The sequence below is a fragment of the Geomonas sp. genome (assembly GCF_056994735.1).
In genome coordinates this window covers 1-56,907 of sequence record NZ_JBXKJL010000523.1, presented here as the reverse complement: position 1 = coordinate 56,907, position 56,907 = coordinate 1, and the positions used below count along the sequence as shown (strand labels likewise).

Annotated in this window: 51 protein-coding genes, 1 pseudogene and 1 riboswitch; of the genes and pseudogenes, 27 read left to right on the top strand and 25 right to left on the bottom strand. The window is 62.0% G+C overall.

All coding sequences use genetic code 11. From position 1 onward, the window contains the following. The first annotated feature begins 37 nt into the window (after positions 1–37). The 8 genes from AC11W3_RS22470 to flhB all read left to right on the top strand — a co-directional run bounded on the left by AC11W3_RS22470 (position 38) and on the right by flhB (position 5,456). Complete coding sequence (locus AC11W3_RS22470; protein ID WP_484089169.1) at positions 38–568, top strand: flagellar basal body-associated FliL family protein; 531 nt, start codon at positions 38–40, stop codon at positions 566–568. A 14-nt stretch (positions 569–582) separates the two neighbouring features. Further along, positions 583–1,563 carry a flagellar motor switch protein FliM gene (gene fliM / locus AC11W3_RS22465; RefSeq protein ID WP_484089168.1) on the top strand — a complete coding sequence of 327 codons (981 nt, stop codon included), beginning with the start codon at positions 583–585 and terminating at the stop codon, positions 1,561–1,563. 14 nt (positions 1,564–1,577) lie between these two features. Continuing rightward, complete coding sequence (fliN, locus tag AC11W3_RS22460) at positions 1,578–1,865, top strand: flagellar motor switch protein FliN (RefSeq protein ID WP_484089167.1); 288 nt, start codon at positions 1,578–1,580, stop codon at positions 1,863–1,865. Then, positions 1,862–2,329, top strand: coding sequence for a flagellar biosynthetic protein FliO (gene fliO / locus AC11W3_RS22455; protein ID WP_484089166.1), 468 nt, complete (start codon positions 1,862–1,864; stop codon positions 2,327–2,329). Before fliN ends, fliO begins: the two co-directional genes overlap by 4 nt. Continuing rightward, entirely contained in the window at positions 2,326–3,084 is a 759-nt protein-coding gene (gene fliP / locus AC11W3_RS22450) for a flagellar type III secretion system pore protein FliP (protein ID WP_484089165.1), read from the top strand. Before fliO ends, fliP begins: the two co-directional genes overlap by 4 nt. A 245-nt stretch (positions 3,085–3,329) precedes the next feature. Next, positions 3,330–3,599 carry a flagellar biosynthesis protein FliQ gene (fliQ, locus tag AC11W3_RS22445; RefSeq protein WP_484089164.1) on the top strand — a complete coding sequence of 90 codons (270 nt, stop codon included), beginning with the start codon at positions 3,330–3,332 and terminating at the stop codon, positions 3,597–3,599. 2 nt (positions 3,600–3,601) lie between these two features. After that, positions 3,602–4,387, top strand: a complete 786-nt coding sequence (gene fliR, locus AC11W3_RS22440; protein WP_484089163.1) for a flagellar biosynthetic protein FliR — start codon at positions 3,602–3,604, stop codon at positions 4,385–4,387. 7 nt (positions 4,388–4,394) lie between these two features. Continuing rightward, the gene (gene flhB, locus AC11W3_RS22435; RefSeq protein WP_484089162.1) at positions 4,395–5,456 is read left to right on the top strand and encodes a flagellar biosynthesis protein FlhB; all 1,062 of its coding nucleotides are present in this window, start codon (positions 4,395–4,397) and stop codon (positions 5,454–5,456) included. 128 nt (positions 5,457–5,584) lie between these two features. On the opposite strand, the gene glgP is transcribed toward flhB, so the two are convergent. From glgP to AC11W3_RS22420, 3 genes are all read right to left on the bottom strand, one after another. Beyond that, a complete protein-coding gene (glgP, locus tag AC11W3_RS22430) occupies positions 5,585–8,128 on the bottom strand; it encodes an alpha-glucan family phosphorylase (protein ID WP_484089161.1) in 2,544 nt (847 codons plus the stop codon). A gap of 13 nt (positions 8,129–8,141) precedes the next feature. Beyond that, the gene (locus AC11W3_RS22425; RefSeq protein ID WP_484089160.1) at positions 8,142–9,509 is read right to left on the bottom strand and encodes a sigma-54-dependent transcriptional regulator; all 1,368 of its coding nucleotides are present in this window, start codon (positions 9,507–9,509) and stop codon (positions 8,142–8,144) included. Positions 9,510–9,659: 150 nt separating this feature from the next. Then, complete coding sequence (locus AC11W3_RS22420) at positions 9,660–11,078, bottom strand: sensor histidine kinase (RefSeq protein WP_484089159.1); 1,419 nt, start codon at positions 11,076–11,078, stop codon at positions 9,660–9,662. 200 nt (positions 11,079–11,278) lie between these two features. Here AC11W3_RS22420 and AC11W3_RS22415 point away from each other — a divergent pair, with 200 nt between their 5' ends. Continuing rightward, positions 11,279–11,485: a hypothetical protein gene (locus AC11W3_RS22415; RefSeq protein WP_484089158.1), complete on the top strand. Its 207-nt coding sequence runs from the start codon at positions 11,279–11,281 to the stop codon at positions 11,483–11,485. Here AC11W3_RS22415 and AC11W3_RS22410 read toward each other — a convergent pair. Beyond that, the gene (locus AC11W3_RS22410) at positions 11,475–12,326 is read right to left on the bottom strand and encodes an HDOD domain-containing protein (RefSeq protein WP_484089229.1); all 852 of its coding nucleotides are present in this window, start codon (positions 12,324–12,326) and stop codon (positions 11,475–11,477) included. The two genes, AC11W3_RS22415 and AC11W3_RS22410, sit on opposite strands and share 11 nt — an antisense overlap. Before the next feature lie 188 nt (positions 12,327–12,514). Between AC11W3_RS22410 and yihA the strand changes: the two genes are divergently transcribed. The 11 genes and pseudogenes from yihA (at position 12,515) to AC11W3_RS22355 (ending at position 22,216) form a co-directional block, all read left to right on the top strand. After that, positions 12,515–13,135 carry a ribosome biogenesis GTP-binding protein YihA/YsxC gene (gene yihA, locus AC11W3_RS22405; protein WP_484089157.1) on the top strand — a complete coding sequence of 207 codons (621 nt, stop codon included), beginning with the start codon at positions 12,515–12,517 and terminating at the stop codon, positions 13,133–13,135. A gap of 325 nt (positions 13,136–13,460) precedes the next feature. Then, a riboswitch (cobalamin riboswitch) is annotated at positions 13,461–13,640 on the top strand. 85 nt (positions 13,641–13,725) lie between these two features. Continuing rightward, on the top strand, positions 13,726–14,250 hold the full coding sequence (gene cobU / locus AC11W3_RS22400) for a bifunctional adenosylcobinamide kinase/adenosylcobinamide-phosphate guanylyltransferase (protein WP_484089156.1): 525 nt from the start codon (positions 13,726–13,728) through the stop codon (positions 14,248–14,250). Between the two features lie 78 nt (positions 14,251–14,328). Then, positions 14,329–15,381 (top strand): nicotinate-nucleotide--dimethylbenzimidazole phosphoribosyltransferase, encoded by a 1,053-nt coding sequence (gene cobT, locus AC11W3_RS22395; protein WP_484093868.1) that lies wholly within the window; start codon positions 14,329–14,331, stop codon positions 15,379–15,381. Between the two features lie 17 nt (positions 15,382–15,398). Next, positions 15,399–16,154, top strand: coding sequence for an adenosylcobinamide-GDP ribazoletransferase (gene cobS / locus AC11W3_RS22390; protein ID WP_484089154.1), 756 nt, complete (start codon positions 15,399–15,401; stop codon positions 16,152–16,154). A 9-nt stretch (positions 16,155–16,163) separates the two neighbouring features. Further along, complete coding sequence (locus tag AC11W3_RS22385) at positions 16,164–16,760, top strand: histidine phosphatase family protein (RefSeq protein WP_484089153.1); 597 nt, start codon at positions 16,164–16,166, stop codon at positions 16,758–16,760. Between the two features lie 16 nt (positions 16,761–16,776). After that, positions 16,777–18,231: a cobyrinic acid a,c-diamide synthase CobB gene (locus AC11W3_RS22380; RefSeq protein WP_484089152.1), complete on the top strand. Its 1,455-nt coding sequence runs from the start codon at positions 16,777–16,779 to the stop codon at positions 18,229–18,231. After that, positions 18,228–19,535: a phosphomethylpyrimidine synthase ThiC gene (gene thiC / locus AC11W3_RS22375; protein WP_484089151.1), complete on the top strand. Its 1,308-nt coding sequence runs from the start codon at positions 18,228–18,230 to the stop codon at positions 19,533–19,535. The genes AC11W3_RS22380 and thiC overlap by 4 nt, the downstream gene beginning before the upstream one ends. Continuing rightward, complete coding sequence (locus tag AC11W3_RS22370) at positions 19,535–20,281, top strand: energy-coupling factor ABC transporter permease (protein WP_484089150.1); 747 nt, start codon at positions 19,535–19,537, stop codon at positions 20,279–20,281. Before thiC ends, AC11W3_RS22370 begins: the two co-directional genes overlap by 1 nt. 82 nt (positions 20,282–20,363) lie before the next feature. After that, positions 20,364–20,555 (top strand): annotated as a pseudogene (locus tag AC11W3_RS22365) (cobalt ABC transporter permease); the annotation flags it as partial. 10 nt (positions 20,556–20,565) lie between these two features. After that, positions 20,566–21,324: a cobalt ECF transporter T component CbiQ gene (cbiQ, locus tag AC11W3_RS22360; protein ID WP_484089149.1), complete on the top strand. Its 759-nt coding sequence runs from the start codon at positions 20,566–20,568 to the stop codon at positions 21,322–21,324. A 52-nt stretch (positions 21,325–21,376) separates the two neighbouring features. Continuing rightward, entirely contained in the window at positions 21,377–22,216 is an 840-nt protein-coding gene (locus AC11W3_RS22355) for an energy-coupling factor ABC transporter ATP-binding protein (protein ID WP_484089148.1), read from the top strand. A gap of 1,136 nt (positions 22,217–23,352) precedes the next feature. Here AC11W3_RS22355 and AC11W3_RS22350 read toward each other — a convergent pair. Both AC11W3_RS22350 and AC11W3_RS22345 read right to left on the bottom strand, forming a co-directional pair. After that, the gene (locus AC11W3_RS22350; RefSeq protein WP_484089147.1) at positions 23,353–24,795 is read right to left on the bottom strand and encodes a transglutaminase-like domain-containing protein; all 1,443 of its coding nucleotides are present in this window, start codon (positions 24,793–24,795) and stop codon (positions 23,353–23,355) included. A 1-nt stretch (position 24,796) separates the two neighbouring features. Further along, the gene (locus AC11W3_RS22345; RefSeq protein WP_484089146.1) at positions 24,797–25,000 is read right to left on the bottom strand and encodes a hypothetical protein; all 204 of its coding nucleotides are present in this window, start codon (positions 24,998–25,000) and stop codon (positions 24,797–24,799) included. A 362-nt stretch (positions 25,001–25,362) separates the two neighbouring features. Here AC11W3_RS22345 and AC11W3_RS22340 point away from each other — a divergent pair, with 362 nt between their 5' ends. Together AC11W3_RS22340 and AC11W3_RS22335 are read left to right on the top strand one after the other, a co-directional pair. Continuing rightward, positions 25,363–27,648: a sigma 54-interacting transcriptional regulator gene (locus tag AC11W3_RS22340; RefSeq protein ID WP_484089145.1), complete on the top strand. Its 2,286-nt coding sequence runs from the start codon at positions 25,363–25,365 to the stop codon at positions 27,646–27,648. Between the two features lie 255 nt (positions 27,649–27,903). Continuing rightward, a complete protein-coding gene (locus AC11W3_RS22335; protein ID WP_484089144.1) occupies positions 27,904–28,089 on the top strand; it encodes a ribbon-helix-helix protein, CopG family in 186 nt (61 codons plus the stop codon). 95 nt (positions 28,090–28,184) lie between these two features. Here AC11W3_RS22335 and cysS read toward each other — a convergent pair whose 3' ends face one another. From cysS to AC11W3_RS22305, 6 genes are all read right to left on the bottom strand, one after another. After that, positions 28,185–29,630, bottom strand: a complete 1,446-nt coding sequence (gene cysS / locus AC11W3_RS22330; protein ID WP_484093867.1) for a cysteine--tRNA ligase — start codon at positions 29,628–29,630, stop codon at positions 28,185–28,187. Between the two features lie 99 nt (positions 29,631–29,729). Continuing rightward, positions 29,730–31,412, bottom strand: coding sequence for a glutamine--tRNA ligase/YqeY domain fusion protein (locus tag AC11W3_RS22325; RefSeq protein WP_484089142.1), 1,683 nt, complete (start codon positions 31,410–31,412; stop codon positions 29,730–29,732). 47 nt (positions 31,413–31,459) lie between these two features. Then, positions 31,460–31,936: a 2-C-methyl-D-erythritol 2,4-cyclodiphosphate synthase gene (gene ispF, locus AC11W3_RS22320; protein ID WP_484089141.1), complete on the bottom strand. Its 477-nt coding sequence runs from the start codon at positions 31,934–31,936 to the stop codon at positions 31,460–31,462. A gap of 13 nt (positions 31,937–31,949) precedes the next feature. Beyond that, positions 31,950–32,639, bottom strand: a complete 690-nt coding sequence (gene ispD, locus AC11W3_RS22315) for a 2-C-methyl-D-erythritol 4-phosphate cytidylyltransferase (RefSeq protein WP_484089140.1) — start codon at positions 32,637–32,639, stop codon at positions 31,950–31,952. Positions 32,640–32,850: 211 nt separating this feature from the next. Next, positions 32,851–34,239 carry an L-seryl-tRNA(Sec) selenium transferase gene (selA, locus tag AC11W3_RS22310; protein ID WP_484093866.1) on the bottom strand — a complete coding sequence of 463 codons (1,389 nt, stop codon included), beginning with the start codon at positions 34,237–34,239 and terminating at the stop codon, positions 32,851–32,853. Between the two features lie 372 nt (positions 34,240–34,611). Next, positions 34,612–35,301, bottom strand: coding sequence for a GntR family transcriptional regulator (locus tag AC11W3_RS22305; RefSeq protein WP_484089138.1), 690 nt, complete (start codon positions 35,299–35,301; stop codon positions 34,612–34,614). A gap of 176 nt (positions 35,302–35,477) precedes the next feature. Between AC11W3_RS22305 and AC11W3_RS22300 the strand changes: the two genes are divergently transcribed. Next, on the top strand, positions 35,478–36,545 hold the full coding sequence (locus tag AC11W3_RS22300) for a potassium channel family protein (RefSeq protein WP_484089137.1): 1,068 nt from the start codon (positions 35,478–35,480) through the stop codon (positions 36,543–36,545). Next, positions 36,523–37,308, top strand: a complete 786-nt coding sequence (locus AC11W3_RS22295; protein WP_484093865.1) for a sugar phosphate isomerase/epimerase family protein — start codon at positions 36,523–36,525, stop codon at positions 37,306–37,308. The genes AC11W3_RS22300 and AC11W3_RS22295 overlap by 23 nt, the downstream gene beginning before the upstream one ends. Here the strand turns inward: AC11W3_RS22295 and AC11W3_RS22290 are convergent. The 8 genes from AC11W3_RS22290 to AC11W3_RS22255 form a co-directional block, all read right to left on the bottom strand. Then, positions 37,276–38,340: a protein-glutamate methylesterase/protein-glutamine glutaminase gene (locus AC11W3_RS22290; RefSeq protein WP_484089135.1), complete on the bottom strand. Its 1,065-nt coding sequence runs from the start codon at positions 38,338–38,340 to the stop codon at positions 37,276–37,278. The two genes, AC11W3_RS22295 and AC11W3_RS22290, sit on opposite strands and share 33 nt — an antisense overlap. Next, a complete protein-coding gene (locus AC11W3_RS22285) occupies positions 38,337–39,935 on the bottom strand; it encodes a CheR family methyltransferase (protein WP_484093864.1) in 1,599 nt (532 codons plus the stop codon). The genes AC11W3_RS22290 and AC11W3_RS22285 overlap by 4 nt, the downstream gene beginning before the upstream one ends. Positions 39,936–39,948: 13 nt before the next feature. Beyond that, a complete protein-coding gene (locus AC11W3_RS22280; RefSeq protein ID WP_484089133.1) occupies positions 39,949–42,258 on the bottom strand; it encodes a methyl-accepting chemotaxis protein in 2,310 nt (769 codons plus the stop codon). Positions 42,259–42,350: 92 nt separating this feature from the next. After that, positions 42,351–42,893, bottom strand: coding sequence for a chemotaxis protein CheW (locus tag AC11W3_RS22275; RefSeq protein ID WP_484089228.1), 543 nt, complete (start codon positions 42,891–42,893; stop codon positions 42,351–42,353). A gap of 5 nt (positions 42,894–42,898) precedes the next feature. Further along, positions 42,899–44,563 carry a chemotaxis protein CheA gene (locus AC11W3_RS22270; protein ID WP_484089132.1) on the bottom strand — a complete coding sequence of 555 codons (1,665 nt, stop codon included), beginning with the start codon at positions 44,561–44,563 and terminating at the stop codon, positions 42,899–42,901. Positions 44,564–44,565: 2 nt separating this feature from the next. Next, entirely contained in the window at positions 44,566–44,979 is a 414-nt protein-coding gene (locus AC11W3_RS22265) for a response regulator (RefSeq protein WP_484089131.1), read from the bottom strand. Between the two features lie 48 nt (positions 44,980–45,027). Then, on the bottom strand, positions 45,028–46,140 hold the full coding sequence (locus AC11W3_RS22260) for an HD-GYP domain-containing protein (RefSeq protein WP_484089130.1): 1,113 nt from the start codon (positions 46,138–46,140) through the stop codon (positions 45,028–45,030). Positions 46,141–46,405: 265 nt separating this feature from the next. Beyond that, positions 46,406–47,788 (bottom strand): sigma-54-dependent transcriptional regulator, encoded by a 1,383-nt coding sequence (locus AC11W3_RS22255; protein WP_484089129.1) that lies wholly within the window; start codon positions 47,786–47,788, stop codon positions 46,406–46,408. Between the two features lie 132 nt (positions 47,789–47,920). On the opposite strand from AC11W3_RS22255, the gene AC11W3_RS22250 reads away from it, so the two are divergent. Next, positions 47,921–51,457, top strand: coding sequence for a PAS domain S-box protein (locus AC11W3_RS22250; RefSeq protein WP_484093863.1), 3,537 nt, complete (start codon positions 47,921–47,923; stop codon positions 51,455–51,457). 46 nt (positions 51,458–51,503) lie between these two features. Here the strand turns inward: AC11W3_RS22250 and AC11W3_RS22245 are convergent, their stop codons facing one another. The 5 genes from AC11W3_RS22245 to AC11W3_RS22225 all read right to left on the bottom strand — a co-directional run bounded on the left by AC11W3_RS22245 (position 51,504) and on the right by AC11W3_RS22225 (position 54,510). Next, complete coding sequence (locus tag AC11W3_RS22245; protein ID WP_484089127.1) at positions 51,504–52,025, bottom strand: PaaI family thioesterase; 522 nt, start codon at positions 52,023–52,025, stop codon at positions 51,504–51,506. Between the two features lie 12 nt (positions 52,026–52,037). Continuing rightward, positions 52,038–52,526, bottom strand: a complete 489-nt coding sequence (locus AC11W3_RS22240; protein ID WP_484089126.1) for a DUF2127 domain-containing protein — start codon at positions 52,524–52,526, stop codon at positions 52,038–52,040. Next, the gene (locus AC11W3_RS22235) at positions 52,523–52,684 is read right to left on the bottom strand and encodes a DMT family protein (RefSeq protein WP_484089125.1); all 162 of its coding nucleotides are present in this window, start codon (positions 52,682–52,684) and stop codon (positions 52,523–52,525) included. The genes AC11W3_RS22240 and AC11W3_RS22235 overlap by 4 nt, the downstream gene beginning before the upstream one ends. A gap of 253 nt (positions 52,685–52,937) precedes the next feature. Then, the gene (locus AC11W3_RS22230; protein WP_484089124.1) at positions 52,938–53,984 is read right to left on the bottom strand and encodes a lipid II:glycine glycyltransferase FemX; all 1,047 of its coding nucleotides are present in this window, start codon (positions 53,982–53,984) and stop codon (positions 52,938–52,940) included. A 196-nt stretch (positions 53,985–54,180) separates the two neighbouring features. Next, positions 54,181–54,510: a DMT family protein gene (locus tag AC11W3_RS22225; RefSeq protein WP_484089123.1), complete on the bottom strand. Its 330-nt coding sequence runs from the start codon at positions 54,508–54,510 to the stop codon at positions 54,181–54,183. 271 nt (positions 54,511–54,781) lie between these two features. On the opposite strand from AC11W3_RS22225, the gene AC11W3_RS22220 reads away from it, so the two are divergent. Beyond that, positions 54,782–54,940, top strand: coding sequence for a hypothetical protein (locus AC11W3_RS22220; protein ID WP_484089122.1), 159 nt, complete (start codon positions 54,782–54,784; stop codon positions 54,938–54,940). Then, positions 54,930–56,387, top strand: coding sequence for a glyceraldehyde-3-phosphate dehydrogenase (locus tag AC11W3_RS22215; RefSeq protein ID WP_484089121.1), 1,458 nt, complete (start codon positions 54,930–54,932; stop codon positions 56,385–56,387). The genes AC11W3_RS22220 and AC11W3_RS22215 overlap by 11 nt, the downstream gene beginning before the upstream one ends. Positions 56,388–56,907 lie beyond the last annotated feature (520 nt).

Sequence of the window (56,907 nt, the reverse complement as noted above, 5' to 3'; positions counted from 1 at the left end):
CCCCTCGAATCCACCAGCAGCAAAAGGAGAAGCGGGTATGGCCGAACAGGCGAAGGCGCAGGATGCCTCACCCAAGGACAACAAGAAGCTCTTCATCATCATCGGTGCCGCCATCATTGCGGTGGCCATCCTCGGCGCAGCGGCCATGTTCTTCCTGGGCGGCAGCGGGAACAAAAAGGCCCAGGCCCAGGAAACGAAGGTGGAGGCCAAGGCCGAAGCCAAGGGCGAAGGGGGCCACGGCGAGGGCAAGGAAGGGGGTATCTCCTCCAGCACCATCTACCCGCTGGAGCCGTTCATCGTCAACATCTACGATGGTCAAGAGATCCGTTACCTGAAGCTCAAGGTCGAGTTCGAGCTGGCGAACCCGCAGGCCAAGGCCGACATGGACGCCAAGGTCGCGCCGCTGCGTGATGCCATCCTTATCCTGCTCACCACCAAGACCATGCAGGAGATCCAGGACCTGCAGGGCAAGAACCAGCTGAGGGAGCAGATCCTCGGCTCGGTCAGCAAGATCGTTCCCCCCGGCAAGGTTACCAAAGTTTATTTCACCGACTTCGTGGTGCAGTAACAAGGATGCCCTCGATGGAAAAGGTCCTTACCAAGGAAGAGATCGACGCACTCGTCGCCGCGGTTTTTGACGGGTCGCTCATCCCGGACAACGAATTGGCCAAGGGAGGTCCCCAGGCCGAGCAGTTCGACCTGCTCGACATTGAGGCGCACCGGGTCATTCCCAACCTGGACATCGTCTACGACGGTTTCATCCGCTACAACAGGGTGACGATGTCCAACCGCCTCGGCCGGATGGTGGAGATCAAGAAGGAGGAGGCTCGCCCCTTCAAGTTCGGGGAATTCCTAAGCGTCCTCCCCTCGCCGGTCTGCATGGCGCTCTACAAGATGGATCCCCTGAAGGGCGCGGCTCTGATCGCCTTCGACTCCACCCTGGTCTTCACCATCGTGGACAGCATCCTGGGCGGCAGCGGGGTGGCGGCGGGGCAGGACATCAACCGGCTCTTCACCTCGATCGAGATGAGGCTGGTCGAGAAGATCGTCAAGGATGCGCTGGCCGACCTCGAGAAGGCCTGGGCGCCCCTTTGCCCGGTCAACATGAACCTGCTCAGGATGGAGATGAACCCGCGGCTGGTCAACATCGTGCCCCCCGAATACCAGGTGGTGACGATGTCCATGAAGATCCAGATCGAGGAGACGGTGGGGAACATGATCCTGGCCATCCCCTTCATGACCATCGAGCCGATCCGCGACAAGCTGAAGCGCGGCGTGCAGATGGACATGCTGGTGGTGGACCCGCTCTGGTCCTACCGGCTCTCGGAAGAGCTCCTGGAGGCTCCGCTGGAGCTGTCGGTGGAGATGGGGGGCGCCAGCATCACCCTGGCCGAACTCCTCGACCTCGCTCCGGGGGACACCGTCATGCTGGAGTCGAGCGGCAAGGACGAACTGGCAGTTAAAGTAGGCGGAACCCACAAGTTTATGGGAATAGCAGGGGTAAGCGGGGGCAACAAGGCTGTGCAGATCAGCCGTGCCCTGCGTGGAGGGGGTGAAGTTTGACGGAGAAGCTTGTAATGGAAGATCCGAAGGAAGTCCCGCAGATGAAGAATCTTGATTTCATCCTGGACATCCCGCTGCAACTGACCGTGGAACTTGGCAGGACCAAGCTCCTGGTGAAGGACGTGCTGCAGCTGAACCAGGGCTCGGTGGTGGAGCTGACCAAGCTGGCCGGCGAGCCGCTGGACGTCTTCGTCAACTCGAAACTGGTGGCCCGCGGCGAGGCGGTGGTGGTGAACGACAAGTTCGGCATCAGGCTCCTCGATATCGTGAGCCCGAACGAGAGGGTGGACAAGGTATTATGAGAAAGCTTCCGGTAATATTATCGGCAATGCTTTTATCTCCGACCCTGGCCAATGCGGCCGGGGGGGGCGATCTCGCGGGAAGCCTGGCCCAGATGGTCGGGGCGCTGGTCCTGGTGATCGGGATCATCCTGATCCTCTACTGGGTCGCCGGGAAGTTCATGAAGGTGCCGCAGGGGGGCGGCTTCCGCTACATCAGGGTGGTCGAGACCAAGCACCTGGCCCCCAAGAAGTCCCTGGTGCTGGTGGAGGTCGGGGGCGAGTACCTCCTTTTGAGCAGCAGCGGGGAGGGGGTCAATTTCATCAAACAGGTCAATATGCTGGAGGAGATCGAGGTCGTGGACGAGCGCGGCTATGCCACCCTGATCCCGGTACAGCTTAGAAAGAGACTGAAGACTTTCAGCGGCGAGATGGTTCCGGCGCAGGCGCCGGCGGTCCAGCTCAATAAAAGTGGCGGTATTGCGTGAGACAAAAAAGGTTATGGGGAGTGCTCCTCTTTGCGGTGCTCTCCCTGATAGTGGTAGCAAGCGCCGGGGCTGAGCCGCTGGCTCTGCCGACGGTGAGCGTCGGCATGGGGAAGGTCTCCAAGCCCGGCGACGTCGCGGTGGTCCTGCAGATCTTCTTCATGATGACGGTGATCTCGCTGGCGCCGAGCCTTCTGATGATGACCACCTCCTTCACCCGCATCGTCGTGGTCCTCTCCTTCCTCCGCTCGGCCCTGGGCACCCAGCAGGCCCCCTCCAACCAGATCATGATCGGTCTCTCGCTCTTCCTGACCTTCTTCATCATGGCCCCGGTCTGGCAGCAGGTTAACACCGAGGCGCTGCAGCCCTACAAGGCGCAGACCATCTCGCAGGAGGAGGCGATCAAGAGGGGGATCCAGCCGATCCGGAAGTTCATGCTCTCGCAGGTGCGGGAGAAGGACCTGGCGCTCTTCATCTCCCTGTCCAAGCTCCCCAGGCCGAGAAACCCGGACGACATCCCGACCATGACGCTGATCCCGGCCTACATGGTGAGCGAGCTCAAGACCGCATTCCAGATCGGCTTCCTGATCTTCATACCCTTCCTGGTGCTGGACATGGTGGTCGCTTCGGTGCTCATGTCGATGGGGATGATGATGCTGCCGCCGGTGATGATCTCGCTTCCCTTCAAGATCCTGCTCTTCGTGCTGGTCGACGGCTGGGGGCTGGTCATCGGCTCGCTGGTCAAGAGCTTCGGGTAGCAACAATGCGTGCTTCAACAGGCTCAGCACGAACGGAGCCGGTATCGTTCAGAGCCAGCACCTGCATCCCCCTGAGCCTATTCACAACTCGCACCTGTTCAGTGTGTGTTTCCGGTACGCTCAGAGCCAGCACCTGCATCCGTCACAACCGATCCTGTTCCATTACGTTTCCGTCCGCCCAGAGCTTGTCGAAGGGCGCAAAACCTTCCGTTATTCTCGATCTTGATTCTTAATCCGGAGTCCCTATGTCCCCCGAACTGGTAGTCCAGCTTGGTAGAAGGAGTTTCGAGGCGGTGCTCCTCCTTTCGGCGCCGCTGCTCATCTGCGCGCTGGTGGTCGGTCTGCTGATCAGTATCTTCCAGGCCGTCACATCCATCAACGAGGCCACCCTGGCCTTCGCCCCCAAGATCGCCGCGGTCATGATCGCCATGGTCATCTTCTTTCCCTGGATGATGATGTACATGAGCGACTTCACCCGCGAGATCTACGGCATGATCGCCAACATGAGGCACTGAGGGTGTTCGAGGCCCTGCCCATAAAGGTCCTGGACGACCTGATTCCCTTTGCCCTGGTCCTGGCCCGGGTCGCCAGCCTCTTCGCCGCCATACCCATCTTCGGCTCCCGCATTGTGCCGAACCGCATCAAGGCGCCACTGATCTTCGCCCTGACGCTGGTGATCTTCCCGATCGTGAAGCCCCACGCGGTCCCCGCCGCCGGTGACGTGATCTCGCTGGGGCTCCTGGTGGTCCGCGAGACGCTGATCGGGCTGACTCTCGGCCTCCTCTCCCAGGTCATCTTCGCTGCCGTCGAGTTCTGCGGACAGCAGATCGGCACCCAGATGGGCATCTCGATGGCCGCGCTTTTCGACCCCAACACCCAGGCGAACGTGCCGACCATGGCCATGTTCGAAGGCATCCTGGCCACGCTCCTCTTCCTGAGCCTGGGAGTGCACCACTTCTTCCTGAAGGGGATCGTGGAGAGCTACCAGCTGATTCCCCTGGGCGCCTGGCACGTGAGCGGGGGACTCCTCAAGTTCGTGAGCGAGACCACCTCCGGAATCTTCATCATCGCCGTGAAGCTGGGGGCGCCGGTCGCCGTGGCTCTTCTTGCCACCAGCGTGGCCCTCGGCATCGTAGCCCGCTCCTTCCCAGCCATGAACGTCTTCATGGTCAGCATGCCTCTCAACATCGGCATCGGCTTCCTCATCCTGGGTTTTTCGCTGCCGGTCTTCCTGCGGGTCCTCAACGGGACTTTCGCGGGGCTGGTGGGGCAGATGAGGATCCTCTTCAAGCTTCTCGCCTAGGTCTCCCATGTCCGATCAGGATAAACACTCCAAAACAGAAAAACCGACATCCAAGAAGATCTCCGAAGCCAAGAGCAAGGGGAGCGTACCGCGCAGTCGGGAGATGACCTCGGCCATCACCCTGATCACCGCCATGATCGCCCTCTACGCCACCTCGGGCATGATCCTCTCCACCCTCAAGCGCAACATGCGCGACATCCTGGGGGGGCTTGCCACCATCGACGTGAGCTATGCTGGGCTGCACTCCCTGATGATCAAGGAGTTCGGCTACATCGCCATGATGCTGGCCCCCTTCGTGCTGATCCTGATCGTGGCCGGGCTCGCGGTGGAGGTGAGCCAGGGGGGGGTGAGCATAAGCTCGGAGAAGCTGAAGTTCGACCTCGGGAAGCTGAACCCGATCCAGGGGATGAGCCGGCTCTTCAACAAGGACTCCGTCTTCGAGGTGGCCAAGTCCTTCGTCAAGATGGCCATCGTGGGCTACATGGCCTACAAGATCCTCTCCGAGGAGATGGAGGGGATCGTCTTCCTGGTGGACCGCGACCTGCAGGGTATCCTGGAGTTTATCGGGCACCTCTCCTTCAAGATCGTGCTGCACACCTGCGGGGTGCTGATCATACTGGCGGTACTGGACCTGGCCTTCGTCAAGTGGCGCTTCCTGGACAACCTGAAGATGACCAAGCAGGAGGTCAAGGACGAGCAGAAGAACTCCGAGGGTGATCCGGCGGTGAAGGGGAAGCTCAAGCAGAAGCAGTTTCAGATGGCTCGCAGGCGGATGCGGCAGATCATCCCGACCGCCGACGTGGTGGTCACCAACCCGACCCACTACGCGGTGGCCTTGAAGTACGACCGGCAGAAGATGGCCGCCCCGGTAGTGCTCTTCAAGGGCGTGGACCAGATGGCGCTGCAGATGAAGATCATGGCGCGGGAGACCAAGGTGACCCTGGTGGAGAACCGCTTCCTGGCCAGGGAGCTTTACAGCCAGGTCGACGAGGGGGGGGAGATACCGGAGCGCCTATACGCCGCCGTCGCCGAAATCCTGGCCTACGTCTATGGCCTCAAGAAGAGATAGTCCTCCCGCGAGGGGGGTGACGGATAAAGAAAGGGCCGGCACCGGATGATCCGGTGCCGGCCCTTCTTGTCATTCGTCGCTGTTTGAATCCCCCGCCCCCTTTTTCTAAGGGGAGCTTTCCAGCTCGCTCACCCCCAGAGGATTAAGCCGGGGTCGTAGACCGTTCCGAGCTCGGGATGGCGCGGCATCACCCTGAGCATGAAGCCGTGGCGCCCGCAGAACCGGCACTCGAGCTCGCCTCCGAAATGGCCGCTGCTCTCCCCGGAAGGCTCCAGCGGGACGATCTCGCCCCCCATGATGGTTCCCGTGGAGTCCAGCACGCCGAAATAAACCTCGACCGCGATTTCGGAAAGGGGGATGTCGCCGGGGGTGATCCGCACCTTGATCGGGAGCCGCTCCCCGACCCTTACCTCCCGCTCGACCTCGGCCTCCACGGCGTCTATCGATAACTGCCCCCACAGGCCGTGGAGCCGCTCCTTCCAGCGCGCCACTTCCACAGCCAGCCTCAGTTCGTCCCGGTTTAGCTGCTCCCAGTGCTCGTAGGCGGGGATGTAGCAGCGCCTGGCGTACTCCTGCACCATCCTGTCGGTGCTGAAGACGGGGCAGAGGGTCTGCATCGAGGTCTTCATGCAGGCGGTCCAGCCCCGTGGAATCCCGTCGCTGCCGCGGTTGTAGAAGAGCGGGACGATCTCCTTCTCTAGGAGGTCGTAGATGGCCCGGCTCTCGACCTCGTTCTGGTAGGTCAGATCCTCGTAGACCTCGCCCCGGCCGATGGCCCAGCCGTTGTTGCCGCGGTAGCCCTCGCACCACCAGCCGTCTAGGATGCTCATGTTCAGCCCGCCGTTGAAGGCGACCTTCATGCCGCTGGTGCCGCTGGCCTCCTGCGGGCGCAGCGGGGTGTTGAGCCAGACGTCCACCCCCTGGACCAGGTGGCGGGCGACCGAGATGTCGTAGTCCTCGAGGAAGACGATGCGGTGCCGGAAGCGCTCCTGGTGGGAGAGCTGGACGATCTGCCTGATCAGCTCCTTCCCCTGGTGGTCCGCGGGGTGCGCCTTGCCGGCGAAGACGATCTGCACCGGATGCTCCGGGTGGTTCAGGATGGCCGCCAGCCTCTCCTTGTCTATCAGCAGGAGCGTTCCGCGCTTGTAGGTGGCGAAGCGGCGGGCGAAGCCGATGGTGAGGATGTCGGGATCGAGCACCTCCGCGGCGAGGGTGATTTCCTTGGGACTCGCCTCCAGCTGGGTCAGCTGCGCTCTAAGGCTTCGGCGGGCGTAATCGACCAGCCGCGCGGTCCCCCTGCGGTGGGTACGCCAAAGCTCGGCGTCGGGTATCCTGGAAACCTTGCGCCAGAGCATCTCCGAGCTCTGTTCGTCCAGCCACTTGGTGCCCAGATAGCGGATCAGGAGGTCCGTCATCTCTTCGGAAAGCCAGCTCTTCTGGTGAACCCCGTTGGTAATCGAGGTCAGCGGCAGCTGCTCCTCCGGCAGGTCCGGCCAGACGTCGGCCCACATCCTGCGGGAGACCTCGCCGTGCAGCTCGCTCACCCCGTTTGAATGAGCTGAGAGCTTCATGGCCAGGATGGCCATGCAGAAGCCGTCATTGCCGCGCCTTTGCTGCCCGAGACCCAGGAAATCCTCCCGGGTCAGCCCCAGCGCCCGGTAATACTGCCCCAGGTACTTCTCCAGGAGCTCCGGCTCGAAGAGGTCGATCCCCGCCTGCACGGGGGTGTGGGTGGTGAAGATGTTTCCCCCCTTGACCGCCTCGACCGCTTCGCTGAAGGAGAGGTTCTTCCCGTCCATCAGGATGCGGATCCTCTCCAGCGCCAGGAACGCCGCGTGCCCCTCGTTCATGTGGCAGACGTTCGGCTCGATCCCCAAGGCCCTGAGTACCCTGATGCCGCCGATACCCAGCAGGATCTCCTGCCGGATGCGCATGTCCTGGTCGCCGCCGTAGAGCCTGGTGGTGATGTCCCGGTCCGCGGGCGCGTTCTGTTCGAGATTGGTGTCGAGGAGGTAGAGGCGGACACGGCCGACCTGGGCCCGCCAGATCTGCACCTGGACGTTTCGGCCCGGGAAGTGGAGCTCGACGGTAAGGGGGTCCCCTGACGGGGTCTTTTCGAGGTAAAGGGGGAGGTTGTAGAAATCGTTTTCGGGGTACACTTCCTGCTGCCAGCCCTCGAGGTTGAGGGCCTGCCGGAAATATCCCTGGCGGTAGAGGAGCCCGACGCCTACCAGCGGAAGGCCCAGGTCGCTGGCGGATTTGAGGTGGTCGCCGGCCAGGATGCCGAGACCGCCGGAATAGATGGGGAGCGACTCGTGCAGCCCGAATTCCATGGAGAAGTAGGCCATGCTGGCCTGCGCAGTGCCGTGGCGCTGGTACCAGGTCCGGGAGTTGAGGTACTCCTCCAGACTCTCCTCCACCTGGGCCAGATGGGACATGAAGCCCTCGTCCGCCATCAGGTTTTCCAGGGCCGCTTGCTGCAGGCTCCCCAGCACCTCCAGCGGGTTATGACGGGTGAGTCTCCAGAGCTCCGGGTCGAGCCGCTTGAACAGGCCGATCGCGTCAGGTTCCCAGGTCCACCAGAGGTTGTAGGCGATCCTCTGCAGCCCTGCTAGTTCCTTGGGCAGGGATGGAACGACGATGAAACGGTGTAGCGTCGTGGTGAGGTTCATGCCACACTCCTGGCTACTCCGGCCTCCCGATTCCGAACTTCTCAAGCCGGTATTGTAGCGTCTTATAGCTCATGCCCAGCAGCGGAGCGGCCTTGCTGATCACCCAGTCGGCCCGCTGCATGGCCTTTACGATCAGCTCGCGCTCCACTTCGTCCATGTTGATCCCCTCGGGGGGGAACTCGAAAGGAAGCCGCCCCGAGGCCGACGCCTCGTGGTGCACCTCGGCCGGCAGGTCCTCCGGCTGAATGTACTCGCTTTCGGCCATCAGCACGCCGCGCTCGATGACCGATTGGAGCTGGCGGACATTTCCCGGCCAGCTATAGTCTAGCAGGATTTTCAGGGCCGGCTTGCTGATCCCTTTCAGCGGGATCCCGCAGGAGGCGCTGTACTTCCTGAGGAAGAAGTTGGCCAGGGTGACGATGTCATTGCCCCGCTCCCTGAGCGGCGGGAGGGTGATCCTTATTACGTTGAGACGGTAGAAGAGGTCCTCGCGGAAGGCGCCCCGCTTGGTCTCCTGCTCCAGGTCCTTGTTGGTGGCCGATATGATTCTGACGTCGATGGGAATGTTCTGTTTCCCGCCGACCCGCCTGAGCTCCTTCTCCTGGATGGTCCTCAGGAGCTTGGCCTGCATGGCCGTGTTCATCTCCCCGATCTCGTCCAGGAAGACGGTCCCCCCCTCGGCGGCCTCGAAGATGCCGATCTCGCGGCTGCCGGCGCCGGTGAAGGCTCCCTTTTCGTGGCCGAAGAGCTCGCTCTCGATCAGCGTGTCGGGGATGGCCGCGCAGTTGATGGCGAAGAAGGCCTTGTCCTTGCGGGGGCTGCGGTCGTGGATTGCCCGGGCCACCAGCTCCTTCCCGGTCCCGGACTCGCCGTAGATGAGGACCGTGGTCGAGGTCTGGGAGATCTTGTTGATCATCCGCGCCACCTCCATCATCTTCGGGTGCTCCCCGATCATGTTGGGCAGCGTCTTGGTCTCGGCCAACCTCTTGTGCAGCACCCGGTTTTCCTTGAGGAGCATGATGCGCTCGAAGGCGCGCTGCAGGGTGAGGAGCAGGTCATCCCTCTCCAGCGGCTTTTCCAGGTAGTCGAAGGCCCCCTTCTTGATGGCCTCGACCGCGGAATCGATGGTGCCGTGGGCGGTCATAATGACCACGCACTGGGACGGGTTCTCCGCCAGCACGCGCTCCATGAGCTCCATCCCCGACATCCCCTGCATCTTCAGGTCAGTCAGCAACAGGTCGAAGTCGCCGCGCTCCAGTTCCTCGAGCGCCTCCCTCGCGCCCGGCACCGCCACGATGCGGTATCCCTCCTTGCCCAAGATGGCGGTCAGGATGTCCCGCTGTCCTTTTTCGTCGTCCACTATGAGGATGCTGCCGGTCATGATACCTCGGTGATGCGTTTGATGTCGGTTGGTGGCGGCATCTCTGCCGCGATGGTTCGCTCCTACGGGGGCAATCGGTATTCAGTAACTTGTAGGAGCGCCCTTCCTGGCGCGAACCTTCCCGCCGCGATAGCGCTCCTGGAAAAAATTCTAGGCTGTCTTCGAAAGGGGGAGCTTGACGGTGAAGGTAGTCCCTTCTCCTTTGCGGCTTTCCACCGCGAGTGTCCCGCCATGCTCCTTGATGATCCTTTCGGTTATGGCCAGCCCCAGGCCGATCCCCGCTTCCTTGGTGGTGAAGTAGGGCTGGAACACCTTGTCCAGGTCCTGCGGGTCTATCCCCACCCCCTGGTCGCTGAAGGTGAGCCTGATCATCCCTCCTTCCAGGTCGACGTCTGCCCCCAGGGTGATCTGCCCCCCGTCCGGCATGGCCTGCGCCCCGTTCGTGATGAAGTTGCACAGGCAGTTGCGCATCAGTTCCGGGTCCACCTGCATGGGGGGCAGGTCGGGCGGGATCTCCCGGACCACCTCGACCCGCTGCTCGTTCAGCCGGTCCTGCATGAGCGGCATCGCCTTGTCGATCAGCTCCGGGTAGGTTATCTGCTGCCGCCGCAGCTTCAGCGGCCGACCGTAATTCATGAAGTTGAGCACCATGTAGTTGGCCTTGCGGACCTCTTCCTTGATGTTCTCCGCGATGGCCTGGAGCTCGCTCCCCTTCTCGGGACAGGCCGGGAGGAACTCCCCCTTGAGGTGGTCAATTGCCAGGCTGATGTAGTTCAGCGGGTTCCTGATTTCGTGGGCTATCCCGGAGGCGAGCTGCCCTACCTTGGAGAGGTGCTCCGCCTCGTAGAGCCGTTTTTCCAGGAGTTCCCGTTCCTTGAGCTTGATCACCATCTCGTTGAGGTTGGCCGCCAACTCGCCGATCTCGTCGCTGCTCTCCACGTGGAAGGTCACGCTCAGATCCCCCGCAGATACGTACTTCACCCCCGTCGCCAGACGATGAATGGGCAAAGTATACCTGCGGGCGAGAAAGATGGTGAGGAACATCCCCACCAAAAAGACCAGGCTGGTGGCGACCAGGCGCCTGACGAAGTTGGCGTGCTGGATGTCGCGTATGTTGTCCAGCAGGAGGTTGATCTGCACGTACCCCAGCTGCTCATCCCCGACGATCACCGGCACCACCAGGTCGTACGGCTTCAAGGAGGGCGCGGAGCCGGTGCCGCGGCGGGAGGCCTTCAGGCCCTTCTCGAGCTTCTTGATCTCCCGCTTCTTGCCGACCTGCGCCGGGTCGGAAGAGTTGATGATCTCCCCCTCGTTGTTGATGATGTTGATCTCGTTGACCCCCTTGTGCCTTGCCTGCTGCAGGTACTCGGTGAGGCGGGAGGATTCGACATCGGTCTCGGAAGTCAGATCCTCGACGCTCAACTGGATGGCCTTGGAAACTACCGTGGAACTTTCCTGTATCTCCTGCACCAGGTCGTTCTGGCTGAACTGGTTCAGGACGAAGAGGATCAGCATGGCGATGACCAGCATCGTGAGCATGATCATGACCAGCTTGGTATTGAGTCTCATTGCTGCAACCTTATAATACTATGAATTCCTGCTAAGCTTCCAAGTATACAACAGCACCCGCTGCTAGACAAGATGATTGTCCTGACTGCGCCGCCTTTGCAGGGTGAGAGGAAGAGATAGGTTCCTATTTCGGCAAGTGACAGTAGCTGATAAGATGTTGACTGTGGAAATCAGGTCGTGAGAGCTGGGGGAGGATCACTATGAGCGATTACACCGTGGAGAGGATACCCGGCAACCTTGTCATCCACCCCGATGGGGGAGGGCAGGGGCGCCAGGGAAAACGGGAGAGGAATCAAAGGAGAGCGGGCGACGGCGACAGCGTCAGCATATCCGACGAGGCCCGGAGGCGCAGCCGGGAGCAGGAGTCGATGGAGCCGGTCGAGCCGGATCTCCCGGTCACGCGGTGAAAAGGGCCCTGTCCTGCTCGAAGGCGTTCTGGAACGTCTCCATGAGCTGGTTTGCCTTCTCCTCCGTGAGCCCCAGTATCTGCCCTGCTTTGGATCCGGCAAGGTCGATGTCTTCCCGGGGTTCCCTGATGCCGATCCCCAGCTTGAGGCAGAACATGTCCGCCAGCGACGCCACCGCGGTCAGCCTGACCAGGACCGGGTCTTCCATTTCGTCGAACTCGAGGGTGTGGTGCTGCAGGATCACCTTGGTCAGTATTTCCGGGAAGTTCCATTTTTTCATGACGTAGGCCCCGACCTCGTCATGGGTGAAGGGATAGACGATCTTCTCGGCGTCGCGGAAGGACATCCCCTCGTTGTAGCAGTGCTGCATGACCTCCTGGAACTTTCCACGATCCAGGGTGTTCATGATGATCTTGCCGATGTCGTGGAAAAGCCCCGCCAGGAAGGCCTCTTCTTCATTAGCCGTGCGAGTCTGATGGGCGATGATCTTGGCAGCAAGGCCGGCTGCGAAGGAGTGCTCCCAGAGCATCTTTTCCTGGAGGCCATACGGTTTGTAGACCTGCTTCACGGAGGCCGCTACCACCAGGCTCCGGAGGGTGCTGAAGCCCAACACCACGATGGCGCTGGAAAGTGTCTGGATTTGTCTTTGACAACCGTAAAAGGAGGAGTTGGAGATCTTGAGGACCCTGGCTGCGACGGCCGGGTCGGAAGCGACGACTCTGGCGATCTCGTCCGCCGTCGCAGTCTCGCTCTCGATCAGCTGCATCACCTTCATGGCCACCACGGGGATGGTGGGAAGGTCGGCCGCAGTCATGATAGCCTTTTCCAGCTCCTTGTTCATCCCGGCGTCTTTGGTAATTTCCGTTTCGACGGTCATCCTTGTTTTCCTTGCGGTTTTTCCTGGCGCAAGATTGCCGCGCAGATTCAAAAATATAACAGGAGAGGGCCTTTTAGCAAGCGCCGATTTAATGATTGAAAGGGTCGCCCCCGCAGGCTATACTGCCGAAAAAAAGGGTACAGGTTGCACTATTGATCGTCAAAACCACCGAATTTGTTAAAAGCGCTACCAGGCCCGCCCATTATCCCGAAGGCGACCTCCCGGAGATCGCCTTCGCGGGGCGCTCCAATGTCGGGAAATCATCTCTGGTCAACGTGCTGGTCAACAGGAAGAACCTGGTCCGCACCAGCTCGACCCCCGGAAGAACCCAGCTGATCAACTTCTTCAAGGTGAACGAGGACTTCATGCTGGTCGACCTCCCGGGGTACGGCTATGCCAAGGTCCCTCTGGCAGTGAAGAAGGACTGGCGGCCGATGATGGAGACCTACCTCTCCAAAAGGAAGAATCTGCGCGGCGTGGTCCTGATCCTCGACATCCGCAGGGTGCCGGTGGAGGAGGACCTGCAGATGCTCGCGTGGCTTCGGGCTTTTTCTATTCCGCCCATCATCGTCATCACCAAATGCGATAAGGTATCGAAGAACGAGAGGGCCAAGCAGAGCGCGATCATCATGTCGCGGCTGGGGTTGGCCAAGGAGGAGCTGAACTTCTTCTCGGCACTGTCCAGGGATGGAAAGGACGGCATCTGGGCCAGGATCGATGCACTGTTGGAGGTTCCTGCCGCCTCGAGTGAAGAGACGCCTTTTCCCGAATAAAATCAAATCCCCCCTGTCCCCCCTTTGCCAAAGGGGGGGACGCTTGGCCGGCAACTTTGGTGAAGGGGGGGGATGCCTCATTGCCACCTTTGCTGAAGCGTCCTATCCTCCAGCGTTTCCGTCGCTGAAGCGTCCTTTCCTCTTAAGCCTCACCGGATTTCGCTTTTGTGTTCATGCTTCTGTCTTTGCAACTCCTCCGCCCGAACGCAGTCCCTGAATGTTCCGAGCTGAACTCTTTCTGCTAACGCCGGGATAACGGTAATAAACCGTTTTCCCCACGAATTGATTGACTTTCGCCTCCCCCTCTGTTAGAAACACTCCAACTATAACTAGTTATCGTCCGGGTGCCCCGAAAGGGGTTAAAAGGGAAGAGGGTGTGAATCCCTCGCTGTCCCGCAACTGTGAACGGTTATGAAAGCCGCAACAACGCCACTGAGACATCGGGAAGGCGCGGCGAGTAAGTAGACCCGTGAGTCAGGAAACCTGCCTGGATGACCGCTCAAGAACCTCCGTGGTAGAGGGGCTAAAGCCAGAATCGTACTTTTTTTCTCGATTTTTGACCCGCCTTCCACTGGAAGGGGGGTTTTTTTATGTCCAAAGTAACGCTGGTGACCGGAGGTGCCCGCAGCGGCAAGAGCCGCTTTGCCGAGCAACTGGCGGAGGCCTACCAGCCGATGCGGGGCTATCTGGCCACCGGTCAGGCGGGAGACGCCGAGATGGCTGAGCGTATCACCCGCCATCGCGCCAGGCGCGGGGAGGAGTGGCGGACGGTCGAGGAGCCGCTGGAGATCGCCCAGACTCTGGTCAGAGTCGACGGCAGCTTCAACGTCGTGCTGATGGACTGCGTGACGCTCTGGCTGACCAACATGCTCTTTCACCCGGAAATCGGTGCCGCCGGGGTGCTGCCGCGGGTAGAGAAATTCACCGCCGGCTTCGCGGGTCTCGACACTCCGCTCATCATAGTCAGCAATGAGGTGGGGATGGGGATAGTGCCGGAACATCCGTTGTCTCGCACTTTTCGGGACCTGGCGGGCGAGGCTAACGAACTGATAGCGGCCAAGGCGGACGAGGTGTACGTGACCATCTCCGGGCTGCCGCTCAAGTTGAAAGGGTAGTGGCAGGATAATTCAGTGGCTGTGCGTGCCCGGTGAAGTTCAGCACGAACGGTAGATTTCATTACGATGGGGGGGAAGATGAAACTGTTAAAGGCAGCGTTGACGAAGATCCAGCCGGTGGACGAGGATTTCCTGGCCAAGGCCCAGGCGAAGCTGGACAACAAGACGAAGCCGCCCGGGTCGCTGGGGCGCCTGGAGGAGATGGGCCGCAGACTCGCGGCGATCACCGAGAACCTCTCTCCCAGCATTGACAAGAAGGTCATCTTCACCTTCGCGGGTGATCACGGCATAGTCGAGGAAGGTGTCTCGCTCTACCCCAAGGAGGTGACGCCCCAGATGGTGCTGAACTTCCTGCGCGGCGGCGCCGGAGTCAATGTCCTGGCGCGCCACGTCGGCGCCGAGGTCAGGGTGGTAGATGTCGGCGTCGACTTCGACTTCGAGCCCGCCCCCGGTCTCATCATCCGCAAGGTCGCCAAGGGGACCCGCAACTTTGCCAGGGGAGCCGCCATGACCCCCGAGGAGGCCACGGCCGCCGTCGAAGTCGGCATCGCCCTCGCTAACGAGGCAAAGGCCGAGGGGATCTCCATCCTCGGAACCGGCGAGATGGGGATCGGCAACACCAGCCCCTCCTCGGCCATCATCGCCGCCCTCGCCGGCTGCACGGTCCGCGAAGTCACCCATCGCGGCACCGGGATCAACGACGAGGCACTGGAGCGGAAGGTATCGGTGATCGACGCCGGCCTCGCCCTCAACCACCCGAACCCCCAGGATCCCATGGACGTCCTGGCCAAGGTCGGCGGACTGGAGATCGCCGGGATTGCCGGGCTCGTCCTGGGAGCGGCCGCCAACAGGATACCGGTCGTCGTCGACGGCTTTATCTCGACCGCAGGCGCGCTGATCGCCTCCGAGATGCACCCGAACGTCAAGGACTACATCTTCGCCGCCCACACCTCGGTGGAGATCGGCCACCGCATGATGCTGGAGCGGATCGGGGCCAAGCCGATACTCGACCTGCAGTTGAGACTGGGAGAGGGAACCGGAGCGGCCCTCGCCATGGGGCTCATCGAGGCCGGTGTCAAGATCCTCAACGAGATGGCGACCTTCGCCGAGGCCGGAGTGTCCGCGGGCTAGCGGCCCGGGGGCGCCAGATGAGATTATTCCTGATCGCATTCCAGTTCCTCACCATCGTCCCGCTTCCGTTCGCGGTGCGCTGCGATGAGGAGGACCTGGGGCGCTCGATGACCTTTTTCCCGCTGGTCGGGTTCTGCCTCGGGGCGCTGCTGGCCGGGGCCGACTTCCTCCTTTCGCCGGTGCTGCCGCGGGGGGTAAGCGACCTTGTGCTGGTCATCCTGGTCACCGTCGTCACCGGGGCCCTCCATCTCGACGGGCTTTCCGACGTCTGCGACGGGCTGGCTGCACGCGGTTCGCGGGAGCGCTTCCTGGAAGTGATGAAGGATTCCCGGGTCGGCGCGGTCGGGGCCGTCTCCCTGGTGCTGGCTTTGGGGCTGAAGTACCAGGCTCTGCTGGCCCTGCCGCTGGAGCACAAGCGGCAGGTGCTGCTCTTCTTCCCCATGGCCGCACGCTTCGCCCAGGTGCAGATGACCGTGGGCGCGAGAAGGGCACGCCCCAATGGCCTCGGGTCCGCCTTCGTCGGCGGCTCCGGCGTCTTCCAGCTTGCCGCCGCCTTCATCCTGACGCTGGCGGGGAGCTACCTCCTCCTGGGCCATAACGGAGTCGCCTGCGTGATCATCCTCTGTCTCCTCACCTGGAGCGTCAAATGGTGGTCCCACCGGACCCTGGGCGGGATCACCGGGGACGTCATAGGGTGCGCGAGCGAATTGAACGAGATTTTTTCCCTGCTGTTGCTGCTGGTGCTTTTCAACGGCGGGTGGTTGATCCGTTAGGAGTGTTGCATGACAAGCAAGACCAGGATTCATCTGATCAGGCATGGCGAGGTGGAAGGGGCCTATAGATACAACGGCCACGGTGACGTCTCGCTGACCCCGCGTGGCGTGGAGATGTACCATCAGCTTAAACCGCGGCTTGACCCGGACCGGATCAGCGCCTGCTATACCAGCGACTTGACGAGGACGGTCCGCGGCGGCGAGATCCTGGGGGTCTATCTCGGCGTCGAGCCGGTGAAGGTTCCGGAACTGAGGGAGCTTCATTGCGGAGCCTGGCAGGGGATGTCGCTGCCGGAGATCCAGGAGCGCCGCCCCGAGGAGTGGGCCGCGCGGCTGGCGGACCTGGTTTCGTTCAGGGCACCGGGGGGGGAGAGTGTCGGGGACCTCGCCGCCCGCGTGCTGCCGGCAATCCGCCGGATAGTCGAGAGGCATCGGGGGGAGGAAGTGCTGGTCATTGCCCACGGCGGCGTGAACCGCGTGATACTCATGGATGCCCTGGGAGCACCCCTCTCCTCCATGTTCACTGTGGAGCAGAGCTACTGCTGCATGAACATGATCGATTACTACGCCGACGGCAATACCGTCGTGAAGCTGGTCAACGGCTGAATCTTCGGGATCCATCATGATGACCATGGTCATAGCGGCACCACATAGCGGCTCCGGAAAAACGACGGTGACGCTGGGCATCATGGCGGCCCTGACGAGGCGGGGGCTCAAGGTCGCGCCCTTCAAGGTCGGGCCGGACTTTATCGACCCCGGTTATCATGGCATGGTGACGGGCGCGGCTTCCACCAACCTCGATGGCTGGATGTGCCCCCCTGGATTCGTTCGGGCGACTTTCGAGGCTCATGCCGCAGGCGCCGATATCGCCGTCGTCGAAGGCGTGATGGGGCTGTTCGACGGGATCGACGGAGTCACCGATGCCGGAAGCACCGCCGAGGTGGCCAAGCTTCTCGATTCACCCGTCGTCCTGGTGGTCGACGCCCGCAGCCAGGCGAGGAGCGCCGCTGCCCTGATCCACGGTTTCGCCTCCTTTGACCCCGCGATCAGCATTGCCGCAGTGGTTTTCAACAACGTGGGAAGTGCCAACCACGAGCGGCTGCTGCGGGAGGCGATGTCGGCCAGTCTTCCCGGCATTGCCGTACTTGGGTGTCTGCCGAAGGATCCGGCCGTCGCGATACCGTCGCGTCACCTGGGGCTGATGACGGCGGAGGAGAACCCCCTTTCAGAGGAGTTCCTGGCGCACCTGGTCGAGGTGATAGAGGAGCGGCTCGATTTCGACCTCCTGCTAAGCCTCCAGCCCGACCTCCCGGCGGGGCAGCGCCCGATCTCAGGGAGAGACAGCTCCTTCACGCGTCCCCTCCCTTCCGGGAGTGGCAGCTCCCTTTCACGTCCCCTCCCCTTCAAGGTGAGGGACAGGGTGGGGATGGGCCCGGTCCGCATCGCCGTCGCCCGCGATGCCGCCTTCTGCTTCGCCTATGAAGACAACCTGCGTCTCCTGGGCGAGCAGGGAGCGGAACTCTGCTTCTTCTCCCCGCTTGCGGATGCCGCCATCCCGGAAAACATCTCCGGGATCTACCTCCCGGGCGGCTATCCCGAGCTCTTTGCCGAGACTCTCTCCGGTAACGAGGCCATGAAATCAAGCATCCACACGGCGGTGGAGTCGGGGATGCCGGTGTACGCCGAGTGCGGGGGCTTTATCTACCTTACCCGCGGCGTGGAAGTAAATGGCGTCATCCATCCCTTTGCCGGCATCTTCCCGGTGACCACCCGGATGTTGCCTCGCCGAAAGGCCCTGGGGTACCGCCAGGTTGACCTCCTGGAGGATAGTGTCATCGGAAAGAAAGGCGCCATCGCACGCGGTCACGAGTTTCACTATTCCGAGATGGAGGAGATGCCTCCCTCGGTGGAGCGCCTTTACACAGTCAGCAGGAAGGACACCGTCCTGGGGCGAGAAGGCTTCAGGTACAGGAACTGTCTCGGTTCCTACATACATCTTCATTTTGGCAGCTCGCCCGGGATCGCTGAGACCTTCGTGGGACACTGCAGAACTTACATGAAAAGGAGTGTTGCATGAAGACACAGCTTGAACTGGCACGGGAAGGGGTTGTCACTCCCCAGATGGCGATTGTTGCAGCGGACGAAGGGCACAGTGCCGAGTATATTCGGGAGAAGGTGGCGCAGGGGAGGATCGTGATTCCCTGGAACCGGATCAGGAATCCGAAGGTGGCAGGTATCGGCGAAGGTCTGAGGACCAAGGTGAATGCCTCCATCGGCACCTCCTCCGACATCATCGACTATGCAGGCGAGGTCAGTAAGGGGCTTGCCGCGCAGGAATCCGGGGCCGACACCCTGATGGAGCTTTCGGTGGGCGGGGACCTTGACCGGGTAAGGCGCGAGGTGATCGCGGCGGTCGATCTGCCGGTCGGAAACGTTCCCCTTTACCAGGCCTTCTGCGAAGCCGCCCGCAAGTACGGGGACCCCAACAAGCTCGATGACGAGATGCTCTTCGACATCATCGAGAGGCAGTGCGCCGACGGCATGTCCTTCATGGCCGTCCATTGCGGCATCAACCTTTACACCCTGGAGCGCCTCAGGAAGCAGGGGTACCGTTACGGCGGCCTGGTGTCGAAGGGCGGGGTGAGCATGGCTGCCTGGATGATCGCCAACGGCAGGGAGAACCCGCTCTACGAGAAGTTCGACCGCGTGGTGGAGATCCTGAAGCGCTACGACACCGTCCTGTCGCTGGGCAATGGCCTGCGCGCCGGCGCCATCCACGATTCCAGCGACCGCGCCCAGATCCAGGAGCTGCTGATCAACTGCGAGCTCGCGGAGATAGGGCGGGATATGGGATGCCAGATGCTGGTGGAGGGGCCGGGCCACGTGCCGCTGGACGAGGTTGAAGGCAACATCAAGCTGCAGAAGAGGATGAGCGGCGGTGCTCCGTATTACATGCTCGGCCCCATCTCCACGGATGTCGCCCCCGGTTTCGACCACATCACCGCTGCCATCGGTGCGGCCCAGTCGTCCCGCTACGGCGCAGACCTCATCTGCTACATCACTCCGGCCGAGCACCTGGCCCTGCCCAACGAGGAGGATGTCCGCCTCGGGGTGAAGGCCGCGAAGATCGCCGCCTACATCGGCGACATGAACAAGTACCCCGAGAGGGGACGGGAGCGGGACAAGGAGATGAGCAAGGCGCGGAGGGATCTCAATTGGCAGCGTCAGTTCGAGCTGGCCCTTTATCCCGGGGACGCGGCCGCCATCCGGGCAAGCCGGACACCCGAGGACGAGAAGACCTGCACCATGTGCGGGGATTTCTGCGCCTCCCGGGGCGCCGGCAAGATCTTCGCCTGCGATCTGCGCGGGGACAAGATCTGATGATCAGGGTCCTCGCCCTTACAGCTCTTTGCCTTTTCAGTGCCACCCCTGCCTTCGCCATGCATATTTCGGAGGGGATACTTCCCTTTCCCTGGGCCGTGACGTGGTATGTCGTGCTGGTGCCGTTCGTGGCACTCGGGGTGAAGCGGCTGAACGCGCTGGCGGGGGAGGACCTGTCCCTGAAGCCCCTGGTAGGGCTGATGACGGCAGTGGTCTTCATCATCTCCTGTCTGCCCATCCCGGTGCCGACGGCGGGGACCTGCTCGCACCCCTGCGGCACCGGCATCTCCGCCATCCTCCTCGGGCCGCTGGTGAGCATCCTCATAGCGTCGGTTTCGCTGCTGATCCAGGCGCTCTTTCTGGCCCACGGCGGACTTTCTACCTTGGGGGCCAACGCCTTCTCGATGGGGGTGGTCGGTTCTCTTGCCGGTTGGCTTGCCTTCAAAGGGGTCCGTCGCGCCGGAGGAGGTCTTCCCCTGGCCGCTTTCATGGCAGGGGTCGTGACCGATTGGTCGACCTACGCCACGACTGCAGCGATACTGGCTGCCGGAATCAGGGGGGATGCTGCCCCCTTTTTTCCGCTGTTTGTGAAGGTCGTGCTCGCTTTCCTGCCGACCCAGCTCCCCCTCGGCATCCTTGAGGGTATGATCACGGCGGGGATGGTGAAGCTCTTGTCCGTCAAGCGACCGGACCTGCTGGTGAAGATGCGGGTGATCACAGAGAGGGAGTTGCCGGATCATGCCTGACTCAAAGTTGATACGTAAGATTGTCCTGCTGCATGTGGTGATCCTCCCTGCACTGGTGCTGACCATAAAGTTCTTCGCCACCTCGCACAAGACCTGGGATGGCGTCGACGATGCGGTTGTCGAGAAGATCGCCAGGGAGCATGGCAGGTCGGCCAAGCCTCCCATTATCGACCCGGGGTCAGGGGACCTGCTCCTCTTCGTTTTCCTGGCTGCCGGCGCCGCGGGCGGATTTCTTGCCGGGTATTATTGGCGGGAACTGGTGAAGAGAGGTTGACGGGGGAGCGATGCATCATCACTTAAGCACCCACATGCCTGCCGCCTTCCACCCGGTAACGCAGCTCGATCCCAGGGTCAAGCTGCTCGCCGCGCTGGCACTCCTGCTGATGGTCATCAGCTGCCACGGCATATTCTTCCCCCTCCTGGTGACTCTGCTCAGCCTGGCCCTCTGCCTATCCCTGGGCGTTTCCGCCAGGACCCTCGCCCTGCGTTTTTCCGAGCCGGCATTCATCGCCGCCACCGTGCTGGTGTTGAAGCTCTTCTTTGCGGGGAAGGTGGCAATCTTTTCCCTGCATCTGGCGGGATTCGAGCTGGTCGGCCACAGCGACGGTCTCCTTGAGGGCGAACGGATCGCGAGCCGCATCATGGGCGGTGTCTCCCTGGTGGCTGTGGTCGGCTTCTCGACCCCGTTCACCGAATTGATGGCGGCACTGTCCTGGCTCAGGGTGCCGCAGGTGCTGATCGACGTGGCGCTTTTCGCCTGGCGCTATCTCTTCCTCCTTCTGGAGGAGGCCCAGGTGGTCTATCAAGCCCAGAGGAACCGTCTCGGCTACGTCGGCTATCGGCGCGGCCTGAGTTCGTTCGGGACCCTGGCAGGCGTGCTGGTGATCAAGGCCTTCGACAACAGCCAGAGCGTCACCACCGCCATGGTGCAAAGGGGATACGATGGGCAGATGCCGATGCTGCTGAACCAGCCTTTCAAGGGGGCGGAAGTCCTTGCCGCCGTCGTCGTCGTGGGCGGCATGGCCGTTTTCCGGATCATGTAGCATCATATCGGGATCCCCCGTTCTGCGAGGGGCCCCCAAAACAGGTACAGTCATGAGCGAGACCAGAATCTCAGTCAATCTGGAAAGTTTCAAATATCCGGACGGCACCATCGCCCTTTCCGATATCCACATCGGCATCGCCAGGGGTGAATTCACCGGGATACTGGGGTCGAACGGTTCCGGGAAGACGACGCTGTTGAAGGTCATGGACGGCCTGGTCAAAGGGTATCGGGGCGAGGTGCTCCTCGATGGAGAAAACGTGCTCCGCCTGCACCCCCGGGACATCTACCGCAAGGTTGGGCTCGTCTTCCAGAATCCCGACGACCAGCTCTTTGCCACCAACGTCTTCGAGGATACCGCTTTCGGTCCTCGCAATATGGGGTGCCCCGAAGACGAGGTCCGCCGGAGGGTGGAAACCGCCCTTTCCAGTGTCGATATGGCGGATTTCGTCATGAAGGGGATCCACAATCTGAGCTACGGGCAGAAGAAGAGGGTCTGCATCGCCGGCCTCCTTGCCATGGGCCACGAGATCCTCCTGATGGACGAGCCGACGGCAGGGCTCGATCCCATGGGCGAGTACCGGATGATGGAGCTCTTGACCCGACTCAACCGTGAGCAGGGAGTCACCATCGTCATGGCCACCCACAGCGTCGACCTGGTGCCCATATTCCTGCATCGGCTTCACATCCTCAGCCGCGGGAAGCTGGTCCGTGGGGGGACCCCTGAGGAGGTCTTCACTGCGCCGGAGGAGCTGCAGAATGTGAAGCTGCGCCTTCCCCATATCGCCGAGCTGATCTACAAGCTGAAGCACGAAGAGATGCTCCCCTTTGGCAGGATCCCTCTGACCGTGGGCGAGGCCAGGAGGGAGATAGTCGAGGCTATGGGAAGATAGAACAGGATCCGCCTTTGTTTTGAGTAGGAAGGGGGGCTGCCAAACGCAGCCCCCCTTCTTTTTGCCCTGTTGCCCGCCAGTCGCGGCCGAGACGCCATCCCCCTGTAGTAATCTTGTTCATTGTAACTTATTGGAACGGGTAAATGTTATATTGTGGAACAGTTGGGTGTGACATAGTGTAACAGCGAGGATGGTGCACTACCAGTTCCAGTTTTGTGCGCATTGTTTCATCCGGGTAATTATAATTTAGTTCCGCCCTTTTCAGTCTCTGACTTCTCCACGTCCGATGATTGAAGCTGATGGCAGGGCGAGTGAACTTTTAGTAAAAGTTCTGGTATTGCTTGTGCCGCTATTATCACATGTCAAAATTGTGGACCAGAATGTGCATGGGTTGGTAATCTTTCGACAGCGGCCCCGTAAATCATGCTGGATGCCCGCGCTGGATCGTCATGCTGCGGTGACAATATTTTAATAAGTAGTATGATCATTGTTTTGTTTACATTGGTAAAACTAAAATATAATTGACAGCGACTCGCTGTAAATGTATAAATCCACTCATTGAAACCTGCCAACTACAGTGTTGACGGTTGTTATGGATCCCTTAGTGGGGATGGCTGGGGCTCGGTAACGGTAGAGGTTGCTGGATCCACGAGTATGGTTGCCACTATCTGTGCAAACGTACGATTGAAGCTGGTGAATACATCAGGGAAAGGAGCACACTATGGGAAAGCTTATCTGGGGGTGGGGAGTTGTCTATGCAGCAGCGGTCGGTGTCTATGCGCTTTATCTTCTGAAGAAGTACGTCTTCACAAAGAAGTAACAGCCTCTGGGAACATTCTGCCAGCGTGAGAGCTGGCTATTAATAGATAGGTAAGGAGATGGGAGATGGGAAAGATTTTTGTATTTCTTGGCGTTGTCTACGGTGTGATGCTTATGGTCCAGATACTCTCCGGTATGCTCGCTAAGAAACAGGAAAACTAGCTATAGGAGCCGAGACCGTAGCCGGCATTGACGCCGGGCCGACGGACGGGACTGCGGCTTATTCTTGACCGAGCGGTCTCAACAGGTAAGGAAAAAAGAAAGCGGGATGGGCTTATGCCCCATCCCGCTTCTTTTTGTATGGTCTGAACAACGTACTAGTAGAGTTTGTCGATGACCTTGGCCCGTACCCTGCCTATCAAGGTCGCCAGGGCCCCCATCTCGTCGGGAGAATCTCCCTCGACCAGCTTTATGTGGGTGGGGTTGGCCGGAACCTCCCCGAACGTCGGGTCGACCGGAATCCAGCCATCGACATAGCTCTCGGTCCAACTGTGATAAAGAAACCCTTGGCCCGGTGCGTAGACGAGACCCGATACGAAACGCGTGGGGATGCCGGCGGCGCGGGAGAGCGCGGCATAAAGCCGCGCATGGCTTTGGCAGTTGCCGTTGTGCTTGGCGAGGGTTTCCAGCGGGGACTGGCTGTCCGTCACCGTCCCCTTGATCTCCCTGGCAACCCAGCCTGCCAAGAGGCTCACCTTCTTGACCGGATCTTTTTCGCCGGCAATGATCTCATCCTTTTTCGCCACTATCTCCGGCGAATCGCTGGGGATCCTCGTCGCCGGCTCGAGATCGGCAGCCGTGGTCTGCGCCTCACCCGTGGCAGACGTATAGGCTGGGTTGGGCATCGTGAAGACCACGGTACCATTCGACAGCCTCGTTGCCTGCTGCCCTTTTCCCTGCAGGATCGGCAGCGCCTCCGGAATCCCGCTCAGCTCTATAGAAAGCTTTTTCAGCTGCTCCGGGCGCTCTAAGGGCGGGGTCACCGGGACGAGGCTCAGATTGAGCACCATATCTTTCTTGGAAAGTGCGTCGTTCGCCAGTTCCTGCTTGGCCGTCGCCCCATCCTCGGCCAGGGTCACGATCAGGTCCTCCCTGACCGCTTCCTTGACCGTATTCCCCTTGAGATCAACCCAGATATCGTTGTCGACGATCGGGTAGAGATCGTTTTGCAGGTGCACCGTCGCCGTTCCCGGCGGCAGGGTCTCTTCTCCGATCACCTTGATCTTGACCTGCTTGACCTTTACCGACTCGAGGTCCAGCATCGCGATTTTGTAGCTCTTCCCTGCGGTGGCCCCCCGCATCAGCGGATAGATGTTGAGCGCCTGTGGAGGATAGACCGGTCCCTTCGATTTCAGGGTCCGCTCCTTCTTCCCGCTGCGGGACTCGATAGCCACCCTGATCCCGTTGGGAACCACCTCGCCCCTGGTCGTCATCGGGCTGCCGTCGATCCGCGTCTCAGCCTCGAACGACTGCACTGTGAGGTCGGGCCTGACCAGGTACCATTCCCTGGTCGAGGCTTCCCGCGAGAACCCCATCCCGCGCATCTTCACGCCCGATTCGGACTCGATGCGGTAACCGTCACCGCTGCGCACGATGTTCTGGTGGGCGAACCCGACCCTCTCGCCCCCCATGTTGATGCTGAACCAAGTTTCGCCTTCAGGCGGTGCGGCCAGCTTCGGTATGGCGGCGGCGAAAGCCGGCAGCGGCAGGGTGAACAGGACCAGGGCGAGAAGTATTGCTATCCACCCGCGGCCGGCCATCCTATTCAGTGAAGATCGGCTCTGCAGCGATCTCAGGCCTCTCTTCGCTCCTCTCAAGCTTGCACTGCCCCGTCCGGACAACCCCGGCAGTGGCCTCTTCCTGCTGCTTAGACGCATGGCGAAGGAGCTCCTTTTTCCCCGACTCATCCAGGTTTCGAAATAAAGCCACAAGTGTCTGTTCGTCAACGGTAAGTCTGCTTTCCATGTAAGTCTCCTGTTGGCAAAGTTAATTAACTTATAGCATAGCACCCCTCGGCGGCGCAATCGCGGAACCGCGGCAGATGCCGATTTATGGCGTTTAAGGACCAACCCTCCGTCCTCTTTCGCAGCGTGGCTGTCAACGGCAAAGCCTGAGAAGATAACCAGTTGCGGCTGCTTGTCGCGTGAGGTACAATAGATGTAGAGATAAGAGTTGCGGAGGATCGTAGGATCCTCCTTTCCCCTAGTCGACTTGCCCTCCTAGTCGCTAGGGTTTTTTTTTGTACCTACCGCGTCAGGGTTGTGCCAGTTCTTGCACACTCTCCTCCGATCAGCTATCATGGGCCATCCCACATTTCCAGAGGCCCAATGTATCCCATCGTTACCATCACCGATCAATGCCGCAAGTGCTATTCGTGCGTTCGTAGCTGCCCCGTCAAGGCCATCAAGGTCGAGAGAAGCTACACGGAAATCATCTTCGAACGCTGCATCGGGTGCGGCAACTGCCTGAGCACCTGCCCCCAGCATGCCAAGGTTATCGCCGACAACGTCGGTGTCACCGAGAACCTCCTTGCCTCCGGAGATCCCGTCGTCGCGGTTCTCGGCTGCTCCTTCCCGGCCTTTTTCCATAACGCCACGCCGGGACAGCTCTCCGCTGGCCTCAAGATGCTCGGTTTTTCCGAGGTGCACGAGGGTGCTAGGGGCGTTGAACTGATCGCCGAGGAGTACCGCCGCGCCATCCGCAACAGCGACCTTCCCCTGATATCCTCGCACTGCCCTGCCGTGGTCGACCTGATCGAGCGGCACTATCCCAAGCTGATCCCCAATCTGGTCGGGGTGGTGACGCACATGGTGGCCACGGGGCGCTTTCTGAAGCAGGTGCTCGGGGAGCAGGTCAAGGTGGTCTACATAAGCTCCTGTATCGCCGGTAAATTCGAGGTCCAGGCCGAGGAGACCCGTGGGGCGGTTGACATGCTTTTGACCTACCGGGAACTCGAATCGATCTTCAAGTCACGGTCGATCGAGCTTTCGGCCCTTGAGGAGGCCCCCTTCGACGGCAAGGAACCACATCTCGGGCGGGTCTTCTCCCTATCCCAAGGCTCCTTCCAGGCCTTCGGCATCGAGACCGACCCCCTCGATACCGAGATCGTCACCGCCGAGGGCGAGGTCAACGTCATGGGGATCGTGCGCGACCTGGCACACGGCAGGATCAGCCCGAAGCTCGTTGACCTTCGTTTCTGCTATGACGGCTGCATCGGCGGTCCCTGCCGCAACCAGGCGCTCACCGAGTTCTCCAGGCGTAACCTGGTGATTTCTCACTTCAGGAAGAAGGCTCCTTACCGGACCAAGCCGGTCTATCTGCAGGAGCACCCCCAGATCAACCTCAGCCGGTCCTTCTCCGAGAAATATGCCAAGCTCCCCACCCCCAAAGGGGGGGAGGTCAAAAAGATCCTGCAGGCTACCAACAAGTTCACCCAGAAGGACGAGCTTAACTGCCGTACCTGCGGTTACCGGACCTGCCGCGAATATGCGGTGGCGGTCTTCCAGGGGCTGGCCGACCTGGAGATGTGCCTGCCGCACAACCTGCAGCAGCTGGAGGAGGAGCGTGGCCGGCTGATCCAGAAATATGAGTTGGCCAAGAGGGAGCTGGACCGCGAGTACGGCGACGAGTTCATCGTGGGGACCGACAGCGAGACACTGGAGGCCCTGGACCAGATCAAACAGGTAGGCCCGACGCCGACGACGGTGCTGATAAGGGGCGAATCCGGAACGGGCAAGGAGCTGGCGGCGCGCGGCATCCATCGCTACAGCAAGAGAAATGACAAGCCGCTGGTCACGGTGAACTGCACCACCCTCACCGACTCGCTCCTGGAAAGCGAGCTCTTCGGTCACAAGAAGGGCTCTTTTACCGGGGCCCTGGCCGACAAAAAGGGTCTCTTCGAGGCCGCCGACGGCGGCACCATCTTCCTGGACGAGATCGGTGACATCACCCCGAAGCTGCAGGCCGAGCTTTTGCGCGTGCTGGACATGGGGGAGGTCCGACCCGTCGGCGGGACCGCTTCGAAAAGAGTCGACGTCAGGCTGATCGCCGCCACCAACAAGCCGCTCGAGGAGGGTGTGCGCGACGGCTGGTTCCGCGAGGACCTCTACTACCGGCTGAACGTCTTCTCGATCACCATGCCCCCCCTCAGGACGCGGGTCGCGTCCATCCCGCAGCTGGCCCACTACTTCCTGGAGAAGGCGCGCAACAAGCTGAACAAGAACATCGTCGGCATCGAGGAGCGGGCCATCAACGCCATGGTGAAATACCCGTGGCCCGGCAACATCCGCGAGATGCAGAACGTCATCGAACGCGCCGCCGTACTCACTCACGACGAGATCGTCAAGCTCGGGAACCTTCCCCTTGCCTTCGCCGAGAGCTACGCCGAGGAGGCGGATGACGTCATCGACCTGCGCTCCTTCAAAAAGGAACGCGAGCCGCACGTGCTGAGGGTGGAAAAGAAGCTGATTCAGCGCTATCTTGCCGACGCGGGAGGCAATGTGTCAAAAGCGGCACACCTCGCCAACATCCCCAGACGCTCCTTCTACCGGCTTTTGGACAAACATGGCCTGAAAGGGCGCACAATACGGGCTCGCGAGGACGACGATGAGTGATCGCCACCCAATCTGGAACTCCCGGGGTGGTCAAAATGATACATTGAGACACACTTTCGGGATTTGTGCCAAAAGTGACTCACTTTGTATACGGTATAATATAACAATGCTTTAATAAGCTGATATTAATAGGCTGGAATTACAGCAACTTATGCTTCAGGTTTCGTTTATTTCGCGGTTGGCACGTATATGGCAATATGTAGGTCAAGAAGTGACCACCAACCAACCTGCTAAATAAACGAAGGAGTGATTAAAATGGGAAGAATGAGGGAAAACCCGAGGTATAACGTAATTTCGATGAGGATCAGCGACGCCGAGCGTGAGACGCTCGAGCAGATAATGGACACGACGAAGAAGAGCGTATCCGACATCATGAGAGAAGCGATGGAACTGGTGAAGCTTCGCGCCTGCGGTGCCGATCTTGACCAGAAGGCGGCCTAAGCCGCCTTCCCGATTGCCGATATGATGTAAAAAAACAGGCCGCATCGCGCGGCCTTTTTTTTGCCCTGTGGCCGCCACAGCGGGCGCGGGGCGCGTTACCTGACCTTCCAGGTGGTCCCTTGGGCGCTGTCGAAGAGCTCGATGTTCTTCTGCGTCAGCTCGTCGCGGATCTCGTCGCTCCTCTTGAAGTTTTTCGCCTTCCTGGCCTCAGCGCGCTCCGCTATCAGCGCCTCGACCTCTTCCGCCGAAATGTTCATGGCCGAACTCTTGCGGTCGTTGATCCGCTGCAGGAAGGAGGCAGGCTGCGAGTCGCAGATTCCCAGCACCTTCGCGATGGCGGCGACCTCCTCCTTCACCCGCTTGAGAAGCCCGCTCTGTGCCAGCGGGAGCGCCTTGTTGATGCTGCGCACCAGGTCGAAGAGGTGGCCGAGGGCCATGGCGGTGTTGAAGTCGTCATCCATTGCCTCTTCGAAGCGTGCTGCTATGGCGGCGCACTTCTCCTCCAGCTCGGCGCTCTCCTCCGAAGGCGCTGGCTCCTCTGCGCCGGCCTCCAGCCTCTCATCGATACCCGCCAGCGCCTTGTAGATCCTCTCCAGCCCGAGTTCAGCTTCCTTCAGGTTCTGGTCCGAGAAGTCGATCGGGGAGCGGTAGTGGGCGGAGAGGAGGAAGAAGCGCAGCACCTCGGCGTCGTAGCGATCGAGCACCTCTTTGATGGTGAAGAAGTTCCCCAGCGACTTGGACATCTTTTCCGCGTTGATGTTCACGAAGCCGTTGTGGAGCCAGTACTTCACGAACGGTTTCCCGGTGGCCGCCTCGGCCTGGGCGATCTCGTTCTCGTGGTGCGGGAAGATCAGGTCCTTGCCGCCGCCGTGGATGTCGAAGGTCTCGCCCAGGTATTTCATGCTCATGGCCGAGCATTCGATGTGCCACCCGGGCCGCCCCTGCCCCCAGGGAGACTCCCAGTAAGGCTCGCCCGGCTTTGCTCCCTTCCAGAGGGCGAAATCCATCGGATGTCTCTTGCGCTCGTCAACCTCGATGCGGGCCCCGGCCTGCATGTCCTCGAGGTTCCTTTTGGACAGCTGCAGGTAGGCATCGAACTTTTCCACGCAGAAGAAGACGTCGTTACCGGATTGGTAGGCGCACCCTTTCTCGATCAACTTCTCCACCAGGGCGATGATCTCGGGGATGTGCTCCGTCGCCTTGGGCTGGAAGGTCGGCAGCTGCAGCATGAGCCGCGCCATGTCCAGGTCGAATTCCTTTATGAAGCGCTCGGATATTTCGTTAAAGGCCACCCCGTCGCGGTTGGCGCGGTTGATGATCTTGTCGTCGATGTCCGTGTAGTTGCGGACGTAGGTGACCTCGAAGCCCTTAGCCTGGAGGTGGCGGTAGATCATGTCGAAAACCACGTTGGCGCGGGCGTGGCCGATGTGGCAGTGGTCGTAGACGGTGACGCCGCAGACATACATCCCGACCTTGCCGGGGGTCATCGGTACGAACTCTTCCTTGGTGCCGGAAAGGGTGTTGTAGACGCGTAAGGGCATGGAACTCCTCTTAAAGTGAAAGGTGAAAAGTGAAAGGTGAAAGGAGGCATCGAAGGCCCAGGCTCAGGTGTTACCTTTCACCCTTCACCCTTCACGGTTTTAGCGTTTCTCCTGGCTCCACGAATCGCGCAAGGTGGAGGTCCGGTTGAAGACCAGGGCTTCGGGGCTGGAGTGCTTGGAGTCGAGGCAGAAATACCCCAGCCTTTCGAACTGGTAGCGGCTTTCGAGGGGCGCCTCCTTGAGTGAAGGCTCCAGCTTGCAACCCTTGAGCACCTCGACCGAGTTCGGGTTGATGGAGGTGCGGTAGTCGGGCTCGTTCTTCCCGCCGGGGTTCGGCGTGCTGAACAGCCGGTCGTAGAGACGTACCTCGGCCTCGAGCGCGTGCCCGGCGCTGACCCAGTGGATGGTCCCCTTGATCTTCCTGCCGTCGGGCGCGGTCCCCCCCCGGGAGCCCGGGTCGTGGCTGCAGCGGACCTCGATGATCTCGCCCTCGTCATCCTTGACCACGGATTCGCAGCGCACGATGTAGGCGTACCTGAGCCGCACTTCCCGCCCGGGCGCCAGCCGGAAGAAGCCTTTGGCCGGCTCTTCCTGGAAATCGTCCCGTTCGATGTACACCGTCCTGGAGAACGGAACCTTCCGGCTCCCCATGGCGGGGTCGTTCGGGTGGTTCGCCGCCTCGAATTCCTCGCTCTCTCCTTCGGGATAATCCTCTATCACCAGCTTGAGCGGTCGCAGCACGGACATGGCGCGCGGAGCCCGGACGTTGAGGTCCTCGCGGACGGCCTCTTCCAGGATGCTCATGTCAATGATGCTGTCGCTCTTGCCCACGCCGATGGTTTCGCAGAAGTTCCTGATCGATTCAGGCGTATAGCCGCGGCGCTTCAGCCCCACCAGGGTCGGCATCCTCGGGTCGTCCCAGCCGTCGACCAGCCCTTCCTGCACCAGTTCCAGGAGCTTCCGTTTGCTCATCACCGTGTAGCTCAGGTTCAGGCGGGCAAACTCGATCTGCTGCGGGTGGCAGGGGACCTTGAGCACGTCCAGCACCCAGTCGTAGAGGGGGCGGTGGTCTTCGAACTCGAGGGTGCAGATGGAGTGGGTGATCCCCTCGATGGAGTCCGAGACGCAGTGGGCGTAATCGTACATCGGATAGATGCACCAGGTCTCGCCGGTGCGGTGATGCTCGACCTTCTTGATCCGGTAGATGACCGGGTCGCGCAGGTTGATGTTGGGGGAGGCCATGTCGATCTTTGCCCGCAGCACGTGGGCGCCGTCCTCGTACTTCCCTTCCCGCATGCCGCGGAAGAGCTCCAGGTTCTCCTGGACCGACCGGCTCCTGTACGGGCTCTCCTTCCCCGGCTCGTTCAAGGTGCCGCGGTAGCTCCTCATCTCTTCGGCGGAGAGGCTGTCCACGTAGGCGAGCCCCGTCTCGATCAGCCGCAGGGCGTGGCGGTAGAGCTCCTCGAAGTAGTCCGAGGCGTAGTACATGTGCTGGCCCCAGTCAAAGCCGAGCCACCTGACGCTCTCCCTGATGGAGTCCTCGTACTCGACCTCTTCCTTGGCGGGGTTGGTGTCATCGAAGCGCAGGTGGCAACGTCCGCCGAAATCCCTGGCCAGTCCGAAGTTCAGGCAGATCGACTTGGCGTGCCCGATGTGCAGGTAGCCGTTAGGCTCCGGCGGGAACCGGGTAACCACGCTCTTGTGCTTGCCGCTTTTGAGATCCTCGGTGACGATGTTCCTGATGAAGTTGTTTGCCTTTTCGGGCAGCGGAATCTCGCTCATATCGTCTCTTCCCATGCGGAGGGAGCTGTGCCCCTCCGTAATTTAGGTTAGCTTTTCTTCTCTAAAAGGGCCACGGCGTAGGAGGCGATACCTTCCCCGCGGCCGGCGAAGCCCAGTTCTTCGGTGGTGGTGGCCTTGACGTTGACCCGGTCCTCTTCGGTCGACAGTGCCCTGGCGATGTTCGCCCTCATCATTTGGATGTAGGGGGCGAGCTTCGGACGCTGGGCCACGATGGTGGTGTCGACGTTGGCGATGCGGTATCCCTTGCCGTCGGCCAGGTCCATGACGTGCTCGAGCAGCCTGATGCTGTCCGCGCCCTTGTATTTGGGGTCGGTATCGGGAAAGTGGCGCCCGATATCTCCTTCCCCGATGGCGCCGAGGATGGCGTCCGAGAGGGCGTGCAGCAGCACGTCGGCGTCGGAATGGCCGAGGAGCCCTTTGCTGTAGGGGATTTCCACTCCCCCGAGGATCAGTTTCCTCCCCTCGACCAGCCTGTGTACGTCATATCCGTTTCCAATCCGCATGAAACTTCCTTTCCTACCCCTTCATGAAGGCGGCGGCCAGCGCCATGTCCTCAGGGGTGGTTATCTTGATATTCCTGTAGTCTCCCATGACCACGCGCACCTGCCAACCCTGTCGCTCCATCAGGGAAGCGTCGTCGGTGCCCAGGAACCCTTCAGCCGCCGCCGATTGGTAGGCCTCTTTGATCAGGCCGTAGCGAAAGGCCTGCGGCGTCTGGGCCAGCCAGAGGTGCTCACGCGGGGGAGTCTCCGTTACGATGCCGTCCCGGACGATCTTGACGGTGTCCTTGCAAGGAACTGCCACGAGAGCGCCTCCGAACTCAGCCGCGGTGGCCGCGGCACGCTCCAGAACCTCGGACGGCACGAAGGGGCGCACCCCGTCATGAATCAGCACCAGGTCGTCATCCTCGACCCCCTCCATCGCCTTCAATCCGTTCATGACCGAGTGCTGGCGCTCAGCGCCCCCGGCCACGATGGCGCGTACCTTGGAGAAGCCGTAGCGATCAACGACCTCGCTTCGGCAAAAGGGGATCTCTTCCTCCGGGGAGACGACGTAGACGCCGTCGATGAAAGGCGCCTCTTGGAAAACCCGCAGCGTATGGGCCAGGATCGGCATTCCCTCCAGGAGAAGGTACTGCTTGTTCATCCCGGCTCCCATCCTCTTGCCCATGCCGGCGGCCGCGACGAGTGCGAAGATCTTTTTCAATGATGTCCTCATGAAGCTTTCCGCCGAGTGGCGTCTGCCAAAATCGGGGAATTATACAGTGGTGGCAGGAAAAAACCAGTAAAAACTAACGTCGGCGGTGCTGGTCCCGCCTCTGCTCGTCACCCCCCATTAGGAAGGGCAACGCTTCCGTTAATAAATCCTACAGCTTTAGGCAAAGGAGCGGCAAGAGGTAAAACCGGTAAGTCGAGGGTTAGCTGGCCACTCCCCTCAGTGCGGCGGCCAGGTCAGGCAGATCCTGATCGAGCAGGGTGCGGGGGTCGAGGAGGAAGGCCCCCTTCGAGATCCTCCCGATGACCGGCACTTCGTGCCTTCTCAGCCTCGCTTCCACCTCGTTGGGCGAGAGGCCGGAGATGGTAACCTCGATCAGCAGGGTCGGGAGGTTGAGAAGCGGAAGCGTCCCGCCACCGGCCTGGGAGACGCCCTCGGAAAAGGAGAGGGAGACCTCCTTCGGAACCTGGCGGCGCAACTGCCGGACCATCCGCTTGGCCCGCGCGGCCAGCTCCTCGTACTGGGCGGTCAGCATCCTCAGGGTCGGCACCTCGGAGAGGGCGATCCTCTCGTCCCGATAAAGCCCCAGGGTCGCCTCCAGCGTCGCCAGGGTGAGCTTGTCCATCCTGAGGGCCCTGAGCAGGGGGTGTTTCTTCATCGGCTCGATAAAGGCCTTCTTCCCCACGATCAGCCCGGCCTGGGGGCCGCCTAACAGCTTGTCGCCGCTGAAGGTTATCACATCGACCCCGGCCTGGACGAATTCCTGCACGGTCGGTTCGCTGCAGGGGAGTCTCCCGGAGAGGTCGACCAGGTTGCCGCTCCCCATGTCGGCCAGCACCGCTACCCCCGCCTCGGCCCCGAGGGTAACCAGTTCGGAGGCGGTGACTTCCGAGGTGAAGCCGACCACGGCGAAGTTGCTGCAGTGGACCTTGAGAAAGAGTGCGGTGTCTGGGGTGACGGCGGAGGTGTAATCCTTGGGATGGGTCCTGTTGGTGGTTCCGACTTCCTTCAGCGTCACGCCCGAGAGCCGCATCACGTCCGGTATCCGGAAGGAACCGCCGATCTCGACCAGTTCTCCGCGGGAGACCACTGCCTCGCGTCCGGCCGCCATAGCACTGAGAGCGAGGAGGACCGCCGCAGCGTTGTTGTTGACCACGATCCCCGCCTCGGCTCCCGTCAGCTCGCAAAGAAGCGATTCGACATGGCTGTAGCGGCTGCCGCGGACACCGGCCTCGAGATCGAATTCGAGATTGGAATAGCAGAAAGCGATATTGTCGAGGGCGGTCCTGGCGGCTTCGGGCAGGATGGAGCGCCCGAGATTGGTGTGGATGACCACGCCTGAGCCGTTGATGACCCTTTTCAGGCTGGGAGCAGTAAGGGAGGCAAGTTCGGCCGCCACCTGCCGGCAGATAGTGGCTTCGGCAAAGGCGGCCTCTTCGAGGGTGCCGCAGCGGGCGGCTTCGCGCAGCCTGTCGAGCACGGAACGGACGGCCTTCAGCAGCAGGGGCCTCGGATATTCCGAAGAGAGTTCCCGCACCCCTTCCCACTCGAAAACCCGGTCGACTTTCGGGATCATCTTCAGCTGCTGCATGGCCCCTCCTTCACATTAAGATGGCAGAGGTAATTTAGCGCAAAGCGCCCTTTGAAGCAAAGAAAAACGGGGTCCAGCCGATGTTTGCAACGCCCGGTGAGCGCCGCCGGGCGGGGAATTGCGTGCTTCGACAGGCTCAGCACGAACGGGTCAGGTGCTTCGACGGGCTCAGCACGAACGGGTCAAGGTGCTTCGTCAAACTCGGCACGAACGGCTCTTACGACACCTCGCTACGGCTACGGGTGCTTCGACAGGCTCAGCACGAAGTCATTGATTTAAGCAGGAAGAGGGAATCTGAAGGGGAAGGGCGAAGCGGCACCGGCCGCACTCCTGCCGCCAGCAAGGGGGCGACAGGCTGGTGCGGATCAGCGGCTACAGGTCCATCTGCGGGCAGGCTGAAGATTCTGCGGCACGGTCTTCTTCAATGAGAACCTTGCCGCCGTATTCGGCGTTCTTTTGCACCAGCATCTCGGCCAGGTTTGCATCCCTCTTGCGGAAGGCCTCGATGATTTTTTCGTGCTCTTCCACCGAGATCAACATTCTCCCCGGCTTGCTCAGTGAGGCCAGTCGCAGTCGCTGGAATTTCTTCAGCAGGGCGGCGATCATGTCGTGCAGTTTCTCGTTGCCGGCCCCCCTGATGAAGAGATCGTGAAAGCTGTTGTGGACCTTGAAGAAGTGCCTCACATCGCCCTCATTGGCGATCTCCCGGAGCTTCTCGTTGATCCCTTCCAGCTTGTTGATTTCCCGGGTGGTGAGAAGGGCACAGGCCTTGCGGGCGGCGTAGCCTTCCAGAATGCTCTTGATGGCGTAGAATTCCTCCACGTCCTTCGCGGAAAAGGAGGCCACCAGCGCGCCCTTGCGCGGAACCACCGAGAGGTAGCCCTCGGACTCAAGCTGGCGGAAAGCCTCCCTGATGGGGGTGCGACTGATGCCGAAGCGGGCGGCAAGTTCCGGCTCCGCGACCTTTTCCCCGGGCTTGAGGGCGCCTGACATGATGGCGTCGCGGATGGTTTCAAGTATCCGTTCCCTAAGGGTTAAATGCTTCTCAACACTCCTCTTCATGCAGCTCCCCCCGTGATGCCGCAACATTGTATACAGTATACATTAATTGTCAAGAAATTGTATACAGTGTCCATTAAAATCTTGTTCTCTCTCCGGCCCCGCCGATCGCACAGCGCCGTGAAATGACTTGAAATTTGCCGGTGGCGACGGTATCTTTGCGGCCTGAGGGGTTTTTTATGGATCCGGTCCGACATCTGAAGATCTCCGTCTGCGTCCTGGGGCTGCTGGTCTCCTTCGGCACTTTCGGCTATATCGCCATCGAGGGGTGGGGTTTCCTCGATTCCCTCTACATGACCGTCCTCACCCTGAGCACGGTCGGGTTCCGGGAGGTCCACAGGCTCAACGACATCGGGAAGATCTTCACCATGGTGCTGATCTTCTTCGGGGTCAGCGTGCTGGGCTACATCGTCGGATCCCTGGCCCAGATCATGTTCGAGGGGCAATTTCATCGCATCATCGGGAGGAAGAAGGTGGAAAAGGCCATAGCTGCCCTGGAGAACCATTACATCATCTGCGGGTTCGGACGCATCGGTGCCCTGATCTGCAAGGAGTTCGCGGCCAAACCGCTCCCCTTCGTGGTGGTGGAAAAGGATGTGGCGACTATCGAGCGCATGGAGCAGGAGGGGCACAGCTTTCTCTTCCTGAGAGGGGACGCCACCATCGACGACACCCTGCTCAAGGCCGGGATCAAGCGGGCCAAGGGGCTCATCTCGGTGGTAGCCTCCGATACCGAGAACGTCTACATCACCCTGACCGCCAGGGGGCTTAACCCCGACCTCTTCATCCTGGCCCGCTCGGGAGAGGATGGCTCGGAGCTGAAGCTCCTGCGCGCCGGCGCCAACAAGGTGGTCTCCCCCTACCTGATCGGCGGGAGCAGGATGGCCCAGGCCGTGCTGCGCCCCACCGTGGTCGACTTCATCGAGATCGCCACCGGGCACGAGCACCTGGAGTTGCAGATGGAGGAGATCCTGATTCCGGAGGACTCCGGGTTCATAGGTGAGACCCTGGCCACTTCCGGCTTTCGCAAGGAGACCGGGGTCATCATCGTCGGTATCAAGAAACAGAGCGGGAAGATGGGCTTCAATCCCGAATCCCACACCAAAATCGAGGCCCACGACACCCTGATCGTGCTGGGCGAGCCGACCGCCATTCTCAAACTCGATCAGCTCGTCCGCTGCACGAATTGCGCGGAGGAGATGATAAAGAAGCACCGGAGAACTCATGAAACCCACCAGCACCAGTAAGCGCCTCTTCGTCCACGTCCCCTATCCGCAGCTAAAGGATAACCTCTCCTTCCTCCTGGAGCGCCGTCTGAACCCCGAGATCTTCTTCTCCGCCGACGCTCTCGACGCACTGGTCCCGGAGGAACTTGCCGCCGCGGCCGGGATCCTCGAAGGGGAGGGGCTTGGCTGCACCATCCACTCACCCTTCATGGACCTGAACCCCGGTTCGCTGGAGCGGCTCCTGCGTGACGCCACCATGCACCGTTTCGCGCAGGTGCTGGACGCGGCCGAGATACTCAAGCCCGAGGTGATGGTCTTCCACCCAGGCTTCGACCGCTGGCGCTACGGGGAGGCCACCAACCAGTGGCTGGAGCTGAGCGTGGCGGCCTGGCGGAAGGTGCTGGAGCGGGCCAGGGGAATCGGGACGGTGATAGCGGTGGAGAATATCTTCGAGGAGGAGCCCTCGACCTTGAGGGCGCTTTTGGAGGCGATCGACGACCCGGGCTTCGGGCACTGCTTCGATGTGGGGCACTGGAACCTTTTCAGGAAGGTGGGGATGGAGGAGTGGTTCGAGGCGCTGGGGGCCCGCATAGCGGAGGTTCATATCCACGACAACAGCGGCACCCGCGACGACCACGCCCCTCCGGGGGAGGGGGCCATCGAGTTTGGGCGCTTCTTCGAGCTGATGGAGCGCTACGCCCCTGATGCCGCCTACACCATCGAGGCCCACAGCCGGGACGACCTGGAGAGGTCACTCCTCGCGCTGGGCCAGTACCTCGGCTGAGATCCGCTCCCCTACCTGATGCAGGGGGAGCACGCCGTCGACCGGCATGGCGGCGGCCACCGACCCGGGCATGCCGTAGACAACCGAGGTCTCCGGGGCCTCGACGAAGATTTTCCCCCCCCTGCTCCTGATCTCCCGCGAGCCGGCCACGCCGTCGTGACCCATCCCGGTAAGGACGAAAGCCAGGCAATCCCTGCCGCAAGCGGCGGCGGCCGAGGCGAAGAGCACGTCCACCGACGGGCGGTGCTGGGTCCCTTCCGGTTCGACATCCAGCCGCACCGCCAGATCCTCCCCCGTCCGCATCACCTTCAGATGGCTCCCGCCGGGGGCGATGTAGACGCATCCGGGGACCAAGAGCTCACCCTCTTCCGCCTCCTTGACCGTGATGGCGCAGCTTCGGTTGAGCCTCTGCGCCAGCGACGCCGTGAAACCGGGCGGCATATGCTGCACCACCAGGACCGGGGCCGGAAGTTCCGCCGGCAGGGTCCCCAAGACCACGGTCAGGGCGGCGGGCCCGCCGGTCGAGGTTCCGATCAGCACCATCCTTCCTGCCCGGAGAGGTGTACCTTTCCCCGTCCGGGGAGGAACCTGGAGAGGGGCAGGGGCCGCCGGCGAGATCTTCACCGCGGCCGCCACCCTGACCTTGTCCACCAATTCCCTCGACAGCGCGGCGATCTCCATCGGGCCGTCGACCGAGCACTTGTCGATGAAATCGACCGCCCCCAGTTCCAGGGCCCTGAGCGTCTGCTCCGCCCCCTTCCCCGTACACGAGCTGAGCATCACCACCGGCGTGGGGCGCTCCTCCATGATGGCGGAGAGTGCGGACAGACCGTCCATCAGCGGCATCTTCACGTCCAGGGTCACCACGTCCGGGGCGAGTTCGTGCACCATGGCGACGGCGGTCCTGCCGTCACAGGCGACGCCGACCACCTCGATGTCGGGGGTGGCCTCGAAGATCCTCAGCAGCGACTTCCTGATGAAAGGGGAGTCATCGACCACCAGGACCCTTATCTTTCCCCGCTCACCGTTCATCTCCAGTACCCCTCGCGGCTCGCCTGCAGGGGTTCTTCCATCTGGGGTGCCTGCCATGCCGGCTGGCGTCCCACAAGGCCCTGGATGGATGCCGCGGCACTGGCCGCGATCCTGGCCCGTCTCGATTCGGGCCCTTCTGCCACAGCCCGCAGCTTGGGAAGGGCCCGCGGGTCAGCGATCTTCTGCAGCGCCGCCGTCACCGGTTCGAAGAGTAGTTCGTCGTCCATGAGCTCCAGCAGGCGCGGCGCGGCATCGGCGCAGCCGAGGTCCCCCAGCGCCGCTATGGCCGGGAACTGCAGCCAGAAGCCCTGGTCGAGGAGCGACAGGAGCGGCCCGCAGGCTGCGGGGTCCCCTATCTTGCCGAGAGCCTCGGCGGCGCCGTGGCGCACGTTCGGATCCGGGTCCCGGAGCGCAACGATCAAGGGGGGCACCGCTTTCCTGCTCCCGATCTGGCCGAGCATGACGGTGGCGAAGTTCCTCACCTCGTCGTCCGGGTCCTGCAGCAGCGCCACCAGGAGGGGAAGAGCCTCCTCCCCGAAGGCAACGAGCGTCTCCATGGCGCCGTTTCGCAGATCGGCTGCGGCATTGTTCCTTACCGCCGCCTCCAGGACCGGGGCCATGAAAGGGAGCCCCATCAGGATCAGCCCCTCCATAGCCTGGTCGCGAAGCCCGCGCGAGCCCTGGGCCACGGCGAGGAGGAGTTCCTCCACCCCGGACGGGGGCAGCGGCGCCTGGGCGGTGGAAAGTGGAGGCAAGGGCATCGCTTTGCGGTAGATCAGCGAGGTGGCCTCCGGGACGCTCTGCAGGTCATGGCGGTAGAGGTGCAGAGGTTCGGCATCACCCGTGAGGAGGTAGCCGCCGGGAGCCAGGAGCTTCTGGAGGGTGTCGATCAGCTGCTGCTGGGTCTCCGGTGGGAAGTAGATCAGCACGTTCCTGCAGAAGATGAGATCGAAGGCGCCGCAGGGGTCGGAGACTCCCGGCACCCCCTCGCCGGCCATCACCCGCGCCAGGTTCAGCTTCGCGAACCTGACGAGGGCCTTGATACCGTCGTTAACGGCCCAGCCATCCCCGTCCCGGCGCAGGTACCTGTCCCGGTAGCCGGCGGGGATACCCTTGAGGCGCCCTTCCTCATAGCGCCCCTCCGCGGCGAAGCGCAGGCAACCCTCGCTGAGGTCGCCGGCCACTATCTCGAGCTCCCAGGCCAGCGGAAAGCGCAGCCCCTCCAGGAGCGTCATGGCCACCGAATAGGGCTCCTCCCCGGTGGAGCAGCCCGCACTGAGGACCCTGAGCCTTCTCACTCCCGTGGCGCCCTTTTCCTCTTCCAGCCTCGGGACGACCACCGTCCTCAGGTCCTCGAACTGCTGCCGGTTTCTGAAGAAGCTCGTCTCGTTCACGGTCACCAGTTGGTAAAGCTCATCCTGCTCAGAGCTGGAACTGCTGAGGATGTCGAGGTATTGGGCCAGTCCCGAAAGTCCCAGCCGGGCGACCCTCGCCTCCAGGTGGCCGCGCAGCGCCGATTCCCTGCGGCCGGAAAAGCACAGGCCGCTTTGGTCCCCAAGAAAGCGGGTGATGCGCTGCAAGTCGCTGTTATGCATCCGTTTCTCCGCTTTAGCTGACCGTGAACTCGCCGACCAGGGTGATCAGCTCTTCCGAGCGCTCGCTCAGCTCCCGTGCCGAGACCGCGAACTGCTCGACCGCGGCCAGGTTCTCGCGGGTGAGGCCGCTGATCTTCTCGGTCGCCTCGACCACCATCTCGCCCCCCTTCTTCTGCTCCGAGGTGGCGTTGGCCACCAGGAGGGTCATGGAGTTCATGCCGCCGACCGCCTCGATGATCTGCCTGGAGGAGAGCGCCTGCTCGCGGGTGGCGATGGATACCTGGCGGGTCACGTCGTTCATGTTCTCCAGTGCGATGCGGATCTGCTTGCCCCCCTGTGCCTGCTCCTTGGTGGCGCCGGCGACTGCGGCGGTGATGCCGTTCATCTTCTCCACCGCGATGCGGATCTGGCGGCCGCCGAAGGCCTGCTCCTTGGCGGCGTTGGCCACCTGCAGCGCGGACTGGCTCATCTTCTCCACCGATTCCTGGACCTTCAGCGAGGCCGCAGCCTGCTTCTCGGTCATGGTGGCGATCTCGCCGATCAGGTCGGCGGACTGCTCGATGTTGCGTACGATGTTCCCCAGGGCGTTGCCGGCCACCCCGGAAAGGCTCATCGACTCCTCGGCCTCCTTCGAGGCCAGCTCCCCGTACTTGACCGAGTCCATGGTGTCGGACTGGACCTGCTTGATCACATCGGCGATCTCCTTGGTCGCGTTGACGCTGCGTTCGGCGAGCTTGCGGACCTCGTCGGCCACCACCGCGAAGCCCTTGCCGGCATCGCCTGCGCGGGCCGCCTCTATGGCGGCGTTCAGGGCGAGGAGGTTGGTCTGGTCGGCGATCTGGCCGATGACCTGGACGATGTTTCCGATCTCCTCGGAGTGTCTGCCGAGGTTCAGCACCGAGTCGGCGGTCTTGGTGATCACCCCCGTCAGGCGCTGCATGGCCGCCAGAGCCTCCTGGACCGCAGCCTGACCTGCCGCGGCCTCCTTGGTGGCGCTCTGGGCCACGCTGTCGGCCTCGGTGGCGCTGTCGGCCACCTTGCGGATCGACTCGATCATGTCGCCGACCACGGTGCCGGCTTCCACCACCACCTGCTGCAGCGCCTGGGAGTTCTGGGCCACCTCGCCGATCGATACCGTCATCTGTTCGATGGTGGCCGAGGTCTCGGAAACCGAGGCGGAAAGCTCCTCCGAGTTCTGGGCCACCCGGTCGATGGAGACGATCATCTCCTCGATGGTGGCGGAGGTTTCGGAGACCGCCGAAGCCATCACCTCCGAACTCTTGGCCACCTGCTCGCTGCTGGCGCCGAGTTCCTGGATGGAGGAGGAGACCTCACCCACCTGGCCGGAGAGCGACTCCGCATGCTGGGCCACGTTCTGGATGGAGGCCGCCATCTGCACCATCGTGCTGGAAGTCTCCTCGGTGGCGCTGGACTGGGAATGGGCCGAGCTGGCGAGCTGGGCCGAGCCGGAGGAGATCTCCTCGGCGGTGCTGGAGAGCTGCGACGAGGTGCCGCGGATCTTGTCGATCATGAGCTTGAGCTTGTCGGCCATGCCGTTCATGGACACCAGAAGCTGGCCGACCTCGTCCTTGGAGATCTTGTCCGCCCTGGCGGTCAGGTCGCCCCCGGCCAGCCTCTCGGCGATGCCGACTGCCGCCGCGAGCGGGGTGGTGATGCTGCGGGTGATGACGATGCTGATCAGCAGGCAGAGGATGATGCCGATGGCGAGGGTGACGGCGACGGTGGCGGTGACGCTAGCTGCCAGGTCGGCCATGACCTTTTCCTGCTGGTCCACCCTGGCATTGCTTTCCGTCGCCAGCTCCTTGGCGATCTGCTCCAGGTTGTGGATCTCGCTCTTGTAGGGAGACATGGCCTTGTTGGCCGCCGCGGCGCTGGCGAGTTTGCCGGCGCTGAGCTCGGCATAGACCCTGGTGAAGCCCTCCTCGTAGGTGCTCTTCCCTGCCTTCATGGAGGCGACCCTCTCCTTATCCTTGGTGAGTTTCGCGAGCTTCTCCAGTCCGGCCAGGTTCTCGCCCAGGTGCGTCTGCTGCTCCTTCCACTTGAGGTAGTAATCTCCCTCTACCGCCCGGTCGCCCATGTTCAGGAAGAGGTCCTTCTCGAAGCGCCGCAGTTCCAGGATGCTGGCCTGGGTCTTGAAGGCGTACTCTGAAAGGGTGGCGTCCCCCTTGATCATGTCGATGGTGGCGCTGGTGCTCTTGTCCACCCCCCAGTACCCGGTCAGACCGCTGATGGCCATCAACAGCAGCATCAATGTGAATCCCGCGGCCAGCCGGGCGCCGATTTTCAAGTTCTGCAGCAGCATTGTTCCTCTCCTTCTTGGATGTTCGATCTCATTTCATGCCATCTTCCGGCGTGCTGAAGTCCCGGCGCCGGGCCGGCTTTCTTTCCGCGCTGTCAGGGGGAGAGCTTCAGGGAACGGGCCAGGTCGAGGATGAAGACCAGCTTCTCCTCCAGCTTCCCTACCCCGAGGAGGTACTGCTCCTCGACCGTGACCGCCTCCTCGGGGATCTCCTCCACCAGGGCGGCGGGGACCTTGAGGACTTGGGAGACCGAGTCGACCAGCATCCCCAGCCGCTTGGCCCCGAGCTCCACCACCATGATCCGCTGCTCGTCGCTCGCCTCTACTTCCGGGAGCCGGAAGCGCTTCCTGAGGTCTACCACCGGGATGATCCTGCCGCGCAGGTTGATGACCCCGCGCACGTGGGGGGGGGCGCTGGGGACCATGGTGGTCCCGGTGGCCCTGATGATCTCCTGGACGCTTTCGATCGGGACGCCGTAGCACTCCCGCCCCAGCCCGAAGGTCACCAGGTGATAGCTCTCCCGCCGCTCTTCTGCTTCCCGCTCGGTTTCCAGGTCGACCTGCGCCTGGGCCTGGGCCACGAAACCCGCCAGTATGTCCTCCGCCAGCCCCGAAGCCGGGAGCTCAATCTTGTTCATGCCGTTCAAAAGCCACCTCCTGACCCGCTCCCCGCCACCAGCGAGGGGAGGTCCAGTATCAGCGCCACCTTACCGTCACCGAGCACGGTGGCGCCGGAAATGCCGGGGATTTCCCCGAGATAATCGTCCAGTCCCTTGACCACAATCTCCTGCTGTCCCAGCAGGCGGTCGACCATCAGGCCGCCGCGCTTCTCGCCGCAGGCGACGACAACCAGGTAGCCCCCGTTTCCTCCCCGGCCCTGCAGGGAAAAGAAGCCGGCCAGCCGCTTGACCGGGAGGAGCCTGTCCCTAAGCCGGAAGAGCTCCGAGCCCGAGGACTGGTGCAGCTCCGCTTCCGAAACCGCCAGGCTCTCCAGCACACCTGAAAGAGGAAGGGCGAAGGTGGTGCCGCAGACCTCGACCAGCAGCGCCTGGATGATGGCCAGGGTGAGGGGGAGCTTGAGGGAGAAGAGGGTGCCGCGGCCCGGCCGGCTCTCGACCTCGATCACCCCGCCTAACCCCGTGGCGGTGTTCTTGACCACGTCGAGCCCTATGCCGCGCCCGGAGGTTTCGCTTAGTTGCCTGCTGGTGGAGAAGCCGGGGAGAAAGATCAGCTGGAGGGCGTCCTGCTCGGAGAGGGAGGCGGCCTGGCGCTGGTCGATCAGCCCCTTCTTCAGGGCGGCCGCCTTGAGGGCGGCTGGGTCGAGGCCGCGGCCGTCGTCGCGCAGGTAGATGATGATCTGGTTCTTGTCGTGCCGGGCCCCGAGGGTGATGGTCCCGTTGGCGGGCTTCCCCGCCGCAATCCTCTCCGCCGGGGTCTCTATGCCGTGGTCCGCCGCGTTCCTGATCAGGTGCAGCAGGGGTTCCCCGATCTCGTCGATCACCGTCTTGTCGAGCTCGGTCTCCTCCCCCTCGAAGTTGAGGGTGATCTCCTTGCCGTGGCTTCTGGAGAGGTCGCGGACCAGCCGGTTGAAGCGTGTGAAGACGGTGGAGGCGGGGAGCATCCTGACCTTCATGATCGATTCGCGCAGCTCGTCGGCGCTCTTGCCGATCAGCTCGCTGGTCTCCGCGAGGAGCGCCAGGAGATCGCGGTCTTTGACCTCCACCTTGAGCCGGGACTCCAGGGCGGCGAGGGTGGTGCGCTGGATGACCAGTTCCCCCACCTGGTTCAGGAGCTGGTCCAGCTTGGCGAACTTCACCTTCACCGTGTCCGACTTCTGGGTCAGGTAGTGGTAGTCATCGCCGCGGTCCGGGAGGGCGGTGAGCCCGGGAGTTGCCGGCCCCGCCGACTCCGCCGATCCCAGGTAGGAGAGGAGCATCTGCTCGGCGCTCAGATCGAGAGGCGCGCGGGGGTCGGAGGAAAGGGCGGCCAGCGATTCCCTCAGGGCGTTGAGGGACGAGAAGATGGCGCCGAAAACTTCCTCGCCCCACTGCAGTCCTCCCGCCGCCCCGAGCTTCAGGACCCCTTCCATCTCGTGCAGCAGGCTTTGCAGGGGGGCGAACCCCATCATGCCCGCGTTCCCCTTGAAGGTGTGCAGGCTCCCCAGCATGCTGGTTACCAGCGAGAGGTCGGGCTCCCCCTCCCGTGCCCCCCGCTCCAGCAGCAAGAGCGCCTGCTCGGTGGCATCGAGGTGGCCGCAGGCGTCCTCGATGAAATCGGTGCAGAGAATGGACAGATCTACTTCCTGCACCGCTAGACCACCTTCGAGGAGAGCGCGCCCTCGCGCTCCCCCTGCGCGTCGGGAAGCACCTTCTCCACCAGGGAGTAGAGGTCAGCGGAATTGAAGGGTTTCTTCAGATACCCTCTGGCTCCCAGCTTCAGGGCGCGGACGGTGTCCTCCTCCTTGCCCTCGGTGCTGATGACGATGATCGGGGTCCTGCGGGAGATGCCCTGGGCCTGGGCCTTCTCCATGAACTGCACGCCGTTCATGACCGGCATGTTGATGTCCAGCAGGATGAGGTCGATGTCGTGCTCGCGCTGCAGGATATCCAGCGCCTCCTGTCCGTTGTTGGCGTCGGCGAAGCCGCAGCCGTAGCGGTGCATAACCAGGCGGTACATGTGGTGGATCAGCTCCGAGTCATCGACGATGAGAACCTTCTGCAACATACTTCCTCCATATGAAAAGTCCTACTGCCATTGCATGAAAAGCCGCGGCTAAGCCGCGGAGAAAAGGTGAGGCGGGCTCCAAGGCCGCCCGGGGGCGGACTGGGCCGCGAAGGTCTCCCGGAAGAGTTCAGCCGTCTCCCGGAAGGCGCGCAGTATGCTGGGGTCGAAATGGCGCGGGGTGGTCCCCCCCTCGCCCATGGTAATCGCCTCGCAGGCTCTTTCGTGGTCGAGGGGGGTCTTGTAGGCCCTGCGGCTTCTGAGGGCGTCGTACTGATCGGCGATCATCACGATCCTGCCGGGGAGCGGGATGGTGTCGCCGGAGAGCCCGAACGGGTAACCGGAGCCGTCCCACTTCTCGTGGTGACTGAGGGCGATGGTGGCCGCCATCTGCAACATCGGGTGCCGGGAGCCTGCCAAAAGCTGCTCACCGATCACGGTGTGCCCCTTGATGACCTCGAACTCACCCGGGGTCAGCGGGGCCGGCTTGAGCAGGATCGAGTCGGGAATGCCGAGCTTGCCGATGTCGTGCATGGTGGCCGCCACGCTGATCGTGGCGCAGAACTCCTCCGGCAGCCCCAGCGAGCGCGAGATGATGGCGGCGTAACTGCCGATCCTGGAGATGTGCTCCCCTGTCTCCTCGTTGTGCAGCCGCGCCGCCGCGGTGAGCCGCTGGATGATCTCCAGGCTCATGCTGTGCTGGCGCTTGATCGCCTCCACCAGCTGGCAGGTGTCGTCGATGGCCACCCGGGCCAGTTCCGCCTGCCAGCGCCGGTCCTGCAGCAGCGCCCGCTTCTCCGCCACCGCTTTTTGGGCCGCCACCACCAGCTGCAGGGGGGGGAAGGGCTTGAGGATCAGGTCGGAGGCCCTCAGCCGCAGTGCGGAGATGGCGGTCTCGGCCTCCGCCGCGGCGGTCATGAAGATCACCGGGGTGTCGGGGTCGAAGGCTCTGAAGCGGGTGACCATGGAGATGCCGTTCATCCTGGGCATGTTCACGTCGGTCAGCAACAGGTCGGCGGGGCGCTCCTGCACCGCGGCCAGTGCCCCCTCACCGCTGTCGAAGGTGCGGACCTCGAAGCCGCGGGACTTCAGGAGCGTTGCCAACATATCCAGAATGAAAGGCTCGTCGTCGACTACCACGACTGCCCCTGCGCCTTGGCCCAATGTCGCCTCTCCCTTTCTAGCCGAAATTATTAATGAGCAATAGCAGGGACCGTGCCGACGGCGGATGCCGGTGGGAAAGAACAGCATTGGCGGGAGTTTAAGGCCGGCACGGCTGGGGGGGAGGGTGATAAATGGGTGCGACGGAAGTTGCAGCCTTCTTGGGGGAGGGGGACGTTTTGCCTGGAACTTCGATGGGTTCCGTGCCGGGGCAAGAAACGTCGCCCCAGCAACGGATGTCGCACCCCTGCGGACGCGGGGATAGCGGTCAGCGCCTGTTGAGCCTCTTGTTGAGCGCCTGCCGGCTGATGCCGAGCATGGCGGCGGCCGCCCCCTGGTTGCCGCCGGTCCGCTCCAGGGCCTGGGCCACCAGACGCTCTTCCATCTCCTTGAGGGTCTCGAATCGCTCGATGGGCTGGACCTCCTGCCCCGGTATCGCGGTCAGTCCCGTGCCGATGGCCTCCCTGAAGGGGGCCAGGGAGAGGACACCTCCCCGGTGGCGGGCCAGCGCGTCGTAGCTCATGGCCCGCAGCTCCCTGATGTTGCCGGGAAAGCCGTACCCTGAAAGGTAGCCGAGGAGCTCCGGGGGATAGGTCGGCTTCTTCTTGCCGAGCCCCCGGGCGGCCTCCTCCAGGAAGACCTCCAGCAGCGGGGCGATGTCCTCCGGGCGTTCCCTGAGCGGCGGGATACGCACCTGGTGCGAGCGGAGCCGGAAGAAAAGGTCCTTCCTGAAGGTTCCGGCTGCGACCTTGGCGGCCAGGTCGCAGTTGGTGGCGGCCACCACCCGGGCGGTGCTGAAGGAGGGGTGGTCGGAGCCGATCTGGTAATACTCCCCCTCCTGCAGCAGGCGGAGGAGTTTCACCTGCGAGGCGGGAGTCAGGTCGCCGATCTCGTCCAGAAAGAGGGTTCCGCCGGAGGCCTTGGCGATCATCCCCTCCCGGCGGGCGTCGGCACCGGTGAAGGAGCCCTTGCAGTGGCCGAAGAGGGTGTCGGCGAAGACCTGGTCGTCGAGGCCGGCGCTGTTGAGCGGGACGAAGTCGCCGCGGCGCCCGCTCAGGGCGTGCAGGGCGCGGGCGACCAGTTCCTTCCCCACCCCGGTCTCCCCCAGGACCAGCACCGGCTGGTCCGAGGGCGCCACTCCCTGCAGGTAGGTGAAGACCAGCTGCATCTTCGTGCTCCTGGTATGGAAGCGGGAGAGAGCCCCCTCGCGGTTGTGCTCCCCGAGCAGGCACTCCCTGAGCGAGGCGATCTCGCAGCGCAGGGAGTGCAGCCCGAGGGCGCGGCGGACGCCGGAGACGAAGCGCTCGGGCGAGACGGGCTTGACCATGTAGTCGAGCGCCCCGACTTTCATGCACTCCACCGCGGTATCGAGCTGGTTGGCGGCGGTCACGATGACGACCGGGACTTCGGGGTAGGTGGAGGTGAGCTCGGAGAGGAGTTCCTTCCCGGAGAGGTGCGGCATCTGCAGGTCCAGCACCACGGCGCCGACCTGGTGTTGGGCGAGGAAGGGGAGGAGCTCCCGGCTGTCCTGCATCCCCTTGATGACGGTGAATCCGGCGCGCCTGAGCATGACGGTGAAGCTGAAAAGGATTTCCGGCTCGTCGTCCACCAGGACTATGGCCGGAAGCGAAACGGCGGTTCGATCGTCCATCGGCTTCCCTCCGGCCGGTTTTATAGCAGAAAGCGGCGCGGCAAACAAGGGCGGATGCGGGGCGGGGAATTTTGCCGCGGCGAACAACGGTCTATTTGTACCCGCCGCCGGAAGATGCTATAAGGGAACGCCTTGACACCGGCACCCGGTGGAAAGGCCCCGTTCCACAGGCTCACCCGCTACCCGGAGTTGTTCAATATGCGCATCATCCTCGTTCTGCTGGCCCTGGTACTGAACCAAGTCCCCCTCTCCCTGGCCCGGGCATCTGTCGAGCCCGCAAAGACGCGCCTGACGCTGACCAAAGCGGAGCAGGAGTGGCTGCGGCAGCACAGGACCATCCGCGTCAGCGTCAACAACCCCACATCCTACCACCGGTCCTTTGCCGGGCAACCTTGCCGGGGAATGGCCTACGACTACCTCTCCGAGGCCTGCCGCAGGCTCGGCATCGCCGTGGAGCCCGTCCCCGGGCTCGGCTGGCGGAGGTCCATCGAACTCCTGGGACGGGAGGGGGGAGTGGACCTAGTGCTGAAGATGCCGCGGGGCGGCGAGGGGAAGCGGCTCCCCGCCATAGCGCTCCCCTACCTTACCTCTCCCCTGGTCATCTTTACCCGCAAGGACGGGCCCTACGTCTCAGGACTCAGCGATCTTGCCGGAAAGGTGGTCGCCGGTGGGGAGGGAGTCAGGGCGGCCCTGAAGCGGGACCTCCCGAGTGCTACCATCCTGCCGCTGGACAATCCGTCCGAGGCGCTGAAGGCGGTCTCCACGGGGAAGGCCGTGGCCCTGGTGGAGAACCTGGCCATCGGCAGCTACGCGATACAGCAGGGGGGGATAGTCGACATCAAGGTCGCCGCCTCCACCCCCTATCCCGAGGAGGATCTGGCCATGGGGGTGCGCAGCGACTGGCCCGAGCTCTCCACCCTGATCGGCAAGGCCCTTTCCTCCCTCACCAGTGAAGAGCACGAGGCCATCCGCCACCGCTGGCTGACCTTACGCTACGAGCACGGCATCAGGGGCTTCGAGGTGGGGGAATTGGCCGCCCTCTTCGCGGGGGTCGGGCTGGCGGTGGTCTGGCTGCTGCGACGGGTCATCAGGTCGCGCACCGCCGCCCTCTGCAGGGAGGTGCAGCTGCGCTCGGAGAGGGAGAAGGAGCTCGAACGCGAGATAGCCGAGAAGAGGACGGTGGAGAGCGCACTGCAGGAGTCGGAGCGCCGTTTCAGGGAGATGCTGGCCAACCTGCGCCTGATTGCCATCATGCTCGACACCGAAGACCGGGTCACCTTCTGCAACGACTTCCTGCTGGAGCTCACGGGGTGGCAGAGGTCCGAGGTGCTGGGGAAAAACTGGTTCGGGATCTTCTTTCCTGACCCGGAGGAGTCCGCCAGGACCTTCCACGAGGGATTCCGGGCGGGGCCGGCACTGCACCGCGAGAGGACCATCGTCACCAGGCAGGGCTCCCGCCGGGTGATCTCCTGGAACAGCACCGTGCTGCGCAGACCGGACGGCGGGGAGATCGGCGTGGCCTCCATCGGCGAGGACATCACCGGCCGCAGGCAGTATGAAACCGCGCTGCAGAGCATCACCGCCGGGGTATCGGCCGCCACCGGGGCCGCCTTCTTCCAGTCACTGGTCAGCCACCTCGCTCAGGCCCTGGAGGTGGAGTACGCCCTCATTGGCGAAATCCGTGACGACGGCGGCGAGGCCAGGATCGATACCGTGGCGGTCTGGACCAAGGGGGAGGCGCAGGAGAACTTCAGCTACGCCCTGGAGGGGAGCCCCTGCTGCCAGGCGGAAAACGGCGACTGCCTGGTGGTGGAGAGGGGCTTATGCGCCCTGTACCCCGGGGTCTGTTCCTTTCCCCGCATGGGGATGGAGAGCTACGCCGGGGTGCCGTTGCGCAACGCCTCCGGGGATTTCCTGGGCGTCCTCTCGGTACTCAGCAGCACCCCCTTCCCCAATCGCGAGGTGGTGGAATCGATGCTCGGCATCTTCGCGGTCAGGGCCGCCGCCGAAATCGAGAGGACCAAGGCGGAGGAGGCGCTCAAGAAGAGCGAGGCGAAATACCGCCTCCTCTTCGACCGGATGGTGAACGGCTACAGTGTCTGCGAGGTCGTCTGCGACGATCAGGGGAAGCCGGTGGACTACCGCTTCGTGGAGGTCAACTCCGCTTTCGAGACCCTGTCGGGACTAAAGCGCCACGACCTCATCGGCAGGACCATGCGGGAGCTGGTCCCGCGGGCAGACGAGATCTGGATCGAGAGGCTGGGGACGGTGGCGGTAAGCGGGCAGCCGGACCAGTTCGAGGCCTACTCCGCGCGCCTGAGGAAGTGGCTGAAGATCGCCGCCTACTCCCCTGAAAAGGGGTACTTCGGCGCCACCTTGTACGACATCACCGAGAGAAAGCTCGCCAAGGCGGCGCTGAGGGAGAGCGAGGAACACGTGCGGCAGATCTTCGCCCAGAGCGATGACGGCCTGATCCTCTTCGAGATGGATACCTTCAACATCATCGAGGCCAACCCGGCGGCACTGCACCTTTACGGGACGACCAGGGAAGAGCTGCGGGAGTTGAAGCCGTGGGCGGTGATAAGCCCCAACGACTTCCGCAAGCTGATCAGGGCCATCCCCAAGGACGATCGCAGCGTTCCCTTCCAGATGGAGAGGGCTACCTGCTACAAGGCCGACGGCAGCACGTTCATGGTCGCCATCCGGGGAAAGATACTGACGCTGCGGAACGAGTACGTGATCCTTTGCAGCGTCAGGGATATCACCAACAAGGTCCGGCTCGAGGAGGAGATGAAGGCGACCCAGGCCAAGCTGATCCACACCAACAAGATGACCTCGCTGGGGATGCTGACCTCCGGCATCGCCCACGAGATCAACAACCCCAACAACTACATCAGCGTCAATTCGCTGATGCTTTCCGACGTGTGGCGTGACGCGCAGCCGATCCTCGGCGAGTACCGGGAGAGAAACGGTGAGTTCAACCTGGGGGGATTGCCCTTCTCGGAGATGGAAACCGTGGTGCCCAGGCTTCTTTCCGGGATCACCGAGGGGTCGAGCAGGATCGCCCGCATCGTCAACAACATGAGGGACTTCGTCAGGAAGGACGACCGGGGAGAGGGGGGGAGCATAGACATCAACCGCACCATCGAGTCCGCCGCCTCCCTCCTTTGGCACCACATCGATCGTCACACCGAATCGTTCGCCGTGTCCCTCGATAAAGGTCTCCCTCCGGCCAAGGGAAGCGCGCAGCAGATAGAGCAGGTGATCATCAACCTGATCATGAACGCGCTGCAGGCGCTCCCCGGCAAGGAGTACGGGGTCCTGGTCAAGACCGCCCTGGACCAGGGGAGCGGGATGATCATGATCTCGGTGATCGACGACGGGTACGGGATGAACAAGAAGGTGCGCAACCACCTCACCGAGCCTTTCTTCTCGACCAAGATCGATAAGGGGGGGACCGGGCTTGGTCTCTACATCTCCTCCTCTATCATCAAGGAGCACCACGGCTCGCTCTCCTTCGAATCAGCGCCGGGCAAGGGGACGACCGCGACCATACGGCTCCCCGTAGCCGGAGGGTGGATGGAACCGGTGCTGCCGTCACCGTCCGGGACGACAGGAGGGAATATCGATTCGATGGGGGGAGTCGGAAGCCAGCCGGAGGCTGACTGAGGTCAGGGGATTGGCCGAGGGGGAGCTCCCGGCCCTTACTGAAAAGCTAGCTGGAGCTCTCGGGGAGATCGATCGAGACCGGATCGTCATCTCCATGGACCACGGCCCATTCGTTGACCACCGGGTCGAAGTCGGCAATCCGCTCCAGCGGCGCCTTAAGGTATCTCCCCTCGGCCGTCACGGCCACCTCGCCGGTCGGGAGGATGATCTCGCCGGTGCCGAAAAAGAAGCGGCTGTTCTCCTCGGTGATCCTGGCGACCACCTTGAGCTCCACCTCCAGCGGGATCGGCTTCTTATAGGTCACCTTAAGTTCGACCGTCAGCGCCCAGATCTGCTCCTCCTTGCCGACCATCATCGCGCGGCCGATGGTTTCGTCGAGAATGGTGGAGGCGAGCCCACCGTGCAGCCGGCCGGGATAGCTTTGGTGCTCGATACCGGGGACGAAGGTGGCGACCAGTTCGCCGTTCTCCATCTCGTAGAAAGAGGCCTGCAGGCCGGAGCCGTTCTTGAGTCCGCAGACGAAGCAGAGCTTCGAGTTGTACTGTTTCCTGATCACCTTGTGCCGCATCCGCCGCCCCTCCTAATTTCCCTGCTTTCGCCGCTTCCTCGACTTCCAGAGCACGTCGGAGAGATACGCAACCACGGTGACATTCACCACCAGGACCGTGATCCTCGGCCAGCTGAGCTCCCGCGAGACCTCGAAGACCTCCATCGGGATGTAGATCCCTCCGGAGAGTACCGCGAACCATTCCGCCCACGGCTGCTCGGTCCATAGCCCGTACGCTTCAGCCAGCCGCACGGCCGAGTAGAGGAGGGCGGAGAGCGCCATCATCCACATCTGCAGGTCCGTCACGCGGTTGGCTGCATCGATGAAGATGCTGGGATAGTGCTTGGCCGGGTTCAGGTGCAGCGCCCTGACCAACTCGACTGCGGCCTCATGGAGATCCTTGTGGATGAAGGCCAGCAGCCCGCAGCCGGCCAGGAGCACCAGCAATCCCTTGGCCGCCTCGAAAATGGCGATTATGTGGAGGCCTCTCTTGCTCGGGTGATACCCGCTCGTGTCGTTCAACTCTTGCTCCGTATCAGGTGAAGTCGCTGGCGAACTCGGAAAACGGCGAAGGGGATGAAAACGGAAAGGGTGATCACTTCCTGCATGGTCTTCAACTGTCCCGGGCTGGACGTTCCGTAACCGGCCCTCTTGCCGGCAGCAATCGCAAGATTATACACGCGCAGGACCTTCTCTTCCAGCGTCAATTCGGCGCTTGCTGCGTCAGGCGTCAGGCGTGCAGGTGGAATGCGCAGGCAGGTCAAGGGGGGCGCTATCGATTACGGGCATGGCGAAGTTTGGGACGTTCCGGAGGACTGCACGGGGACGGGGCTTGCGTCGGCAAAGGTAAAATGTGTCATCGGCGTCACGGCGGCGTAATGGCCTGATCCGAAGAGGGCGCGTCCTTCTTCAGCGTGCCGTGTTCGGGGCGTCTCACCCCTCGTACTTGTAGAACAGATCGCCGAGTATGGTCAGTAACGGGATAGGGAGTCTGCAGAGGATCTTCTGGTAACGACTGAGGTGCCGATCGGGCTCCACCGAGAAACGATCGTGCTGGAGGTCATACCGGTGGTATTTGATCAGCGTCTGGTTGGCGCCCCAGCCATTCTTGAAGCGGAGCAGACCCTCGTTGTCAGGCTCGGTCCTGCCCATGCTGAAACAGGTGCATCCTTCCTTGGCGCATTTCTTTATGCACTTCCAAAAAAGAAGGTTGGTCGCCCGCAGGTTCTGGTACCTGCAGTCGGATGCGCTGTACTTGAACATGGCGTGCCTGCCGAAGCGCAGGCAGATCACCCCTGCCACCAGCCGCCCATTATGCCAGGCGAGAGCGGTGAAGCCCAATTTCTGCGCGATAACGTGATCATGCAGTTCCCGGAAGAAACGCATCGGTTGCGGAGGGACGCCGTGGCGTCTGCGCGTCATGCTGTGCAGGCCATAATAGGCCATGACTCCCTGCAGCGATTCGGTGAACTCGACCTGCACCCCTTCCTTGACGGCCTTTTTGATATTGGTCGCATTGCTTCTCCGCAGGCTCGAGAACATGAGATCTTCATCCGGGGAGAGTTCCAGCTCATGGTGTATCCAGGTCTGAGACGGCAATTGATCGTCCAGGAAATTCTCTCCCCTGAACTCGACGAACCGCCAGCCACACTTTCTGCCGTAGGCCAGGATGCTGTTGAAAAGCTCCTGAAAGTCGCCAGGGCCTTCAGCGAGCGAGCCGCAGTAATCGGAAAAAGAGAGGGAGACGCCGCGCCTTGTGGTCAGGAGGGTATCGACGTCCATGATGGGAATGCACCCCTTGACGGCGCCATCCTTGAAGAGGGTGAAGTATCTCGGCTTGAAGTCGTAACTTTCGGAAAGCACACGTGCCCAGTTGGCGGAGTGGAAGATGGTACTCCCTGCATGGGCGAGGAGGAGATCATTCCAATCATTCCGGGTGAGGGGGTCCAGTACCTGTACTTCACCGGTTGATTTTGTCATGGCAGGCCCTCCTGCCTACTATAAATCGTGGGGTAGGTACATGTGCCAGCGTCTTGCGCTAACGTGGTGGAAAGGGGGCAGGATAGTTCCAGTGAAGATTGTAGCGGCGGCTATGGCCTTGTCAACGGGACGAGCAATAGCCGAGGGGGCTTTGTTTAGCGGCACGGCGTACGAAGTGTGGAATGCTTCGATGTGTTTAGCTGCGGAAGATGAAGAAGACGGCACCGGCGAGGCAGCAGCCCGCCCAGAGATAGTCGAGCTTCAACGGCTGGTCCATGTAGAAAACGGCGAAGGGGATGAAAACGGAAAGGGTGATCACTTCCTGCATGATCTTCAACTGTCCCAGGCTGAACGTTCCGTACCCGGCCCGGTTGGCAGGCACCTGCAGCGTGTACTCGAAGAGCGCCAGCCCCCAGCTGGCTAGAATGGCGACATAGAGCGGCGCACTGCGCAGGTTCTTCAGGTGCGCGTACCAGGCGAAGGTCATGAAGACGTTGGACATTACCAGTAATACGATGGTTCTCATGGCTTTTGTTAGCATCCGCTAAAAGTCGGACATTCCTCCATCTCGGGTCGAGACTCTCTCCTCGCAGGCTCCGCGAAAAAACAGAGGAAGGAGGTTGAGCAGTCAGTACCGCAGGATAACACGACTGAACCGTAGAGTGCAAAGGAGATGAGTTCTACCGATTTTCCGCCTGCATGATCTCCTTATAATTAACCATTTCATTATCTAATGTGGCGGCAGGTTTTCACTTTGTTTACGGTAGGTAAATGCAGTAGTATGAGGCGTTTTGTGTATGGCAGCAGGGATAACTGTCACGGAGTTTGCCGCCTCATTCGTGGCGGACGGAGACGGCCTGTTTGCTGATGCGTTCTATGACATAGCTTGTGCGCCGGGTGTCACTTTTGATCCAGGCGATATTTTTTTCTGCGAAGGGATGCAAGATGAAAATTGAGAAACAGGAAATGTATTTGAGGGAATGGCAGGGGCATGAGGAGTACGCCGAGCGGATGCTCGCCATCATCGGTCACCTCTATCGCGACAACAACATCGTCACCACGGTCTACGGCCGCTCGATAGTCAACAGCCCGATCATCGAGATCCTCAAGGCTCACCGCTTCGCCCGTCTCATCCTCGACTCCGACCTTACCGTTGTTGACACTTTTCCCGTCCTCGAGGCCATCGGGAAGCTCGACCTGGCACCGGCCCGGATCGACATCGGGCGGCTCACCGTCCGTTACCAGGCACAGGCAGGCGTACTCGGCGTCGACGAATTCGTACGTCAGGAGCTGGCCTCCGTCAACACCGGCCGCACGCCGCTTCTGGATGAGCCGCAGGACATCGTGCTCTACGGGTTCGGGCGCATCGGGCGCCTCCTTGCCCGCATCCTGATCGAGAAGTCGGGGAGCGGTGAGAAGCTGAGGCTGCGGGCAGCCGTGGTGCGCAAGGGGAGCGAGGACGACCTGGTGAAAAGGGCGAGCCTCCTGCGCCGCGACTCGGTTCACGGCCCCTTCAACGGGATCATCACCATCGATGAGGAAGAAAACGCCATCATCGCCAACGGCACCATGATCCGTATCATCTATGCCGACGCACCGGAAAACATCGACTACACCGAGTACGGCATCCGCAACGCCATCCTGATCGACAATACCGGGAAATGGCGCGACCGTCCGGGACTGGGGCGCCATCTGCAGGCCAAGGGCATTGCCCAGGTGCTGCTCACCGCCCCCGGTAAGGGCGATATCCCCAACGTCGTTGCCGGGATCAACAACGAGCTGATCGTCGCCGAGGAAACCATCTTCTCCGCCGCCAGCTGCACCACCAATGCTATAGTGCCGGTACTCAAGGCCATCAACGACCGTTTCGGCGTGGTGAACGGGCATGTCGAGACCTGCCACTCCTACACCAACGACCAGAACCTGATCGACAACTACCACAAGGCCGACCGTCGCGGGCGGAGCGCCCCCCTCAACATGGTCATCACCGAGACCGGCGCCGCCAAGGCCGTCGCCAAGGTGCTTCCCGAACTGGCAGGGAAGCTGACCGGTAACGCCATCCGGGTCCCGACCCCGAACGTGTCGCTGGCCATTCTGAACCTGCAGCTCAACGAAGAGACCGACGTTGCGGCCCTCAACAGCTACCTGCGCGCCGTTTCGCTCGATTCTCCGCTGCAGAACCAGATCGACTACACCAACTCTCCCGATGTCGTTTCCAGCGATTATGTCGGCTCCCGTCATGCCGGCGTGGTCGACTCCCTGGCCACCATCGTCCAGGGGAACCGCTGCGTGGTCTACGTCTGGTACGACAACGAGTTCGGCTACAGCTGCCAGGTCGTGCGCATGGTACAGAAGATGGCCGGCGTGGAACTGCCGTCCCTGCCGGTCGAGGGCAGGAGCTAAGTCCGGCACAGGAGGCGACGCCGCCTGGCCGTTGTCAAAGGGGGTAGGGGGATTGCCCTCCCATTCGCCGAATCCCGTTGCTGCAGGGGTATCGGCAGACAGCGTAGGCAAATAAGAACCCGATTAGTACCAATCTTCCACCAGCTTCCAAAACTGTCATTCCCGAAGCGATTCTGATCGGGAATCCGGCTCCTAAACGACGTGAGATCTGGATCCCCGATAAGGGCATTCGGGGATGACAATCTCGTAGCGGAAGATTAGCGCTAATTAGTAATAAGAATGAGATCAACGGGTGCCCCGCAGCATGAGGGGGCACCCGTTTTTTTGTTGCCTCCGCCAGGGCTACCCGTGGTGTTCCCCCTCCCCCGCCGGGGGCGGGGACGTCGGAGGTGTCCCGATCGAGCGTCCCCCCCTTGTCAAAGGGGGGACAGGGGGGATTTGCTTTCATGACTCCGCCAACTTAACTGATATCATTGAAGAGCTCCTGCCATTCATGATAATAGTTGACGAAGGTGCTCGA

Bases quoted from the DNA above. Each gene is read 5' to 3' on its own strand.
- AC11W3_RS22470 (WP_484089169.1), top strand. From the start codon at position 38: ATGGCCGAACAGGCGAAGGCGCAGGATGCCTCACCCAAGGACAACAAG.
- fliM (WP_484089168.1), top strand. From the start codon at position 583: ATGGAAAAGGTCCTTACCAAGGAAGAGATCGACGCACTCGTCGCCGCG.
- fliN (WP_484089167.1), top strand. From the start codon at position 1,578: ATGGAAGATCCGAAGGAAGTCCCGCAGATGAAGAATCTTGATTTCATC.
- fliO (WP_484089166.1), top strand. From the start codon at position 1,862: ATGAGAAAGCTTCCGGTAATATTATCGGCAATGCTTTTATCTCCGACC.
- fliQ (WP_484089164.1), top strand. From the start codon at position 3,330: ATGTCCCCCGAACTGGTAGTCCAGCTTGGTAGAAGGAGTTTCGAGGCG.
- flhB (WP_484089162.1), top strand. From the start codon at position 4,395: ATGTCCGATCAGGATAAACACTCCAAAACAGAAAAACCGACATCCAAG.
- glgP (WP_484089161.1), bottom strand. From the start codon at position 8,128: ATGAACCTCACCACGACGCTACACCGTTTCATCGTCGTTCCATCCCTG.
- AC11W3_RS22425 (WP_484089160.1), bottom strand. From the start codon at position 9,509: ATGACCGGCAGCATCCTCATAGTGGACGACGAAAAAGGACAGCGGGAC.
- AC11W3_RS22420 (WP_484089159.1), bottom strand. From the start codon at position 11,078: ATGAGACTCAATACCAAGCTGGTCATGATCATGCTCACGATGCTGGTC.
- AC11W3_RS22415 (WP_484089158.1), top strand. From the start codon at position 11,279: ATGAGCGATTACACCGTGGAGAGGATACCCGGCAACCTTGTCATCCAC.
- AC11W3_RS22410 (WP_484089229.1), bottom strand. From the start codon at position 12,326: ATGAACAAGGAGCTGGAAAAGGCTATCATGACTGCGGCCGACCTTCCC.
- cobU (WP_484089156.1), top strand. From the start codon at position 13,726: ATGTCCAAAGTAACGCTGGTGACCGGAGGTGCCCGCAGCGGCAAGAGC.
- cobT (WP_484093868.1), top strand. From the start codon at position 14,329: ATGAAACTGTTAAAGGCAGCGTTGACGAAGATCCAGCCGGTGGACGAG.
- cobS (WP_484089154.1), top strand. From the start codon at position 15,399: ATGAGATTATTCCTGATCGCATTCCAGTTCCTCACCATCGTCCCGCTT.
- AC11W3_RS22385 (WP_484089153.1), top strand. From the start codon at position 16,164: ATGACAAGCAAGACCAGGATTCATCTGATCAGGCATGGCGAGGTGGAA.
- AC11W3_RS22380 (WP_484089152.1), top strand. From the start codon at position 16,777: ATGATGACCATGGTCATAGCGGCACCACATAGCGGCTCCGGAAAAACG.
- thiC (WP_484089151.1), top strand. From the start codon at position 18,228: ATGAAGACACAGCTTGAACTGGCACGGGAAGGGGTTGTCACTCCCCAG.
- AC11W3_RS22370 (WP_484089150.1), top strand. From the start codon at position 19,535: ATGATCAGGGTCCTCGCCCTTACAGCTCTTTGCCTTTTCAGTGCCACC.
- cbiQ (WP_484089149.1), top strand. From the start codon at position 20,566: ATGCATCATCACTTAAGCACCCACATGCCTGCCGCCTTCCACCCGGTA.
- AC11W3_RS22355 (WP_484089148.1), top strand. From the start codon at position 21,377: ATGAGCGAGACCAGAATCTCAGTCAATCTGGAAAGTTTCAAATATCCG.
- AC11W3_RS22350 (WP_484089147.1), bottom strand. From the start codon at position 24,795: ATGGCCGGCCGCGGGTGGATAGCAATACTTCTCGCCCTGGTCCTGTTC.
- AC11W3_RS22345 (WP_484089146.1), bottom strand. From the start codon at position 25,000: ATGGAAAGCAGACTTACCGTTGACGAACAGACACTTGTGGCTTTATTT.
- AC11W3_RS22340 (WP_484089145.1), top strand. From the start codon at position 25,363: ATGTATCCCATCGTTACCATCACCGATCAATGCCGCAAGTGCTATTCG.
- AC11W3_RS22335 (WP_484089144.1), top strand. From the start codon at position 27,904: ATGGGAAGAATGAGGGAAAACCCGAGGTATAACGTAATTTCGATGAGG.
- cysS (WP_484093867.1), bottom strand. From the start codon at position 29,630: ATGCCCTTACGCGTCTACAACACCCTTTCCGGCACCAAGGAAGAGTTC.
- AC11W3_RS22325 (WP_484089142.1), bottom strand. From the start codon at position 31,412: ATGAGCGAGATTCCGCTGCCCGAAAAGGCAAACAACTTCATCAGGAAC.
- ispF (WP_484089141.1), bottom strand. From the start codon at position 31,936: ATGCGGATTGGAAACGGATATGACGTACACAGGCTGGTCGAGGGGAGG.
- selA (WP_484093866.1), bottom strand. From the start codon at position 34,239: ATGCAGCAGCTGAAGATGATCCCGAAAGTCGACCGGGTTTTCGAGTGG.
- AC11W3_RS22305 (WP_484089138.1), bottom strand. From the start codon at position 35,301: ATGAAGAGGAGTGTTGAGAAGCATTTAACCCTTAGGGAACGGATACTT.
- AC11W3_RS22300 (WP_484089137.1), top strand. From the start codon at position 35,478: ATGGATCCGGTCCGACATCTGAAGATCTCCGTCTGCGTCCTGGGGCTG.
- AC11W3_RS22295 (WP_484093865.1), top strand. From the start codon at position 36,523: ATGAAACCCACCAGCACCAGTAAGCGCCTCTTCGTCCACGTCCCCTAT.
- AC11W3_RS22290 (WP_484089135.1), bottom strand. From the start codon at position 38,340: ATGAACGGTGAGCGGGGAAAGATAAGGGTCCTGGTGGTCGATGACTCC.
- AC11W3_RS22285 (WP_484093864.1), bottom strand. From the start codon at position 39,935: ATGCATAACAGCGACTTGCAGCGCATCACCCGCTTTCTTGGGGACCAA.
- AC11W3_RS22280 (WP_484089133.1), bottom strand. From the start codon at position 42,258: ATGCTGCTGCAGAACTTGAAAATCGGCGCCCGGCTGGCCGCGGGATTC.
- AC11W3_RS22275 (WP_484089228.1), bottom strand. From the start codon at position 42,893: ATGAACAAGATTGAGCTCCCGGCTTCGGGGCTGGCGGAGGACATACTG.
- AC11W3_RS22265 (WP_484089131.1), bottom strand. From the start codon at position 44,979: ATGTTGCAGAAGGTTCTCATCGTCGATGACTCGGAGCTGATCCACCAC.
- AC11W3_RS22255 (WP_484089129.1), bottom strand. From the start codon at position 47,788: ATGGACGATCGAACCGCCGTTTCGCTTCCGGCCATAGTCCTGGTGGAC.
- AC11W3_RS22245 (WP_484089127.1), bottom strand. From the start codon at position 52,025: ATGCGGCACAAGGTGATCAGGAAACAGTACAACTCGAAGCTCTGCTTC.
- AC11W3_RS22230 (WP_484089124.1), bottom strand. From the start codon at position 53,984: ATGACAAAATCAACCGGTGAAGTACAGGTACTGGACCCCCTCACCCGG.
- AC11W3_RS22225 (WP_484089123.1), bottom strand. From the start codon at position 54,510: ATGAGAACCATCGTATTACTGGTAATGTCCAACGTCTTCATGACCTTC.
- AC11W3_RS22220 (WP_484089122.1), top strand. From the start codon at position 54,782: ATGGCAGCAGGGATAACTGTCACGGAGTTTGCCGCCTCATTCGTGGCG.
- AC11W3_RS22215 (WP_484089121.1), top strand. From the start codon at position 54,930: ATGAAAATTGAGAAACAGGAAATGTATTTGAGGGAATGGCAGGGGCAT.